This is a genomic window from Streptomyces sp. NPDC001922 (assembly GCF_042891165.1).
Lineage (GTDB): Bacteria > Actinomycetota > Actinomycetes > Streptomycetales > Streptomycetaceae > Streptomyces.
Genome location: NZ_JBIASV010000007.1, coordinates 352275 through 408398 on the forward strand (window position 1 = coordinate 352275; position 56124 = coordinate 408398).

Below are 56124 nucleotides of genomic sequence, written 5' to 3' on the forward strand. Positions count from 1 at the left end.
GCGCCGCCACGGGAGAGTCGCCGGGTACGGCAGGTGGACCGGCAGAGCCCACCGGCCCCGGACCGGTCCGCCAGGAAGGGCCCGGGGATCCGGGCGAGAAAATCCGTGCCGGAGCGGCGTGGTGATCGGGGAGAATGCGCCCATCACCCTGCACAGGCGCCGGCCCGGTGCCACCCCACGGCAGAAGAGGTCCTGTTGTCCCGTCAGAGCCCCACCGACCGCACCGAAGTGGATCCCGCTTCCCTCCGCGCCGACTGCGGAGCGTGCTTCGGGCTGTGCTGCGTCGCGCTGCCCTTCGCCGCCTCGGCCGACTTCGCCGTCGACAAGGCCGCCGGCCGGCCCTGCGGCAACCTCCAGCAGGACTTCCGCTGCGGCATCCACGCCGACCTGCGCGACCGAGGCTTCTCCGGCTGCACCGTCTTCGACTGCTTCGGCGCGGGACAGCGGGTCTCCCAGGAGACCTTCGGCGGACAGGACTGGCGGCAGGCTCCCGGTCTCGCTCCGCAGATGTTCGCCGTGTTCCCCGTGATGCGGCAGCTCCATGAGCTGCTCCACTATCTGACCGAGGCCCTGTCCCTGCCCCGGGCCCGCCCCCTGCACGCCGACCTCCGTCGCGCCCGGCACACCCTCGACCGACTCACCCGTGACAGTGCCGAGGCGGTCCTGGCGGCCGATGTGCCGGCCCTCCGCGGGGAGGTCAGCGAGCTGCTGCTGCGCGCCGGCGAACTGGTGCGGGCCGGTGTCCCCGGCCGGCGGCGGAACCACCGGGGCGCCGACCTCGTCGGAGCCGATCTGCGGGGCGCCGATCTGCGTGGCGCCAACCTGCGGGGAGCCCTGCTGATCGCGGCCGACCTGCGGAAGGCCGATCTGCGGACCGCGGACGTCATCGGCGCGGACTTCCGGGACGCCGACCTGCGCGGCGCCGACCTCACCGGGAGCCTCTTCCTCGTGCAGCCCCAGCTCCAGGCGGCCAAGGGTGACGGCCGGACCCGGCTGCCCCCGCGGCTCACCCGCCCCGCGCACTGGTGACCCGGACGGCGCCCGGAGTCCGGCGGGCGCTCGTGGGCCGCGTCCGGGGCTCCGGCCGGACAGCGGACACCATCCCGGAATTGCCGACGACCGCAAGCGGACGAGCACGAACGGAGTCGGAAACTCCCTTTCCGTGAACGTAAATCGGTATTCCGGTGCGGTGACGCCAAAACCCGTCTCCGGCCGCACGTGATCTGCGTCGCATTTCCGAGGGTCCTGCCGAATACCTCTGCGAGGATGCGGACATGACCGAGTCACAGAGTTCCGATGCCCGCGCCCTGTTACGCCGCCCCGAGGACGGTGAACTGATCGATGTGGCGGGCGTGGAGCATTTCTTCCGGCTGACCGCCGAACACACCGGAGGGCAGTTCTCGTTCGAGGAGTTCACTCTCGCCCCGGGTGTGGTCGGCGCCCGGCCCCATGTCCATTCCGGGCACGACGAATACTTCTACGTCCTCGAGGGCGAGCTGACCCTGCACGACGGCGACGGGGAAGTGAGCGTCGGGCCGGGCCATCTCCTGGCAGCCGTCCGCGGCACTCCGCACGGCTTCCGGAATGCCGGTACGGAAACGTGCCGCGCCCTCTGTCTCTACACGCCCGCCGGGTACGAGGGCTACTTCCGTGATGTGCACGCGGCGGTGGCCGCCGGTGCCGAGGTCACCGACGAACTGCTCGCCGAATTCCGCAGCCGCTACCGCACCGTCTCCCACCAGGGCTGAACGAGACGGGACCGGAGCTGAACGAAGCGGGACCGGAGCTGAACGAGGCGGGCCGGGTCGCGCCGGTCCGCCCCGCAGTACGGCCGCCGGCGGTGGGGAGCGAAAGGGCCCCGGGGTCAGACGCGGCGTGTGCCGTTCGTGGCCAGCACGCCCAGGGTGACCAGGCCGAGCACCACCCACGCGAACCAGAGCCAGCCGTTGCCGCCCAGCGCCACGGTGTACGCGGTCGCCACCACCAGGCCGCCCACCGTGCACCCCGCCATCGCCTTCGCAGATCCGCGCATCCCGCAGCCTCCTCCCGGCCCCGGCCGGGGGCGGCGCTCCGCCCCGGGCGGTACCCAGGAGTCCATCGTCCCCCCGGGACCGCTCCTCCCGCTACCGCCCGGTCACGGGCCCACCGGTCCGCGGGGCGCGGAGGCCCGCCGCACCCGGGGCATCGGCCCCCGCACCCGGGTGCCACCGGCCCCGGCGCCGCACGGCTCCCGCCGCACCGTCACCGGCCGCGGGCCTGCAGCGAGGCGAGGTAGGCGTTGTACGCCTCCAGCTCCTTGTCACCGTCCCGCTCGGCCGCCCGGTCCGTGCGCCGCGCCTGCCGCTGCTCGGACCGGTACCACTGGAAGACCAGGGCGATCAGCACGACCACCGACGGGATCTCGCTGAACGCCCAGGCGATGCCGCCCGCGGCGTTCTGGTCGGACAGCGGGTCGAGCCCCAGCGAGGACGGCGGATGCGCGTAGGTCGAGACCATGGGCTCGGTCGCCATCATCAGCGCGATGCCGAAGAACGCGTGGAACGGCATGCCGGAGAACAGCTCCAGCATCCGCATCACATAGCCGGGCCGGTGCGGGCCCGGGTCCACGCCCATGATCGGCCAGAAGAAGACCAGCCCCACCGCGAGGAAGTGCACCATCATCGCGATGTGCCCGGCCTTGCTGCCCATGAGGAAGTCGAAGAGCGGCGTGAAGTAGAGCGCGTACAGGCTCGCGATGAACAGCGGGATCGTGAACGCCGGGTGCGTGATGATCCGCATGTAGCGGCTGTGCAGCAGCGCCACCACCAGCTCCCGCGGCCCCGTACGGCCCCGGCCCGCGGACGGCAGCGCCCGCAGCGTCAGCGTCATCGGAGCGCCCAGCAGCAGCAGGATCGGCGACAGCATGCTGATCACCATGTGCTGGACCATGTGCACGCTGAACATGACCATGCCGTACTCGTTCAGCGCGGTGCACATGACGAGCGCGACCGTCAGCACCCCGGTCACGAAGGAGACCGTGCGGCTCACCGGCCAGTGGTCGCCGCGCTGCCGCAGCCGGACGACGGCCCAGCCGTACAGCCCCAGTGCCACGACGGAGCCGATCAGGAAGAACGGCTCTCCCGTGAACTCCAGACCCCGCCCCAGCGTGAACGGCGGCAGATCCATTGTCATGCCGTGCCCGCCGTGATCCATCCACTCGCTCCTGATTCGCACCCGAATGTTCCGCTCCAGACTAGAACTGCCCCCGGCCGGAGCTCCGGCCGGGGGCAGTTCCGCGGCGTTCCGGACCGGTCCGGCCGGTCTCCGGTGGGCGGCGCGTCAGGTCAGAGCACGCACTCGGCCTCGGTGTAGCGCTCGGCCGGCACCGTCTTCAGCTTCTCCACGGCCTCCGCCAGCGGCACCAGCGTGATGTCCGTCCCGCGCAGCGCCGTCAACGTCCCGAACTCGCCGCGGTGCACGGCCTCCACCGCGTGCCAGCCGAAGCGGGTGGCGAGCACCCGGTCGTACGCGGTCGGCGTGCCGCCGCGCTGCACATGGCCGAGGATCACCGGGCGGGCCTCCTTGCCGAGGCGCTCCTCCAGCTCGACGGAGAGCTGCCGGGCGACCCCGGCGAACCGCTCGTGCCCGTAGACGTCCTTGCCGCCCTCGTCCCACTCCATGGAGCCCTCGCGGGGCTTCGCGCCCTCCGCGACGACCACGATGGCGAACTTCTTGCCCGCCGAGAAGCGCGCGCCGACGACCTCGGTCAACTCGTGGATGTCGAAGGGGCGTTCCGGCACGACGATCGCGTGGGCGCCCGCGGCCATGCCCGAGTGCAGCGCGATCCACCCGGTGTGCCGGCCCATGACCTCGACGATGAGCACCCGCTGGTGGGACTCGGCCGTCGTCTTCAGCCGGTCCAGGGCCTCGGTCGCGACACCCACCGCCGTGTCGAAGCCGAAGGTCACATCGGTCGACGCGATGTCGTTGTCGATGGTCTTCGGGACCCCGACGATCGGCAGACCGGCGTCGGAGAGCAGCCGGGCCGCCTTGAGGGTGCCCTCGCCGCCGATCGGAATGATCGCGTCCAGACCGAGCTCGGCCACGTGGCCCCGGGCGCGCTCCACGCCGTCGCGCAGATGCGCGGGCTGCACCCGGGACGAGCCGAGGATGGTGCCGCCGCGGGCCAGGATGCCGCCGACGGCATCGAGGTCCAGCTTGCGGTAGTCGCACTCCAGCAGGCCCTTCCACCCGTCGTGGAAGCCGATGACCTCGTCACCGTGGTCCGCCACCGCGCGGTGCACGACGGAGCGGATGACGGCGTTCAGACCGGGGCAGTCGCCACCGGAGGTGAGCACACCAATGCGCATTGCTCGAAATACCTCTGCAAAGGGTCCGGACGGCCGGACCCCGTCGTCCGGATGGATCCCCGCCACCCTACAAGCGCCGGGAGGCGGGGACACACCTGTCCGCCTGGTGGGCGGCCGGGCGGAGCCGGCCGGTCAGGCCGGCTGGGTGGCCGCGGCGATGCGCTCGGTGCGCAGCGCCTCGTACCAGCGGTCGTCGACCGGCGGCAGCGCGTTCACGTCCAGCGCGAGCTTCAGCAGCAGATCCGCGATGAGCGGGTTGCGGGCCAGCACGGGGCCGTGCATGTAGGTGCCGAAGACGGTGTCGTTGTACGCGCCCTCGAAGCCGTCGCCCGTGCCGTTGCCGTTGCCGAACCGGACCCGGGAGAGCGGCCGTGCGGTGGGGCCGAGGTGCGTGACGCCCTGGTGGTTCTCGAAGCCGGTCAGCGGCGGCAGGCCGAGCCGCTCGTCGATGTCCGCGAGTACGTCACCGACGCAGCGGGCGCCCTCGCCGCGGGTGCTCACCACGTCGAGCAGGCCGAGGCCCTGCTCCCGCTCGCCGAGGTCGTTGATGAACTCGTGCCCCAGGATCTGGTAGCCGGCGCACACCGAGAAGACGATCGCGCCGTTGGCGACCGCGCGGTTGAGCCCGCCGTCCCGGCGCAGCCGCTCGGCGGCCAGCCGCTGCGGCCGGTCCTCGCCGCCGCCGATCAGATAGATGTCACCCGAGGTGGGCAGCGGCTGGTCGGAGCGCACGTCCACACGTGCCACGTCCAGTCCGCGCTGCCGTGCCCGGCGCTCCACGACCAGGGCGTTCCCCTGGTCGCCGTAGGTGCTCAGCAGGTCCGGGTAGATCCATACCAGGCGCAGGCTGCTGTCGCTCATGCTCACAATCCTCTACGGGTCCGGGGGTCAGTTGCCGACGCGGCGGCGCAGGTCCTGGAAGGCGGTGTAGTTGGCGATCGTCTCGATCCGGCCGGGCGGGGCCAGCGAGACCGCCTCGTCGATGCTGTCGCAGACCCGGAAGTCCAGGCCCGCGACCTCCAGCCGGACCGCGAGGTCCAGCTTGCGGTCGCCGAGAACGAAGATCGGGTGGCCGGCGAGCCGGGTGTAGTCGACGTCCCACAGCCACGAGGTGTCGGTGCCGTCCGCGCCGCGCGCGTTCACCGAGAGGATCACCGGGGTCGGCGGCGGGTCGATCAGGGAGAACGTCTCCAGCCAGCCGGCCGGGTTCTTCGCCAGCAGCAGCCGCAGCTCACGGCCCTCGAATCCGACGACGTCGTACCGGCCGGCGACCGCCTGCACCTGGTACATCCGCTCCAGCGCCACCTGCGGGGGCACCCCGAAGGCGGCGGCGACGGCCGCCGAGGTGGTCGCGTTGGCCTTGTTCGCCCGGCCCGGCAGCTGGAGGTGGATCGGCCAGGCCGAGCCGTGCGGGTCGAGGACGTGGTCGCCGTTGAGCGCCCAGCTCGGGGCGGGACGGCGGAAGCCGCACTCCCCGCAGCCCCAGTCGTCGCCCGGCCGCTGCAGCACCCCGCCGCAGGACGGGCAGGACCAGGCGTCGTCCTTCCACTCCTGGCCGGCCGCGACCCAGACCACGTTCGGCGACGAGGAGGCCGCCCAGACGATCAGCGGGTCGTCGCAGTTCGCGATCACCGTGGCCTTGGTGCCGGACAGGCCCTCCCGCCACTTCTCGGCGAGCATGCGGGTCTCCGCGGCCCGGTCGAGCTGGTCACGGGAGAGGTTCAGCAGGGCGATGGCCTTCGGCGTGACGTCCCGCGCGACACCCGCGAGGTACTTCTCGTCGACCTCGATCACGCCGTACCGGGCGTCGGAGCCCCCGGCCAGCGCGGAGGTGATGCCGGCCGGCATGTTCGCGCCCAGCGCGTTGGAGACGACCGGGCCGCTGGCCCGCAGCGCCTCGGCGATCAGCCGGGTGGTGGTGGTCTTGCCGTTCGTCGCCGAGACCAGGACCACGTCCAGGTGCCCCGCCAGCCGTGCCAGCAGATCGGGGTCGAGCCTGAGCGCCACCTTGCCGCCGATCACCGACCCGCTGCCGCGGCCCGCTGCCCGCGACACCGCGGCCGCCGCCCTGCCCGCCGTCACGGCCAGTTTGGCCCGCGGCGACAGCGGATCCGAGTTGCCTTCGCCTGTCATCGTCCTTGTTCCTCCTTGCATCCGGCGCCGCGCCCGCCCCCGGTCCTCCGGTGAGTACGCCCCCTCCGCGCCGAATCCGGCCGGGAGACTTCGGTCGGAGATCAGCCTATCGAGATCCGCCCGCGGGCCCGAACCCAGCCACCCGGCCGACCTGCCGTTCAGGGGGAGGACCGTACTCTTGGGGCGTGCGACACAGTGTGATTCCCGGTAGTTCAGGACTTGTGCGGCCGATGCGTCTGCTGGGTGACCCGGTGCTCCATGCACCCTGCCGGGAGGTCACCGCGTTCGACGGGGCGCTCGGCCAGCTCATCGAGGACATGTACGCCACGATGTACGCCGCCCGCGGCGTCGGGCTGGCCGCGAACCAGATCGGGCTGCCCCTGCGGGTGTTCGTGTACGACTGCCCCGACGACGAGGACCGCCGGCACCTCGGCCATGTGGTCAATCCGCGTCTGGTCGCCGTGGACGGCGTCACCGTACGCGGCCCCGAGGGCTGTCTCTCGCTGCCGGGCATCGAGGCGGGCACGCCGCGCCTGGACCGTGCGGTCGTCGAGGGCACGGACCGCACCGGCGCGGCCGTGCGGGTGGAGGGCACCGGCTTCTTCGCCCGCTGCCTGCAGCACGAGATGGACCACCTGGACGGCGGGGTCTTCACGGACCGGCTGACCGGGCTGCGGCGGCGCCGCGCCCTGCGTGCGGCCCGGCGCGCCCCCTGGGCGGACGGAGCGGCCGCCTCCTGACCGGGAGTTCCGGCGGACGGGCCGGGAGTTCCGGTGGACCGGAGATCCGGTCCACCGTCAGGAGAGGCGGGGTCAGAAGGCGGGTCCGCCGGGGCGGTCGCCCGCCTCGGCCAGCCGCCCCCAGAGCAGGTCGGCGAGATGCCGTACCAACGTGGCGCGGGAGACCGGGCGTTCGCGCAGCCACCAGTCCCCGGCCGCGTGCATCATGCCGACGATGCCGTGGCCCCAGACCCGGGCCGCCTCGTCGTTCTCCGGGCCGAGGTCGACGCGTTCGGCGATGACCTGGGCGAGCTCCTCACCGAGCCGGCGCAGCAGGGGAGCGGAGTGCCGGCCGACGTCGAAGCCCTGGTCACCGGCCTGGATGTCGTCGGCGGGGTGCATGAGGAACCGGTAGACCTGGGGGCGGGCCTCGATCGCCACGAGATAGGTGTCCAGCGTCGCCTCCACCCGCTGGCGGCGCTCGGCCGGGGCGTCCAGCGCGGCGCGGAGCCCGTCGAGCAGGGCGTCGGTGTGCCGTACGGCCAGGGCCCGGTACAGCCCGCCCTTGTCGCCGAAGTGCCGGTAGAGGATCGGCTTGGTGATGCCCGCCTCGGCGGCGATGGCGTTCATGGACGCCCCCGGCCCGTCACGGAGCACCACCCGGTCGGCGGCCTCGAGCAGCTCCCTGCGCCGCTGGTCCGCGCTTCGCTGCTGGCCGTCCCGCTGACTGGTCTCCATCACGTGTACTCCCCGCCCGTGCGCTCTCTTCCGCGCAACGTAACACCTGCCTGCTCGGAAGGTCGGAGCGGGAGCAGGGAGTTGACAGGACTTACTGGCCGGTAACACACTGACGTTACCGCAAGTAACCGGCAGGTGGAGGGGACGATGCCCGAGTTCTCGCTCGAGCTGAACGACGACCAGAAGGCCGTCCGTGACTGGGTCCATGGATTTGCGGCGGATGTTATCCGCCCGGCCGCGGCCGAGTGGGACGAACGGGAGGAGACGCCGTGGCCGGTGATCCAGGAGGCCGCCAAGATCGGCCTGTACTCGCTGGACTTCTACGCCCAGCAGTACTTCGACCCGACCGGCCTGGGCATCCCCATGGCGATGGAGGAGCTCTTCTGGGGTGACGCCGGGATCGCGCTGTCCATCGTCGGCACCGGGCTGGCGGCGGTCGGCGTGCTGGCCAACGGCACCGAGGAGCAGGTCGGCACCTGGATCCCGCAGATGTACGGCGAACCGGACGACGTGAAGGTCGCCGCCTTCTGCTCCTCCGAGCCGGACGCGGGCTCGGACGTCGCCTCCATGCGCACCCGTGCGGTGTACGACGCGGCCAAGGACGAGTGGGTGATCAACGGCACCAAGACCTGGGCGACCAACGGCGGCATAGCCAACGTCCATGTGGTCGTGGCGGTCGTCGACCCGGAGCTCGGCTCCAAGGGGCACGCCTCGTTCATCGTCCCGCCGGACACCCCCGGGCTCTCCCAGGGGCAGAAGTTCAAGAAGCACGGCATCCGCGCCTCGCACACCGCCGAGGTCGTCCTGGAGGACGTCCGGGTCCCCGGCCACTGCCTGCTCGGCGGCAAGGAGAAGCTGGACGAGCGCCTGGCCCGGGCCCGTGAGCGGGCCCGCGAGGCCGCGCCGGCCGGTGGCGGCGAGCGGCTGCGGAACGCGGCCATGGCCACCTTCGAGGCGTCCCGCCCCGCGGTCGGGGCCATGGCCGTGGGCACCGCCCGGGCCGCCTACGAGGAGGCCCTGGAGTACGCCCGGACCCGCACCCAGTTCGGCCGGCCGATCATCGACAACCAGGGCGTCGCCTTCCAGCTCGCCGACATGCGCACCCGGATCGACGCGGCCCGGCTGCTGGTGTGGCGGGCCTCCTGGATGGCGACCACGGGCAAGGCGTTCACCTCCGCGGAGGGGTCGATGTCCAAGCTGTTCGCCAGCGAGACCGCCAAGGAGGTCACCGCCCAGGCGATCCAGATCTTCGGGGGCAACGGCTTCACCCGGGAGTACCCGGTCGAGCGGATGCACCGGGACGCCGCCATCTACACGATCTTCGAGGGGACCAGCGAGATCCAGCGCCTGGTGATCGCCCGTACGCTCTCCGGCCTTCCCATCCGCTGACGGTTCGCGGCGGGAGCCCGCTGCGGAGGCCACCGTGCCGGTGCCGGTGCCGGTGCCGGTGCCGGGCACGGTGGCCCCGGTGGCGGGGGCCGGGGTTCAGAGGCGGGGCACGGAGTCCATGTACGGGTTGGCCGGCTGCGCGATGTGCTCCACGTCGTCCGCGTCGAGGGCCGCCCGGGCCGACGGTGTGCCCGGGGTGCCGGAGGGGCGCCAGGTGCCCGTCACGCTCACCCAGGAGTCGGCCGGCGGCTCGGGCAGGCCGCGCATCTCGACCTTCACGGACCGGGAGTCCGCGGCGCAGCAGCTCAGGACGAGCCGGGTGAGGTACCAGACCCCGCCCTTGCCGGGGGTGACGAAGCCGGTCAGCCGGACCCGGCGGTCCTCCAGGCTGCGCGCCGTGTCCTGGCGGGCCCGGGCCTGGAAGTCCGACAGGGCCAGCGGCACCGGGGAGGTGCGCGGCAGCGCGGGGAAGCGCTGCTGCTCCTCGGCGGCCGGGTCGCGCTCCCGGGCGGCCGTGTAGGAGCCGAGCGCGGGCGGGGTGAAGAACAGCAGGGTGAGGGCCGGGAGGAACAGCAGCCAGGCGACCCGCGGTCCGCGGCGGTGGTCGTGGCCGTGGTCCGTGGCGTCCGCGTTCTCCTCCTCCTCGAAGTGCTCGTCGCCGCCGGTGTCCGGACCGGCGAACGGGAAGCCGTCCCGCGCCGCCCCCACCAGACCGAGCGCCACCAGCAGGACACCGGAGAGGATCAGCGGGACGCGCAGGCCCTCCTTCACGTAGCGGAGGTACATGTCGCTGAAGAGCGCGATGTGCAGGAGCCCGGCGCCCGACAGCAGGAGCAGCAGCACCTGGATGTTCCGCTTCACAGCAGCCACCAGCCGATCAGTGCGCTGCATCCGACGGCGACGAGGGCCGTGGCCGAGGAGAACCGGACGGCGAAGGCCCGGCCGAAGGTGCCCGACTGCAGCGCGATGAGCTTGAGGTCGACCATCGGCCCGACCACCATGAAGGCCAGCCGGGCCGTCGGGGAGAAGCCGGTCAGCGACGCGGCGACGAAGGCGTCCGCCTCCGAGCAGACCGCGAGGACGATCGCCAGCCCGGCGAGGAAGAGGACGGAGAGCCAGGGCGATCCGGAGAAGGCGTCCAGCACCGAACCCGGCACCACGACGTTGAAGGTCGCTGCCGCCATCGCCCCCACCACCAGGAAACCGCCCGCGTGCAGGAAGTCGTGCTGGAACCCCAGCCGGAACTCCTCCCACCGGCTGTTCCCGGCCGTGTGGCCGCCGCCCCGGGCCGGCAGGCGCAGCCATTCCGCGCGGCCCAGCCGGATCCACAGCCATCCCATGATCACCGAGGTGAGGAGCGAGGCGACGAGCCGGGCGGCCACCATGCCGGGGTTCCCGGGGAAGGCCACGGCCGTGGCGGTGAGCACCACGGGGTTCACGGCGGGGGCCGAGAGCAGGAACGTCAGGGCGGCGGCCGGGGCCACGCCGCGCCGGATCAGGCTTCCGGCCACCGGTACGGAGGCGCATTCGCACCCCGGCAGCACGACCCCGGCGGCGCCGGCGACGGGGACGGCGAGCGCCGGCTTCCTCGGGAGCAGCCTGCTGAACGCGTCGGCGGGCACAAAGGCGTTGATGGCGCCGGACAGGGCCGTGCCCAGCAGCAGGAACGGCAGGGCCTGGATCACGATGGCCACGGAGACCGTCCGCCAGGCCTGGACGCCCGGGTGGGCGAGCAGGCTTCCACCGGCCAGGACCAGCGCCGCCGCCATGGCCACCGCGACCGCGGCCGCGGCGATCAGGGGAGTCGCGGAACGGTTGCGCCCCCGGAGCAGCGCGGTCGCGCCGGAGGCGTGCCGCACCGGCGGCGAGGTGTCGATCAGCTCTTCCGCTCTCTGCACACTGACTCCGCACGTCCGCGATCAAGGACCACACGATAACCGGGGCAGAGGCCCCCGACGGGGTTGCCACCGCGGTGAGCGCGGCAGTGAATCATCCGTTTCGCCGGATATGTGCCGCTGGAGGAGCGGTTCGGGGCGCGGACGTCAGGCGGTGGGGCGTATGCTCCAAATGGTCATCAATGCCGCTTTCTATCTATAAGGCTGAATTGCATTTCAAAATTGGACATTTGGCTTCGTCGTGACCTATTTCACAGAGGTATTTCCGGGGTGTGATGTCGCACACGCGAAATGCGTGAATCCGGGCAACTCGGTTACCGCCCGCCGAACGTGAGAGTCGTTCAGTAGTAATGCGAATCGCTCTCGGATCAAGATCCGGAGCTCAGTGTGACGTCGTCCCGAGTGGATCTACCGAAAGGTGATTCCGGGGAATACTCGCCACTTGTCGGAAAGAATTCGGTGCGCTTACTTTTACCGCTGCCTGCCCATGAGAGGGCGGGCCACTCTCTGTCGGAGCGCCGAGTCCTGCCGCCGGTGGAGAGGAAACAACCAACGCACCACGGCAGGAGCGGGGGAACCAGGTAGGTGCCGGACCGCGCAACAGGCGAGGAACGGCTTGGGGTGAAGACGCGCCGCAGCGCACGACGCTGCTCAGGGCGCGGCCGGGCAACTCCAGCCCGAACCCGACAGCTCACCTCGCAGGCGTAGGAGAGGAATACCCCTATGTCTGCACGCGGACGTCACCGCCGGTACAGCCCCGGCCGTATTTCCCGAGCTTCTCTCATCGCCGCTGCCGGCGGTGCCGGAATCGCTCTTCCGCTCATCGGTGTCGGCTCGGCGCAGGCCGCCTCCGTCGACACCTGGGACAAGGTCGCGGAGTGCGAGAGCGGCGGAAACTGGAGCATCAACACCGGTAACGGCTTCTACGGCGGCCTGCAGTTCACCAACGACACCTGGCAGGCCTTCGGTGGCGGCGACTACGCCGCGCGCGCCGACCAGGCGACCAAGGACCAGCAGATCGCCATCGCCGAGAAGGTCCTCGACGGCCAGGGCCCCGGTGCCTGGCCGGTCTGCTCCGGCAAGGCCGGGCTGACCCAGGGTGGCGCCGACCCGCAGATCAGCCCGGACGGCGGGAAGGTCGCCCCCGCCGAGTCCGCCCCGAAGCCCCAGGGTGAGCAGGGCAAGCCGGCCGAGCGCAAGGCCGGGACCCGCTCGTACACCGTCGTCCGCGGCGACACCCTCTACAAGATCGCCACGACCCATGACGTCAAGGGTGGCTGGCACCGGGTCTACGAGAGCAACCGCGACGTCGTCGGCGGCGACCCGGACCTGATCCTCCCGGGCCAGAAGCTCACCCTGGGCGGCAAGGAGCAGCGCGCTCCGAAGCACGACGCCCCGAAGCGCGAGTCCGAGCGGCCCGCCCCCAAGCACGAGGCCCACCAGGCCGCCGAGCGCAAGGCCGCGCCGAAGCCCGCCGCGAAGGCCGAGCCGAAGCAGGCCGCCCCGGCCAAGGCCGCCGCGCAGAAGTCCGCCGACGGCTTCACCGCCCCGGTCGACGACCTCTCCGTGGGCACCCCGTACCACCAGTCCGGTTCCAGCTGGTCCAGCGGCTACCACACCGGCACCGACTTCCCCGTGCCCACCGGCACCAAGGTGAAGGCCATCGGTGCGGGCGAGGTCGTCTCCGCGGGCTGGGGCGGTTCCTACGGCAACCAGGTCGTCATCCGCCACGCCGACGGCAAGTACAGCCAGTACGCCCACCTGTCCTCGCTGTCCGTCTCGGCCGGCCAGTCGGTCACCGGCGGCCAGCAGATCGGCCTGTCCGGCTCGACCGGCAACTCCTCCGGCCCGCACCTCCACTTCGAGGTCCGCACCGGTCCGGACTACGGCTCGGACATCGACCCGGTCGCCTACCTGCGCGAGCACGGCGTCAGCATCTGAGCCCACGCGCCGGCCCGGCGCGTGGCACCGAGGCCCGGGGTGACCGACCGGCCTCACCCGACGGACCGAGGCGCCCGTCCCCGCGACACGGGGGCGGGCGCCTCGTCCGTGGGGGCGCCGCCTCGGCGCGGCCCGTCCGCGTCCTCGCCGTCCCCCGTCCGGCCGGGCGGGCCGAGGCCGTGACCGTGAGGGGGTCCGGGGGGCGGGGAAACGGCCCCGCCATGCGGCCGGACGGGTGATCCCGGAGGCCGATCCGCAACCGGAGGGAGAAACCGGCCGTCGGAACGGGAGACCATGATTTCCCCCTGACCGATGGGGAATTGAAGGAAGGCACCGACCATGGCCGATCCGACGGCAGTCACGATGGAGCTCCCCCCGCGGCCCGACGCCCCGGATCCGGCCCGGATCGGCGGCCATCTGACGCCGGCCGACGGGCTGCGGCTCATGCTGCACGCCGAACTCACCCGGGCCGCCGTCCCGCCGCACCCCGACGACCTGCGGGTCATCCACGATCTCGCTCAGCTGGACGGGGACGCCGTCGGAACCATCGTCCGCTGGCTCCGCCAGGCCGCCGGCAGCACCGTCACCCTGCCGCCCCGGACCGTGAGCCGCGCGGCGCGGACGGTCCCCGCGCCCGCGCAGCCCCCGGCGCCGGAGCCCGCCACCCGGGTGGACCCCCGGCTGCTCGCCTGGTGACGTACCGGGACGACCGTGTCCGGCGCGCTCCCTACCAGGGCGACCGGGCCGTCACCCCGCCGTCCACCACCAGGTCGTGGCCGGTGACCCAGTCCGCCATCGACGACGCGAGGAACACACAGGCGCGGCCGATGTCGGCCGGAGTGCCGATCCGCCCGAGCGGGGCCGCGGTCCGGTAGCGCTCCACCCCCTCGGGCCACGCCTCCTCGATGCCGGGGCGGCTGATCAGGCCGGGGGAGACCGTGTTCACGCGGATCCCGGAGGGGCCGTACTCCACCGCGGCGGCCCGGGCGTGCTGGATCAGGGCCGCCTTGGACGCGGCGTAGTGCGCGTGCCCCGGCGTGGGGGAGGACCCCTCGATCGAGGCGACATGCGTGACCGTGCCGCCCGTGCCCGCCCGCCGCATCACCTGTGCGGCCGCCCGGGTGCAGCAGAACGCGCTGGTGAGGTTGGTGTCGATCACGGCGCGCCAGTCGGCGGCGGTCATCGACGCCAGCTCCTGGACCGGCTGGACCCCGGCGTTGTTGACGAGCGCGTCCACCCGGCCGAAGTGTGCCGCCGCGGCCTCCATCAGCCGTTCGCAGGCCGTCTCGTCGCTGAGGTCGGCGGCCACCGCCCATGCCGTGCCGCCCTCGCCGGTGATCCGTTCCACCACGTTCCGGGCGCGCTCGGCACCGGTGTGGTGGTGGACGACGACCTGCGCCCCGGCCCGCGCGAACTCCCCGGCGATGCCCGCGCCCACGGTGCCCGCGGCACCCGTCACCACGGCCACCAGCCCGTCGAGCGCGGGCAGTTGCCCCTGCCCGGTCATGCGGTGCGGGACAGGGTGCGGATGAGCTCCCCGTGCAGCGGGTAGCGGGCGCTCAGCTCGTCCGCGTCCCCGCCCTCGTAGTCGACGGGGGAGAAGCCGGGCGCCATGGTGCAGCCGAGCAGCGTCCGGGCGCCCCCGGGGCGCACCCGGGCCCCCATCCAGGTGCCGCCGGGCACCACGTACTGGAGGTGAGCCCCGGCGCGGATGTCCGGGCCCAGGACCTCCACCCGGGAGTCGCCGCCGGGCTCCAGGAGCAGCAGTTCCACCGGGTCGCCGAGGTGGAAGTGCCAGACCTCGTCGCGCGGGAGCCGGTGCAGCGCGGAGAAGTGGCCCTCCTCGGCGGAGAGCAGCAGCAGGATGGCCGATCCCGCCGGGTGTCCGTCGGGCTGTTCCGGTCCGGCCCAGGTGCGGTGGAAGAGGCCGCCTTCGAGCGGCAGCGGCCGCAGGCCGTACATCCGGGCGAGCTCGCCCGTGGAAGGGAGGGGGTCCGGCATGTGCTGCCTCCGTCGGGGGTCCGGTTGCGCGGAAAGGGAGAATTCAGGCGTCCGGGGCCAGTGTTGATGATGTGTGACGCACCTCACAGTAGGCGTCATTCCGCTTCGCTCTCTGCGCCCGGACGGCCATGTTCCGGCCATTTTCAACAGCCGGACGAGTTTCTTCGCGTCAATTCTCAGGGCGCCGTCCCGGATGCAACGGGATTGCTCCCGAAGGAAAGTGACGCCCTTTCATGCGTACCACCCTATCGATCTTCAGTAATTGGCACACTCTGGTGGCCGTGAAATGCCTCCCGTCACCCCCGGCGCGCCCGCGCAGGAGAGGAACAGCTCTATGCCCGCACGTGGACGCCATCGCCGTTACCAGCCCAACCGGATCTCCCAGGCATCCCTCACCGTCACCGCCGGCGGCGCCGGCATAGCCCTGCCGCTGGTCGGTGTCTCCGGAGCCGAGGCGGCGTCCGCCGACACCTGGGAGCGGGTGGCGGCCTGCGAGAGCACCCACCAGTGGCACATCAACTCCGGCAACGGCTTCTACGGCGGCCTGCAGTTCACCCAGAGCACCTGGGAGGCGTACGGCGGCACCGCCTACGCCCCGCGGGCCGATCTCGCCACCCGGGAGCAGCAGATCGCCGTCGCCGAGAAGGTGCTCGACGGGCAGGGGCCCGGTGCCTGGCCGGTGTGCTCGGTCAAGGCGGGACTCACCCGCGGCGGCCCGGCACCCCAGGCCGCCCCGGCCCCCCGCCCGGCGCCCGGCGCGGCGAAGAGCAGCACCGGCGGTGCGCCGGCTGCGGCGAAGCGCGAGGCGTCCGGCGGGCACCGGGAGAAGCCCGGCCCACAGCGGGAGAAGGCGGACGAGCGCGCCGGGCGCGCCGACCGGACGAAGCCCGGCAACTACACCGTCGCCAGCGGTGACACCCTGTACACCATCGCCCGGGTGCAGGACGTGGACGGCGGCTGGGAGCGGGTCTACCGGGACAACCGCGAGGTGATCGGCAGCGACCCGGACCTCATCCTGCCCGGTCAGCGGCTCACCGTGGACGCCACACCGGAGCCCCGCGGCAAACCGCGGGCGGACCGGGAGGAGCCCCGCCGGCCGGCCCCGCGGAAGGCCGCACCGAAGCCGAAGCAGCAGCCCGAACCGCGGCACCGCGCCGCCGAGCCCGCCGCGGCCCGGGGCTTCACTGCGCCGGTCGGCGCCGTCACTCCCGGCACCGCCTACCGGGCCGCGGGCGGCAGCTGGTCCAAGGGCTACCACACCGGGGTCGACTTCCCCGTGCCCACCGGGACCACGGTCAAGGCCATCGGTGCTGGTGAGGTCGTCTCCGCCGGCTGGGCCGGCTCGTACGGCTACCAGGTCGTCATCCGGCACGCCGACGGCAAGTACAGCCAGTACGCCCACCTCTCCGCGCTCTCCGTCCGGACCGGCCAGCAGGTCGGCGGCGGCCAGCGGATCGCCCGTTCCGGCTCGACCGGCAACAGCACCGGACCCCATCTGCACTTCGAGATCCGCACCGGACCCGGCTTCGGTTCCGACATCAATCCCCTCGCCTACCTGCGCGGCAAGGGCGTCGGCATCTGATCCGCCGCGTGTTCCTCCTCCTGGGGCCTTCGGGTCGATAGGGGCTTCCCGCACTTACCGGCGCCCGCATGCGTGGGCTATGCCGGATAAGGAGGGCGGGCCGCATCCTGGCGCGCCCGAGGGACCCGGAGGAGGACGCGCTTATGAGCGACACGACCGTCACCTCCGCCGATGCCGGGACAGTCGACGGAGAAAAAGCGGAAGACGCCCCGATTCACATACTGTGGATCAACGCGGGCCTGAGCTGTGACGGTGATTCCGTCGCGCTGACGGCCGCCACCCAGCCGAGCATCGAGGAGATCGCTCTCGGAGCCCTGCCCGGCCTGCCCAAGGTCGCCGTCCACTGGCCGCTGATCGACTACGAGTGCGGCCCGGTCCAGGGCGCCGACACCTTCATCGAGTGGTTCTTCAAGGCCGACCGCGGCGAGCTCGAGCCCTTCGTCCTCATCATCGAGGGATCCATCCCGAACGAGGCGATCAAGCAGGAGGGCTACTGGTGCGGCTTCGGGGACAACCCCGAGACCGGCCAGCCCATGACCACCAGTGAGTGGATCGACCGGCTGGCGTCCAAGGCCCTGGCCGTCGTCGCCCTCGGCACCTGCGCGACCTACGGCGGCATCCACGCGATGGAGGGCAACCCGACCGGCGCCATGGGCGTGCCCGACTACCTCGGCTGGGACTGGAAGTCCTCGGCGGGCATTCCGATCGTCTGCGTCCCCGGCTGTCCCGTCCACCCGGACAACGCCTCCGAGACCCTCACCTACCTGCTCTACCAGGCCGCCGGCTCGGCACCGATGATCCCGCTGGACGCGGAGCTGCGGCCGACCTGGCTGTTCGGCGCCACCGTGCACGAGGGCTGCGACCGGGCGGGCTACTACGAGCAGGGCCAGTTCGCCCACGAGTACGACTCGCCGCAGTGCCTGGTCAAGCTCGGCTGCTGGGGCCCGGTCGTCAAGTGCAACGTCCCCAAGCGCGGCTGGATCAACGGCATCGGCGGCTGCCCGAACGTCGGCGGCATCTGCATCGCCTGCACCATGCCGGGCTTCCCCGACAAGTTCATGCCCTTCATGGACGAACCGCCGGGCGGCACGGTCTCCAGCGCGGCGAGCGGAGCGTACGGCGCCGTCATCCGGAGGCTGCGCAACATCACCGCCAGGACGGTCGACAAGGAACCGAAGTGGCGGCGCAAGGGAGACCGGATCCTCACCGGATACCGCCCGCCGTGGTGATCCCCGCGCGCGGACCAGGGGCCGCAGACCGACGCGGTCCGACACCGACGGCCGACGGCCCGACCGGCGGCTGAGGAAGGTGGCCGAAGCCATGGCACCGAAGACGAAGAAAGCGGCGGACGGCAGCGGCCTGCTCGAGATGTCGTGGGACCCGATCACACGCATCGTCGGCAGCCTCGGTATTCATGCCAAGGTCGACTTCAAGCAGAAGCGGGTGGCGGAGTGCTACAGCACCTCGTCCGTCTTCCGCGGCTACAGCGTCTTCATGAAGGGCAAGGACCCTCGGGACGCGCACTTCATCACCAGCCGCATCTGCGGCATCTGCGGCGACAACCACGCCACCTGCTCGGTCTACACCCAGAACATGGCCTACGGGGTGGCACCGCCGCACCTCGGTGAGTGGATCATCAACCTCGGCGAGGCCGCCGAGTACATGTTCGACCACAACATCTTCCAGGAGAACCTGGTCGGGGTCGACTACTGCGAAAAGATGGTCCGGGAGACCAACCCGGGCGTGCTCGAACAGGCCGAGCGCACCGAGGCCCCGCACGCCGCCGAGCACGGCTACCGCACCATCGCCGACATCATGCGCTCGCTGAACCCCCTGGAGGGCGAGTTCTACCGCGAGGCACTCCAGGTCAGCCGGATGACCCGGGAGATGTTCTGTCTGATGGAGGGCCGGCACGTGCACCCGTCGACGCTCTACCCCGGCGGCGTCGGCACGGTCGCGACCATCCAGCTGTTCACCGACTACCTGACCCGCCTCATGCGGTACGTGGAGTTCATGAAGCGGGTCGTACCGCTCCACGACGACCTGTTCGACTTCTTCTACGAGGCCCTGCCCGGGTACGAGGAAGTCGGCCGCCGCCGGGTGCTGCTGAACTGCTGGGGCGCCCTCAACGACCCCGAGTACTGCGACTTCACCTACCGCAACATGAGCGAGTGGGGCCGCCGGATGTTCGTCACCCCCGGCATCATCGTGGACGGCGAACTCGTCACCAACGACCTGGTGGACATCAACCTCGGCATCCGCATCCTGCTGGGCTCCTCCTACTACGAGGACTGGGCGGGCCAGGAGAAGTTCGTCGAGCGCGACCCGCTGGGCAACCCCGTCGACATCCGCCACCCGTGGAACCAGCAGACCATCCCGGTGCCCCAGAAGCGCGACTTCGACGGCAACTACAGCTGGGTCATGTCACCGCGCTGGTTCAACGGCACCGACCACCTCGCCCTGGACACCGGCGGCGGCCCCCTCGCCCGCCTGTGGTCCACGGCGCTCAACGGGCTGGTCGACATCGGCGGCTACGTCCAGGCCACCGGGCACAGCGTGAAGATCAACCTGCCGCGGACCATGACCAGGCCGGAGACCACCTTCGAGTGGAAGATCCCGCGCTGGAGCAACGCCATCGAGCGCAACCGCGCCCGCACCTACTTCCAGGCCTACACGGCGGCCGCCGCCCTGCACTTCGTCGAGCAGGCCATGGCCGAGGTCAGGTCCGGCCACACCCAGACCTGGGAGAGCTTCGAGGTGCCCGACGAGTCGATCGGCGTCGGCTTCACCGAGGCGGTGCGCGGCGTGCTGTCGCACCACATGGTGATCCGGGACGGGAAGATCGCGAACTACCACCCCTACCCGCCGACCCCGTGGAACGCCAGCGTCCGCGACACCTACGGCACCCCCGGCCCCTACGAGGACGCCGTGCAGAACACCCCCATCTTCGAAGAGAACCCCGTGGAGAACTTCAAGGGCATCGACATCATGCGCGCGGTGCGCAGCTTCGACCCCTGCCTGCCCTGCGGGGTGCACATGTACCTCGGCGACGGCAGGACCCTCCGGCAGACCCACGCGCCCAGCGGCCTGAGCGGACTGGCCGGCTGAACCGGGGCGCTCCGGCCGGCGACCGGCAGGAGGTGCGGCATGAGTGCGGCAGCGAAGGAACAGGAGCAGGCCGGCCGGCGGATCGAGGAACTCCTCGAGGCCCTCGACCGGACGGCCGGCCCGGAGGCGCGCGACACCGCCGACGAACTCGTCCGTGCGCTCGTGGAGTTCTACGGACAGGGCCTCTCCCGGATCGTGGAGCTGCTGGAGTCGGCGGACCCGGGCACACCCCCCGTCGACGTCCTCACCCGTGACGAACTCGTCTGCGGGCTGCTGGTCCTGCACGATCTGCACCCCGACGACACCATGACCCGGGTGGAGGGCGCACTCGACGAGGTGCGCCCCTACCTGGGCTCCCACGCCGGGGATGTGGAGATCACCGGACTCGATCCCGGCACCGGGATCCTGCGGCTGCGGCTGCGCGGCAGCTGCGACGGCTGCCCGTCCTCGGCCCAGACCGTCCGCTGGACGATCGAGGGGGCGGTGGCCCGGGCCGCTCCGGAGGTCGCCGGCGTGGAGGTCGAGGGCGTCGAGGAGCAGCAGCCGGGCGAGCCCGCCCTGCTCCAGATCGGGTCCCGGCCCCCGGACCCCGCCGGGCCGCCGCCTCCCGCCGCGGCGGTCCCCGCCGACCGCGGAGGCGAGGCCGACTGGCTCACCCTGGACGGTCTCCCGCGCCTCGCCGTCGGCGGAAGCACCGTGCACCGGGCCGCCGGCGTGCCGCTGTTCCTCGTCCGGCTCGCCTCCGGCCTCTACGCCTACCGCGACCACTGCCCGGTGTGCGCCGGAACCGTCCACGACGGCGTTCTGGACGGCGAACGGCTGCGCTGCGCCCAGTGCGCCGCGGAGTACGACATCCACCGGGCGGGCCGCGGCAGCCAGGGGCACCTGGAGCCGGTCCCCCTGCTGGAGGAGGGCGACGGGGTCCGGGTCGCGCTGCCCGGTGTGCCGGCCGGAGCGGGATCATGACGGCCCGACCGGTCCCGGGCACCGCGCGCCGGGCGGCTGACTCCGGGCCGCCGAGGGACGGCACCGCGCAGGCGCCGGGCAGCCCCGCGCCCCCGGTGCGCGGGACCACACGGTCGCGGAGTGACACCGCACGTCCGCCGGGCAGTGCCGCGGGCCCGACGACCGGGAATCCGCCGCGCAGTCCTGCCGCAGCGGTCCCCGGCCTGCGCCGCTTCACCCAACGGCCCGAACCGGACCAGGAGCGCTGCGAACTGTGCAACGAACCCCTGGCCGAGGAGCACCGGCACCTCGTCGACACCCAGCGGCGCGCGCTGAAGTGCTGCTGCACCGCCTGCCACCTGCTGTTCACCCGCCCCGGAGCCGGAGGCGGACGGTTCCGTGCCGTTCCCGACCGCTATCTTGCCGACCCGGGGTTCACCCTGGACGACGCCGACTGGAACCAGTTGCAGATCCCCGTCGGCCTCGCGTTCTTCTTCCGCAACTCCGAACTCGACCGGCTCGTCGCCTTCTACCCCAGCCCCGCGGGTGCCACCGAGAGCGAACTCGACCCGGAGACCTGGCGGGCCGTGCTCGGCGACAGCCGGCTCGCCGCCGTGCTCCGGCCCGATGTCGAAGCCCTGCTGGTCCACCGCGATCCGGGCGGGCCGGGGGAGTGCCACCTGGTGCCCGTGGACGTCTGCTACGAGCTGGTGGGACGCATGCGGCTGCACTGGCAGGGGTTCGACGGCGGCGCCGAGGCCCGCGCCGACCTGGCCGACTTCTTCGAGCGGGTGCGCGACCGAGCGCGGCCGTACGACGCGGCGGACCGGCCGGCCGACGAAGGGGGCGGCTCATGGCCGACCTGACCTTCACCTGCACCGACGTCCGCCCCGAGCCGTACGGGGCCGGCCCGACGCTGCTGTTCCGGCTCCGCATCGAGGAGACCACGGGCCTGCGGGTGCACGCCATCGCCCTCCGCTGCCAGATGCGTATCGAGCCGGTGCGCCGCCGCTACGAACCGGGTGAGGCGGAGCTGCTCGGCGATCTCTTCGGCGAACCCGGGCGCTGGGGCACCACGCTCAAGCCGCTGCAGTTCGCCCACGCCTCCCTCACCGTCCCCGGGTTCACCGGCACGACGGAGACGGACCTGCCCGTGGCCTGCACCTACGACATGGAAGTGGCGTCCGCCAAGTACTTCCGGGCGCTGGCCGGCGGAGAGGCACCGCTGCTGCTGCTCTTCTCGGGCACCGTGTTCAGCGGCGACCAGGGATTCCGGGCCGAGCCGATCCCGTGGCACAAGGAGACCCAGTTCCGGCTGCCCGTCCGGGTGTGGCAGCAGATGATCGAACAGTACTTCCCGAACTCCGGATGGCTGCGGCTGCGCCGGGACTGCCTGGACGCCCTGCAGCAGTACCGCTCCGCCCGCGCGCTGCCGTCCTGGGAACGCGTCGTCGAGGAGCTGCTGAGCAGCGCACCGGGAGCGTCCGCACCGGGAGCGTCCGGAGCGGGACCGTCCGGAGCGGGACCCGCCCAGGTCGGCGGCCCGGACCAGGCCGGAGGGGGGTGGGCGCCATGACCACCGACGCCACCACGGAGGCCGTCACCCGGGTGACCGAGGGGTTCACCGCCGCCCGCACCGTGGCCGACGCCGTGCTGTTCGAGGGCTATGTCCTCTACCCCTACCGGGCCTCGGCCGGGAAGAACCGGATGCGCTGGCAGTTCGGGGTGCTCGTGCCCCCGGGCTGGGGCGAGGCCGCGGGGGAGCACTCCGGACAGCGCACCGACTGCCTGTTCGAACCGAAGTCCGCCGAGCGGCTCCTGGTGGAACTCCGCTTCCTCCGGGTGCGCCGCCGCACGGTCGAACGCCTCGGCGCCGACGGCCGGACCTTCACCGGTGTGCCGGAGCTGGAACTGCCCGACCGGGTCGTCGTTCCCTGGGACGAGGGCGTGACCGTGGAGATCGCCTGTTCCGTGCCGCTTGCCGAACTGGCCGGCGGCGGTCGCACCGAGACCTTCCACCGGCCCGGTTCCGTCGGACACGAACCGGTCCGGGACGACCGCGGACGGACCCTCGGCCGCATGGTGCGCGAGCTGCGGGAACTGCACGGCGAGATCCGGCTCGTCACCGAACCCGTCCCCGGCCCCTACGGCGCGCTGCGGCTGATCGCGGAGGTGCGCAACACCGCGCCGTGGACCCCCGGCGGGGACGCCGGCCGGGACGCCGCGCTGCCGCACAGCGCGGTCGCCGCCCATCTGCTGCTCGGGCTGCCCGGCGGGCGGTTCCTGTCGATGGCGGATCCGCCCGAGTGGGCCCGTCCGGCCGCCGAGTCCTGCCGCAACGAGCACACCTGGCCGGTACCGGCCGGGGCCGGCGGCCGCGACGACGTCCTGCTGTCCTCCCCGATCATCCTGGAGGACCACCCCCGGATCGCCGAGGAGAGCCCCGGCGCCCTGTACGACGCGACCGAGATCGACGAGATCCTCTCACTGCGCACCGCGGCCCTCACCGACCGGGAGAAGCGCGAGGCACGCGGTACGGACGACCGGGCCGCGGACGTCATCGACCTGGTGGACGGCATGCCGGCCGCGGTGCTGGAGCGGCTGCACGGCGCGGTCCGGGGGCTGCACGAGGTCACCGACGAGGGCGGGGGCACCGGCCCTCGGAGCCGTGACGAGGACACCGACGGGGGGCGCCGCTCCCACGGGAGCACCGACGCGGGCACGGGTCCCGCCGGGACACCCCGTCCGTCGTCCCCGCCCGGCCTGCCGACCGGGCCCGGACTGCCCTGGTGGGACCCCGGGAACGACCCCGGCGCCGACCCCGCCCGGGACGCCGTCATGGTGTCCGGCCGGGCGGTCCGGGCGGGCAGCCGGGTGCTGCTGCACCCGGGGCTGCGGCACACCGACGCGCAGGACATGTTCCTCAGCGGCCGGTCCGCGACGGTCGAGGCGGTGCTGGGCGACGTCGACGGCGAAGTCCACATCGCGGTGGTGGTGGACGGCGACCCCGGCGCCGACGTACGCCGGGACCAGGGACGTTTCCTCTACTTCAAGACCGACGAGGTCGAGCCGCTGGACGACCCGCCGCCCGGTGCGGCGGACGGCCCCGGGGAGCGGCCATGACCACGGCCCCGCGCCCCACGGCTGCTCGCCCCACGGACGGGCGCACCCTGATCGCCGGGGTGGGCAATGTCTTCCTGAGCGACGACGGCTTCGGTGTCGAGACCGTCCGCCGGCTCACCGGCCGGCCACTGCCCGCCGGAGCCGACCTGATGGATGTCGGCATCCGGGGCGTCCATCTGGCGTACCGGCTGCTCGACGGCTACTCCCGGCTGGTGCTGGTGGACGCCGCACCGCACGGCGCCGAGCCGGGCACCGTCTCCCTGATCGACGCCACCGCCCAGACGCTGGCCCCGGCACCGGACACTGGTGCCCCGGGCGGTCTCGACGGCCACGGCATGGACCCCGCCACCGTGCTCGCCCTCGTACGGGAACTGAGCGCCGGGGCCGGGGGATCGGTGCCCGGACAGGTCCTGGTGGTGGCCTGCGAACCGCAGTGCACCGACGAGGGCATCGGACTCAGCGAACCGGTGGAGGCCGCCGTCGACCACGCGGCCGCCCTGGTCCTGGAGGTTGCCGGACGGCCGTACGCCGGCACCGGTGACGAGGTATCCCGCCCCACCTCCCACGAAGGAGACCGGCATGGAACGGATATGGATGGGCGCCGCGGCCGCCGCGACGGCACTGGGCGCGGCCTACGTGATGGCGAGGACCCTGCCGGACCTCCGGCGCTACCTGCGGATCCGCAGGATGTGACGCGGTGACGACGGCTGCCCGCCCGCCTTCGGTCACGCCGCCTACGGTGCGTGACCGGGGACCGGTGCGGGGTTCGGAACAGGCCCTAGGGCGTGTTTCGAAAGTCCCGCCTGGCCGGAGGTGTCCGGCACGCACGCTCGCCGCGTTGTCGGTCGTCGGCGCAGCCCGCTGCGCTCTCCTCCCTCCGCCTTGCGATCGCACGCACCGGACACCTCCGGCCCCGCCCTTCGGGCGGACGACGCTACTTTCGAAACACGCCCTAGGGCCGTGTAGCCCGGCGGCCGGTCCCCGGGACACCCGTGCCCCGGGCCGGGACGGCCGTGGGCAGCTGGGCGTACCGCTCCAGGAAGACATGGAGGGTCTCGTGCAGTTCACCGAGCCGCAGGAACCAGAGCGCCAGCTCCATGGCGCCCTGCGGAGTGATCTCGTACCGGCGCCGGGCCGGACCGGTCTCCGAGGCACGCCACGAGGAGGCGAGCATGCCGTCCTTCTCCATGCCGCGCAGCACCCGGTAGACACCGGCCGAGTCGCAGTCCGACCAGCCGAACGCCCGCAGCCGCTGCAGCAGCTCGTAGCCGTGGTCCGGCCGCTCGGCCAGCAGCAGAAGAAGGACGGGGACGATCAGCCCGCGCCGCTCCGAGCCGTGAACGGTCATGGTTCAGATCTCCTGCCGGGAAGGTCACACCGCTGCGGAGGGAGCTCCTCCGTCCACGGTAGTGATCCGCCCCGGGACCGGCGAGCGGGGAGGTGACGGAGCGTGCATGAGCTGTCGATCGCCCTGGCCGTCGTCGCACAGGTCGAGGAGGCCGCCCGCGCCCACGGCGCCCGGCGCGTCGGCTCGCTGCGCGTCCGGATCGGCGAGCTCTCGGGCGTGGTGCCCGACGCCCTGGCCTTCTCCTTCGACCTCGCCGCCGACGGCACCCTGCTGGAGGGCGCGGACCTGATCACGGAGACGGTCCCGGCCCGGGCCCGGTGCCCGATATGCGAGCGGGAGACCGAGGTCGGCGTGCCCCCTGCCCTGTGGTGCCCGGCCTGCGGCGAACCGCTGACGGAACTGCTCACCGGACGCGAACTGGACATCGGGGACGTCGTGTTCCACGACCTCGACGACACCGGTGACCTCGGTGACACCGGCGCCGACGCGCCGACCGGCGCACCCGCAACCGGCGCATCCCACGCGGCCGGCACCGAGCCCGACGACGGCACCCCCGAGGAGGCAGCCCATGTGCCGCACCGTTGACCTGCACCAGGCCGTACTCGCCCGCAACGACGAGCAGGCCGTGGACCTGCGCCGGCACCTGGCGGACCGGGGCATCGCCGAGGTGAACCTGCTCTCCAGCCCGGGCAGCGGCAAGACCGCCCTGCTGGAACTGCTCCTCGCCGGAGCCGTCCGCCGGGACGTCCCCGCGGCCGCCGTCACCGCGGACCTGGCCACCGAGAACGACGCCCAGCGGCTGGCCGCCGCGGGCGCGCCGGTCAAGCAGGTGCTCACGGACGGCCTCTGCCACCTGGAGGCCGGCATGCTCCGCCACCACCTGGACGGCTGGCTACCGGACGGCACCCGGCTGCTGTTCGTCGAGAACGTCGGCAACCTCGTCTGCCCCGCCTCCTACGACCTCGGCGAGACCCTGCGGATCGTCCTCGGGTCCGTCACCGAGGGCGAGGACAAGCCGCTCAAGTACCCCACGGCCTTCGGGCTCGCCAACCTCGTGGTCATCACCAAGACCGACATCGCCGAGGCCGTCGACTTCGACGGGGCGGCGTTCCACCGCCACGTCCAGCAGGTCAACCCCGGTGTGCCGGTCCTGCCGACCTCCGCCCGGACCGCGACGGGGGCCGACGCCCTGCTCGACGCCGTTCTCGCCGCCGCGGACGGCGCCCCGGTGCACCAGCCGCCGCTCGCACGGACGCATCAGCAGCACATGCACCGGCACGACCACGGCGCGCACGATGGACACGAGGACCACCACCATCCGGCGGGCCTGCCCGGCTAGCCGCGACCGGAGGACTTCATGACGCGTCCGATCGCCCCATCCGCCCCCGTCGGCGACGCGCGGCTCCGCGAGCGCCGCAGGGTCGCCGTGCGCGGAGTGGTCCAGGGCGTGGGCTTCCGTCCCTTCGTGTACGCGCTCGCCGGTGAACTCGGCCTCAGCGGCTATGTCACCAACACCCCGGAGGGCGTGCTGACCGAGGTGGAGGGGTTCCCCGCGGACGTGGCCGCGTTCTGCACCCGGGTCGCCACCCAGGCACCGCCGCTCGCGGTCGTCGAGTCCGTCACCCACGAGGTGGTGCCCGGCCGGGGCGGCACCGGCTTCGCCATCCACACCTCCGAGGACGGCGCCGGCCGCACCCTGGTCTCCCCGGACGTGGCCACCTGCGCCGACTGCCTCCGCGAACTCATGGACCCGGCGGACCGGCGGTACCGGCACCCCTTCATCACCTGCACCCACTGCGGGCCGCGGTTCACCGTCGTCACCGGACTGCCCTACGACCGGGCGCGGACGACAATGGCCCGCTTCCCGATGTGCGCCGACTGCGCCCGGGAGTACGAGGATCCGGCCGACCGCCGCTTCCACGCGCAGCCCGTCGCCTGCAACGCCTGCGGCCCCCGGCTGCGGCTCGTCCGCGGCCGGTCCGGCACCGGTCGAACGGCGGTCGCCGGCCCGGACGGGGCCCACGGCGCGGAGCGCACCGGAGAGCGGGACGTCACCGCCGAGGACGGCCTCACCGGGGAGGCCGCCCTCGCCGAGGCCCGCCGGCTGCTCGCCTCCGGTGCCGTCGTCGCCGTCAAGGGCCTCGGCGGCTACCACCTGGCCTGCGACGCGGGCGACCCGGAGGCCGTCGCGACGCTGCGCCGCCGGAAGAACCGCGGGGACAAGCCGTTCGCCGTGATGACCCGCTCCCTGACGACCGTCGAACAGCTCGCCCACGCCGGCCCCGCCGAACGGGACCTGCTCGCCGGCCGCCGCAGGCCGGTCGTCCTGCTCCGCCGCCGCACCGCCGCCGCCGGGGCACCGGCCGTCGCCGACGCCGTCGCACCCGGCAGCCCCGACCTGGGCTTCCTGCTGCCCTACACCCCGCTGCACCAGCTGCTGCTGGGACTGCCGGGTGATCCCGAAGGGCCCCCGGTCCTGGTCATGACCAGCGGTAACCGGTCCGGCGAGCCCATCGTCACCGACGACGCCGAGGCGCTGACCCGGCTCGACGGGCTGGCCGACGCCTGGCTCACCCACGACCGCCCCATCCACGTCCCGTGCGACGACTCGGTGGTGCGGGTGTGCGGCGGCGAGGAGCTCCCGGTGCGCCGCTCCCGCGGCTACGCCCCGTTCCCCGTCGCCCTGCCGGTGCCCGTCGAACCCGTCCTCGCGGTGGGCGGCGACCTGAAGAACACCTTCTGCGTCGCCGACGGGCGGTACGCCTGGCTGTCCGCGCACGTCGGCGACATGGACGACCTGTCGACCCTGCACGCGTTCGAAGCGGCCACCGGCCATCTGCGGGCGCTCACCTCGGTCACCCCGGTGGTGACCGTCGCCGACCGGCACCCCGGCTACCGGTCCGCCCAGTGGGCCGGGCGCACCGCCGCCGGCCGCCCGCTGCGCCGGGTGCAGCACCACCACGCCCATGTCGCCTCCACGATGGCCGAGCACGGCCTGGACGGATCCGCCCCGGTGATCGGCGTCGCCTTCGACGGCACCGGCTACGGCGACGACGCCGCCGTCTGGGGCGGCGAGGTGCTACTGGCGGACTACGACGGGTTCGAGCGCTTCGCCCACCTCGCGTACGTCCCGCTGCCGGGCGGCGACGCGGCCGTCCGCAACCCGTACCGCATGGCGCTGTCCCATCTGCGGGCCGCCGGCCTGCCGTGGGACGAGGACCTCCCCTGCACGGCGGCCTGCCGCCCCGGCGAACTCCGCCTGCTCGGCCGGCAGCTGGACCGCAACCTCAACTGCGTCCCCACTTCCAGCATGGGCCGGCTGTTCGACGCGGTCTCCTCGCTGGCCGGCGTCCGGCACCGGGTCGACTACGAGGCGCAGGCCGCCATGGAACTGGAGAACGCGGCGCTGGAGTGGACCGCGGACTGCGGCCCCGGCTACCGGTTCGCCGTCCGGGACGGCACCGGCGGCCCGCTGCTCGCCGACCCCGCCCCGGTGCTCGCCGCCGTGGTCCGGGACCTGCGCTCCGGCGTCGGCCCGGGAAAGGTCGCCGCCCGGTTCCACCTCGCCGTGGCCGGCCTGGTCGGCGAGATCTGCGCGGCGGCCCGGGAGGCGACCGGCCTGGACACGGTGGCCCTCACCGGCGGGGTGTTCTGCAACGCCGTGCTCACCACGGCGTGCGCCGAGCGGCTCGGCGCCGACGGATTCACTGTCCTGCGGCACCGCAAGGTGCCTCCCAACGACGGCGGCCTGGCCCTGGGACAGGTGATGGTCGCCGCCCGAACCGCGTCCGGGCCCCCGGCGGAGCAACCGCGACCGACCGGTCCGTGGGCCACGAGCTGAGGAGGAGCGATGTGTCTGGCTGTTCCCGGCCGAGTGCTGGAGATCGAGGAGCGTGACGGAACACGGATGGCCCGCGTCGATTTCGGCGGTGTGGTCAAGGACGTCTGTCTGGAGTACGTGCCCGACATGCGGATCGGTGACTACGCCATCGTGCATGTCGGCTTCGCCCTCCAGCGGCTGGACGAGGAGTCCGCCCGGCAGACGCTGGAACTGTTCGAACACCTCGGCGTCCTCGACGAGGAGTTCGGAGACGCCTGGGGCCGCGCCGCCAAGGAGGCGGGCGCCAGCAGACCGGCCGGCACCGGCCCCGGCAACGACCCGTCGAAGGAGGCACCGTCATGAAGTACCTCGACGAATTCAGCGACCCCGTTCTGGCCAAGCGCCTCTTCGACGACATCCGGGCCACCGTCACCCAGCCCTGGTCGCTGATGGAAGTGTGCGGCGGGCAGACCCACTCGATCATCCGGCACGGCATCGACCAGCTCCTCCCCGACGGGATCTCGCTGATCCACGGCCCCGGATGCCCGGTCTGCGTGACCCCGCTGGACGTCATCGACAAGGCCCTGGAGATCGCCTCCCGGCCGGACGTCGTGTTCTGCTCCTTCGGCGACATGCTCCGGGTGCCGGGCAGCAAGCGCGACCTCTTCCAGGTGAAGAGCGAGGGCGGCGACGTACGCGTCGTCTACTCGCCGCTGGACGCGCTGAAGATCGCGCGGGACAACCCGGACCGGCAGGTCGTCTTCTTCGGCATCGGCTTCGAGACCACCGCGCCCCCCAACGCGATGACCGTGTACCAGGCGAAGAAGCTCGGCATCGAGAACTTCAGCCTGCTCGTCTCCCACGTACGGGTGCCCCCGGCGATCGACGCCATCATGAACGCGCCCGACTGCCGGGTGCAGGCGTTCCTCGCCGCCGGCCACGTGTGCACGGTGATGGGCATCCGGGAGTACCCCGAACTCGCGGAGCGGCACGAAGTGCCGATCGTGGTCACCGGCTTCGAGCCGCTCGACATCCTCGAGGGCATCCGCCGGGCCGTGCACCAACTGGAGGCGGGCGAGCACACGGTGGAGAACGCCTACCCCCGCGCCGTCCAGCCGGACGGCAGCCCCGCGGCCCGGGCGATGCTCGACGACGTCTTCGAGATCACCGACCGCGCCTGGCGGGGCATCGGCACCATCCCCGCCAGCGGCTGGCGGCTGTCGGAGAAGTACCGGGAGTACGACGCCGAGCACCGGTTCGCGGTCACCGGCATCGACACCCGGGAGTCCACGGTCTGCCGCAGCGGCGAGGTCCTCCAGGGGCTGATCAAGCCGCACGAGTGCGCCGCGTTCGGCAAGGAGTGCACCCCGCGCAACCCGCTCGGCGCCACCATGGTCTCCAGCGAGGGTGCCTGCGCCGCGTACTACCTCTACCGCAGGCTGTCCGAGCCGCCTGCGTCCGATGCGACGGAGGAGGCGACTTCCGTTGGGTGATTCGGCCGACCGGCACGTGGTGCAACTGACCGATGCCATCGCCCCGGTGGACGCCGCGCCGGGTGCCGGGGACGCTCCCGACTTCTCCGGCTGGACCTGCCCGGCACCGCTGCGCGACCAGGAGAAGGTGGTCATGGGGCACGGTGGCGGCGGAGCGCTGTCGGCGGAGCTCGTGGAGCATCTGTTCGCCCCGGCCTTCGGCAGCGAGGAACTCGCCGAACTCGGCGACTCGGCGACGCTGCACCTCGGCGGAGCACGGCTGGCCTTCTCCACGGACTCGTTCGTGGTGCGCCCGCTGTTCTTCCCCGGCGGCAGCATCGGCGACCTCGCCGTCAACGGCACCGTCAACGACCTGGCCATGAGCGGTGCCCGGCCCGCCTATCTGTCCTGCGGCTTCATCCTCGAGGAGGGCGTGGAGATCTCCGTCGTCGGCCGGGTCGCCCAGGCGCTCGGCGCCGCCGCGAAGGAGGCGGGCGTGGCCGTGGCCACCGGCGACACCAAGGTGGTCGAGGCCGGGCACGGGGACGGGGTCTTCATCAACACCTCGGGCATCGGGGTGATCCCCGACGGGGTGGACATCCGGCCGCAGCGCGCCCGGCCGGGCGATGTGGTCATCGTGAGCGGTGCGATCGGAGCGCACGGCGTCGCCATCATGAGCGTCCGGGAGGGTCTGGAGTTCGGGGTGGAGGTCGAGAGCGACACCACCGCTCTCGCCGGGCTCGTCGGGACGATGCTCGACGCCTGCCGTGATCTGCACGTACTACGCGACCCCACCCGCGGCGGCATGGCCACCACCCTCAACGAGATCGCCACGGCCTCCGGCGTCGGGGTCCTCCTGCAGGAGCGGAACCTCCCGGTGCCCGACGCGGTGGCCAACGCCTGCGCGTTCCTCGGTCTCGACCCGCTGTACGTGGCCAACGAGGGCAAGCTCGTCGCCTTCGTGCCGCGGGAGCACGCCGAGGCCGTGCTGGCGGCCATGCGGTCCCATCCGCACGGAAAGGAAGCGGTGATCGTCGGCGAGTGCGTCGAGGACCACCCCCGGATGGTCGTGGCCGCCACCGGCCTCGGCGGCACCCGGGTGGTCGACGTCCCCCTCGGCGAGCAACTGCCGCGCATCTGCTGAGCGGACGGCGGGAGGTACGGCCTCGGCGGCGGACCGGCATCCGTCCGCCCGGGGCGGGTCCGGGGCAGCGGCATCGCCCCGGACCGGTCCGTGAGAGCAGCGCGTCCCGGAGGGTCAGCAGCCGGGGACCGGACCCTCCCCGGACTCCGCCCTGCGCACCCGCCCGTCCGTTCCCGGGTGCAGATCGAGGGCCTCCAGCAGGAACGCCAGGTCGTCCGCGTCCTCGGCGTGTCCGGCGACCACCTTGCGCGCCGCGGACCGCAGCCGCCGCCAATCCGCCGCCGCCCGGTGCGATTCCTGTTCCTGGCCGCCGTGGGCGTCCCGGGGGTCGAGGTGGGGTGCGGGGCGGCCGGAGGGCGGGTTCATCGGGCGATCCTCGCGCCGCCCCGGGCACCGGCGCCAGGGGCGCGGCGGAGGGTCACCGGATCGGCCCACCCCCGGCCGGCCCCCGCCGGGGCCCCGCGCCGCGACGGCGCCCGCATACCGCCGCCGCATCACTCCCACGGGCACATGGGCGTGCTTCTGTTCGAGTTTCCGCTGCCGACGGACCGGTTACCCATGGCCGTCGGACAGACACGACTCGCGTTGTTCAGGACTCGCGTCATCAGGACTCGCGCATTCTTCAGGGAGAGCGGAAGTGGCACAGGGCAGAGTGAAGTGGTTCAGCGGTGAGAAGGGCTTCGGGTTCATCGAGCGCGAGAGCGGTGCGGATGTCTTCGTCCACTTCTCCGAGATCGAGGGGGTCGGCTACCGCAGCCTGGAAGAGGGGCAGCGGGTGGAGTTCGACATCACCCAGGGCCCCAAGGGGCCGCAGGCGGCCCGCGTTCGCGGCATCTGACCGAGCGGACGGCCGACGGACGGCGTGACGACGGGACGCGGCCGTGGTGGCCGCGTCCCGCCGGCCGTGCGGGTGCGGGAGCGCGCCGCACCTGCGGCACCGGCGTCCGGCGTCCGTGGGCCACCGGGGTCCCGCCGTCCGCGCGGAGACCGGGGGAGTGGATACCGGGGGAGCGGCACGAACGCCCCGGGGCCTCGCCCGGAGCGCCACGCCCCCTCCGCCCGCGTCCCCGCCGCCGGCCGGTGACCGGAGGTACCGTCGCCCCGTGCGCCTGCTGCTGACCGCCGACACCCATCTGCCCCGCCGCGCCCGGGAGCTCCCCGCCGAACTCCTGGACCGGATTCCCCGGGCCGACGTGGTGATCCACGCCGGGGACTGGGTGGACACCGCGACCCTGGATCTCCTGGAATCCCGCGCGCGACGGCTGATCGGGGTGTACGGCAACAACGACGGCCCCGCCCTGCGCGCCCGGCTGCCCGAGGTCGCCCGCGCGGAGCTGGACGGGGTGCGGTTCGCCGTCGTGCACGAGACCGGACCGGCGCAGGGGCGCGAGCGGCGCTGCGCCGAACGCTTCCCCGACGCCGACGTCCTGGTGTTCGGCCACAGCCACATCCCCTGGGACACCACCGCCGCCGGGGGCCTCCGGCTGCTGAACCCCGGCTCACCCACCGACCGCCGCCGTCAGCCGTACTGCACGTATCTGACGGCCGAGGTCGCCCAGGGCGCGCTCACCGCCGTCGAGTTGCACCGGCTGCCACCGCGCCGCACGGCCTCCGGCCCGGCCTGATCGCACGTCGGCGGAGAGCCGCACCGCGTACTGACCGTGCCCCCCCGGGACACGGTCGGTGACACCTTCAGGGCCCCGGTCCGCGGTCGCTGGCCGGGGTGTGCCGGGCGTGGGACGCTGAAGTGCGGGGGCGTACGGCCGAGGAGACCCCGGGAGGGCAGATGGGACGCGATGTCCCGGCGCTCGTGTTCACCCGCGACGACCGACGCCGGTACCGGCGCAAGGTGCAGCGCTGCCTCGACGCCTTCTCCGCGATGCTCCAGGCCGAGAGCTTCGAGTTCGAGCGGCCCCAGGTCGGTCTGGAGATCGAACTCAACCTGGTGGACGCCGCGGCGGAGCCCGCGATGCGCAGCACCGAGGCCCTGGAGGCGATCGCCGATCCCGCGTGGTCCACCGAGCTCGGCAGGTTCAACCTGGAGGTGAACATACCGCCCCGCCGGCTGACCTCCGGCGGCCCCGGCGCCTGGGAGCAGGAGGTGCGCGACGCCCTCAACCACGCGGAGGACCGGGCCGCGGCCCTGGGGGTCCACCTGATCATGGTCGGCATCCTGCCGACCCTGGAGCAGCAGAACGTCGGTGCGGGCGCGCTCTCCGAGGACCCGCGCTACCGGCTCCTCAACGAACAGGTCTTCGCGGCCCGCGGAGAGGACCTGCGGATCGCGATCGACGGCGTCGACCGGCTGCGCACCTACGCGGACACCATCACCCCCGAGGCCGCCTGCACGAGCACCCAGTTCCATCTCCAGGTCAGCCCGGACGACTTCGCCAACTACTGGAACGCCGCGCAGCTCATCGCGGGGGTGCAGGTGGCCCTCGGCGCCAACGCGCCGTTCCTCTTCGGCAAGGAGCTGTGGCGGGAGACCCGGATCCCGCTCTTCGAGCAGGCCACCGACACCCGCGCCGAGGAGCTCAAGGCGCAGGGCGTCCGGCCGCGCGTCTGGTTCGGCGAACGCTGGATCACCTCGGTCTTCGACCTGTTCGAGGAGAACGCCCGCTACTACCCGGCACTGCTGCCGCTCTGCGACGACGAGGACCCGCTGGACACCCTGGAGAACGGCGACATCCCGCAGCTGGCCGAACTGACCCTGCACAACGGGACGATCTACCGGTGGAACCGGCCGGTGTACGCCGTCGTGCACGGCAAACCCCATCTGCGGGTGGAGAACCGCGTACTGCCGGCCGGGCCGACCATGGCGGATCTCAACGCCAACGGTGCCTTCTACTACGGTCTGGTGCGCGCCCTGGCCGAGGAGGACCGGCCGGTGTGGACCCGGATGTCCTTCTCCGCCGCCGAGGACAACCTGCACACCGCCGCCCGGCACGGCATCGACGCCCGGCTGTACTGGCCCGGCATGGGTGAGGTGCCGGTCACCGAACTCGTCCTGCGGCGGCTGCTGCCGCTGGCCCACCGGGGCCTGGAGCGCTTCGGCCTGGACGCGTCGTGGCGGGAACCGCTGCTCGGGATCATCGAGCAGCGCTGCGTGAGCGGTCGGAACGGGGCCCTCTGGCAGGCGGAGATGTTCCACGCGATCGACCGGGACTCGCGGGTCGGGCACCACGAGGCACTGCGCCGGATGACCGAGCAGTACATCGCGTACATGCACCTCAACGCGCCCGTCCACACCTGGCCGGTGGACTGACCCCCGGCCGCGGGCGGCGCCCCCGTCTTCGCCGCGGCGGCCCGGACCCGCCCCGCCGTGCGTCGCCCCGCGGCGCCCGGACGCGGCTGTGGCGCCGTGCCCGTTCCGGTGCGCGTGCGCGCCCCGCGGACGTGTGGAACCGTGAGGAGGGAGAGCCGCCGGTGGCGGTCCCACGGCGGCTCGCCGGGTCACCGGACGGGACGGGCCGTGGGAGCCGCGGTCCGGGCGCGTCCGGAGGCGTGGCCCGCGCCGGTACGTCAGGAGGTCCGCCATGTCCCAGGTCCAGGCCCCACCGAAGGAGACCCCGGCGCCGTTCCGGACCCCGCGCGAGCGCGCCGACGAGGGCAAGGCGGCCCGCGGCCGTACGCCCCGCTCCAGTCATGGAGAGTTCGAGCCGTCGCCGCGCCGCCCGGATCCGGTGGACATCATCGAACGGCAGTCGGCGACCCGGGTGCCGGAGCTGGTGCCCCTCCGGTACGGACGCATGCTGGAATCCCCGTTCCGCTTCTACCGCGGCGCAGCCGCGATCATGGCGTCCGACCTGGCGGACACGCCGGTGTCGGGCTTCACCACGCAGCTGTGCGGTGACGCGCACATGCTGAACTTCCGGCTGCTGGCCTCCCCCGAGCGGCACCTGATGTTCGACATCAACGACTTCGACGAGACGCTGCCCGGCCCCTGGGAGTGGGACGTGAAGCGGCTCGCGGCCAGCCTGGTCATCGCCTGCCGGGAGAACGGCTGGGACGAGGCCGTACGCGCCGCGATCGTCCGGGCCACCGTAGAGTCCTACCGGGAGCGCATGCGCTTCTTCGCGGACATGGGCAATCTCGATGTCTGGTACGCCCACGCCGACATGGACCAGATCCAGGCGATCCAGGCGGAGCAGCTGGACCGGGCCCACCGCAAGCGCCTCGCGCGCGCCCTCGACAAGGCCCGGTCCCACGACACGCTGCAGGCGTTCGAGAAGCTCACCCACGTCGTGGACGGCGAGCGCCGGATCGCCGCCGACCCGCCCCTGATCGTGCCGCTCACCGACCTGCTCCCGCAGGTCCAGCGGGAGATGCTGGAACAGGCGCTCCGCGAGCTGATCGGGCGGTACGGCCGCAGCCTCAGCTCCGACCACCGCACCCTGCTGGAGCAGTACCGGCTGGTCGACGTGGCCCGCAAGGTGGTGGGTGTCGGCAGCGTCGGCACCCGGTGCTGGCTGGTGCTGCTGCTCGGCCGGGACGACCAGGACCCGCTGCTGCTCCAGGCCAAGGAGGCCGACGAGTCCGTCCTCGCCCCGCATGCGGGCGCCAGTGTCTACGACAACCAGGGCCAACGGGTCGTCGCCGGACAGCGGTTGATGCAGTCGGCCAGTGACATCTTCCTCGGCTGGCAGCGCGCCGAGGGCATCGACGGCCGGCAGCGGGACTTCTACGTCCGCCAGTTGCGGGACTGGAAGGGCATCGCCGAGCCCGCCTCGATGGTCCCCGACATGCTGGGGCGGTTCGGCCGGCTCAGCGGCGCCACGCTGGCCCGGGCGCACGCGCGGTCCGGGGACCGGATCGCCATCGCCGCCTATCTGGGCCGCGGTGACGTCTTCGACGAGGCCATGGTGCGGTTCGCCGAGAGCTACGCGGACTGCAACGAGCGCGATCACGCGGCCCTGGTGGAAGCGGTGCGGACGGGCCGGGTCACGGCCCGCTCGGCGTGACCTTCCGCAGGCACACCGGCCGGGCCGGGCCTGGCAGCGGCCCCGCCGGTGCACGCCCGAGAAGACACCCCGGGAAGCGCGGGTCGGAGCAGGTGCAGGCTGGGGCAGGTGCGGGCAGGTGCGGGGTCAGAGCAGACCGAGTGACCGGGCCCGCCGGACCGCCTCGCTGCGCCGGGAGGCGGAGAGCTTGCGGTAGATGCTCTTGAGGTGTGTCTTCACGGTGTTCACCGAGAGACAGAGCTCCGCCGCGATCTCCTCGGTCGACAGCATTCCGGCGGCCAGCGCCAGCACCTCGCGCTCCCGGTCGGTGAGCGACGCCACGATCACCGGTTCCGGTCCGCTCCCGGCCTCCGGGGGCGCGCCGGTCCCGGCCGCCCCGACGGCCAGCCAGTCGTACTCCTCCGCCGGCCCGGACCCGTCCCGGAGCAGCTGCCCTACCCAGGGGCCGGAGTCGGTGAAGGGCCGCCGCAGCAGTTCGGGACGGGCGAGCCGCAGCGCCTGACCGAGCAGCCGCCGCGCCGTCCGCGGCTCCTCGTCCACCGCCGCCATCCGGGCCTGGAGCAGCCGGAGGCGGACGCGGTCCGCCGTCCCGGCGCCCGGCGCGTCGGACAGCGCGGCCAGCAGCTCCCGCAATCCGCTCGTGTCGCCCGCCGCCAGCCGTGCCCGGGCGAGCGCCACGAGGCGCGCGGGGGGACCCGGCGCGCCCGGTTCCAGGACGGCGACGGCCCGCTCCGGGTCACCGGCGGCCAGATGCGCGGCGGACAGCGCGACGGCGGCCCGCTCCTCCAGCCACGCCGGGGCAGCCGGTGCCTCATCGGTGTCCTCCGGGGACAGGCCACCGGCCACCGCCTCGATGCCGCCGAGAGCCCCCCGGACGTCGCCGGTGGCCAGGTCGAGGCGGGAGCGGAGGACGGCGCACTCGGTGCGGACCACCGGATCGAGGGGAGCGCCGAACTCCTCGGCGGCGAGCTGCAGATGGTGCTTGACGGCCGGCAGCTCATGACGCTCCGAGGCGACACCGGCCAGCGCGAGATGGCCCGTTCCCCACGGGCGCAGCAGCGCGGGGCCGGTGCACCGCCCGGCCGCCAGCGCCTGCTGGGCGTGCGCCTCGGCCGCGGTCAGCGCGCCGCGGAGCGATTCGATCAGCGCGACCGCACCGAGTGCCGCATCGTGGAGCGGCCGGGTGACCGGGTCCGTGCAGGACTCCCGCAGCTCCCGGAAGGCGTGTTCGGCCTCGTCGAGCCGGCCGGCGCGCAGCCGCGCGGCCGCCGCGCCGTACCGGGCCAGCGCCGGCAGCTCCGGATGCTCCGGCGCGCAGCGACCGGGCAGGTGCGCCAGCAGGTCCCGGACCTCGGCCGCCGCCCGGTCCGCCGCGGCGCAGCCGTCCCCGTCTGCCGTCCCGCTCCCGGCCAGCAGCCCGAGCAGCGCCAGACAGAGCCGCGGGGCCGGGGCCGCCGGGTCGTCGTCGGCCAACGCCCGCCGCGCCCGCTCCAGATGGGCCGGGCAGCCGGCGTCGTCCCGGGCGAGGGCGCAGGCGGCCGCCACGAGGTGGACGGCGGCCCCCGCGTCCGGCTCCGGGGCGACCGCGGACCGGAGCCCGGTGAGCTCCTCGGATCCGGGGCCCATCAGCAGGCGGCCGACCGCGAGGTTGTCGACCAGGAACCCGGCCGCGAAGGCGAAGTCCCGGGCCGCCGCCGCGTGGGGGAGCGCGGCGTCCAGATCTCCGGCGGCCGCCAGCCACCGCGCGGCCCGCCGGTGCAGCTCCGGCTCCAACGCCCCGTCGGCGAGCCGCAGGCGGGCCCGGAGCACCTCGGCGAACTGCGGATGGCAGCGGTACCACCCCGTGCCGGTCTCCGCCTCGACGAAGGCGTGGGCCCGGGCCAGCGCCGCCAGCGTGCCGGCCGCGTCGTCCCGTCCGGTCAGCTCGTCCGCCAGACCGGGATGCACCCGCTCCAGCACACTGCTGCGCACCAGCAGGTCCCGCACCGGCGCGGGCTGCGGCGCGAGCACCTCCGCGGTGAGGTAGTCGGCCACCGCGTCGTGCCCCGCGGGGGAGCCGTACGGCGCGTCGCCGCGCTGCAGGGCCAGCGCGGAGAACCGGAGCCCGGTGGCCCAGCCCGCGGTACGCGCCGAGAGCGTCCGGACGCTGTCCGGCGACGGATCGAGTCCGTGGCGGCGCAGCAGCAGCGCCGTCTCGCGCGGCGTGAACGCCAGGTCCGCACCGTCGATCTCGGTGAGCTGGCCCGCGGCACGGTGCCGGTGCAACGGCAGCAGCGGGTCCAGCCGGCTGACCAGCACCAGACGCAGCTGCGGCCCGGCGTGGCGCACCACGAACTCCAGACCCGCCGCCACCTCCCGGGAGCGCACCTCGTCGAAGTCGTCGAGGACCAGCACCACCGGTTCGGGCAGCCGGGACAGGGCGCAGGCGAGCCGGGTCAGCAACGAACGGTCGACATGATCCGTGTGCGTCGGAACCCCGGCCCCGTCACCCAGGGCGACTCCGTGGTGACGGAAGGCCTCCAGGGTGTAGGCCCAGAACACCCCCGGGGCGTTGTTGTCCGGTTCCGTGGTGAGCCACACCACCGGGCCGGGCGGCGGCTCCTCGGTGGCCCAGGAGGCCACCAGCACGGTCTTGCCGGTCCCGGCGGGCCCGCTGACGAGCGTCACCGGCCCGGCGGCCCCCTCGGCGAGCCGGGTCAGCAGGCGCCGCCGCACCACATGGGTCCGCGGCGGAGGAGGGACGGCGAACCGGGCGCCGAGCAGCGGATCCCCGGTGGGCGTGCGGCTGCCGCGGCGGGCCGCACCGCCCCCGGGTGCCGTGCGGCGCGCACGGGACACGGGAGGCTCGGGAGGTTCGTCGGACGCCGGGGCTGTGCTCAGACGCATGATCACCACCGTGAGCGCTCGGCCGCCTTCTCGGTACGGCCGGCCGTGGCGGACGCTGCGACAACGGCGTCGCCGCCGCCCGTCGGCCGGTGCGCTTCCCCACCCGGGGGGTGAACACCATCAAAACCGACACCGGCCCCTGTCCGCCACTCGGGGCACACGCGCCCCTGCGGCCACAGCCCCCAAGCTCACAGGCTTACAGGCCTCGGGCCCGGGCCGAAGCGTCGCCCCTCACCGTCACAGAACGGCGATCGGATTGACCGGCGAGCCGGTCGCCGCCGGAAGCCGCAAGGGGGCGATCACGCAGAAGAACGACCACCGCCCCAGCTGCTCGCAGAACGGCAGCAGGTCCTCGAACTGCAGATAGTCCAGCAGGTGCAGCCCCATCGCATGGATGCCCAGCACATGGACCGGGAAGCCGACCCCCGGCACGGCGCTCGGGGCGGCGTCGCTGTTGCTGTCGCTGCCCAGCGCCGCCACCCGCCGTTCCGCCAGGAACCGCAGCGCCTCCGGGTGGAGTCCGGCCCGGGTCGCCGCGACGTCCCACGGCCCTAGCTCGTTGCGCCGCCGGCGGTGGCCGACCCGTACGAAGAGCAGGTCCCCCTCGCCGACGCGGACCTGCTGTGCGGCCTCGGCCGCCGCGAGTTCCCCCGCGGTCACCTGGTCGCCCGGCTCCAGCCACGGCACCCCGCGCAGCCGGGGGATGTCCAGCAGCACGCCCCGCCCGACGATGCCGTCGCGCGCCGCGTCGATGGAGAGTTCGGACGCGCCGCCCGGCGTCACGGCCGTCGCCGGCACCCCGTTGTACAGCGTCGCGTCGTAGACCACATGGCACAGCGCGTCGATGTGGCTGTCCGCGTTGCCGTGGACGTTCATCGCGAAGCGGTCCAGGGCGAAGTGCAGCCCGGCCGGGCTCGCCCCGCTCTCCGGCGGGCTGGTCATCCGGTGGTCGCACGGCTCGGGGTTGTCGGCCGTCGGCTCGGTCCCGATGGGCGCCGCGAGCGTCACCGTCCGGCCGGTACGGATCTCCCCGGCGGCCGCGAGCAGCCGGGCCGGCGTCAGCTCCCCGAGGGCGCCGCGCCGGTCGTCCGGCCCCCGGCGCACCGCGTCGGCGAGCCGGCGCCGCAGCGCCTCGAAGGCGTCCCGGTCCAGCGGCGGTGCGGTGCCCGGCCCCGTCCGTGTCGTCATCGCGGTCACCCGGCGGGCCGCGCCGGATCGGACGGCTCGTCCGCGGTGCGCGGCGGCATCGCCACCGCGACCGGCGGCGCGTTGTGCGCGGCCCGGGTCAGCGCCCGGTCGAGCGTGATGGCCGCGTCGATCAGCGCGAGATGGGTGAAGGCCTGCGGGAAGTTCCCCAACTGCTCACCGGTCACGGCCACTTCCTCGGAGTACATCCCCAGGTGGTTGGCGTAGGTCAGCATCTTCTCGAAGACCAGCCGTGCCTGGTCGAGCCGTCCGGCCCGGGCGAGCGCGTCGACATAGCTGAACGTGCAGAGCGAGAAGGTGCCTTCGGAGCCCCGCAGCCCGTCGGGCGAGGCCGACGGGTTGTACCGGTAGACCAGACTGTCGGACACCAGCTCCTGGTCCATCGCGGCCAGCGTCGAGGTCCACATCGGGTCATGGGGCGCGATGAAACCGACCGTGGACATCCGCAGCAGCGACGAGTCCAGCACCTCGCTCCCGTAGTGCTGGACGAAGGCCTGCCGTTCGGGGTTCCAGCCGCGCTCCATGATCTCCGAGTAGATCTTGTCGCGCTCGGTGGTCCAGCTCGGCAGATCGGCGGGCCGGCCGCGTTCCCCGGCGAGCCGCACCGCACGGTCGAAGGCCACCCACGACATCAGACGGCCGTAGGTGAAGTCCTGGCGCCCTCCCCGGGTCTCCCAGATCCCCTCGTCCGGCTGGTCCCAGTGCTCGGTCAGCCAGTCCATGATGGTGCTGAGCGAGGTCCAGCCCCGGTGGTCCAGCTGGATCCCGCGGCGGTCGGCGAAGGAGATGCTGTCCAGCGCCTCGCCGTAGATGTCGAGCTGCAGCTGGTCCGCCGCGCCGTTGCCGATCCGCACGGGCCGGGAGCCGCGGTAGCCCTCCCAGTGGTCGAGCACCTCCTCGGTGAGGTCGGCGGAGCCGTCCACCCGGTACATGATGTTGAGGGGGCTGCTCCGGCCGCCGGCCTGCTCCCGCACCCGGTCGCGCAGCCAGCCGATGAACGCGGCGGCCTCCTCGGTGAAGCCCAGCCCGAGCAGCGCGTACACCGAGAAGGACGCGTCGCGGATCCAGGTGTAGCGGTAGTCCCAGTTCCGTTCGCCGCCGAGCTGCTCCGGCAGGCCCGCGGTCGGGGCCGCCACCAGCGCCCCGCTCGGCGCGTACGTCATCAGCTTCAGGGTGATCGCGGAGCGCTCCACGGCCTCCCGCCACCGCCCGATGTACTGCGAACGGCTCAGCCAGGTACGCCAGTACCGGACGGTGTCGTCGAACAGCTGCTGGAACTCGGCGGCGTGGATCTCCCGGGGCGGACCGTCCGCGAAGGACTCCAGCACCACGCCGCGCTGCTGCCCCGCCTCCAGTGGCAGCACCGCGTGGATGTCACCGTCCACCGACCGCCCGTGGGCGGGCCGGGCGTCGTCCGGCTCCCGCACCGTGTGCAGGGTCAGTTCCATGCCGTTGCCGGTGAACACGGCCCCGTGGTCGTTGACATGGAGTTCGTGGGGGCTGCGGCCGTAGTCGAACCGCGGCGCGATCTCCACCTTGAACTCCATCCGGCCGCGCACACAGCGCAGCATGCGCACCAGCCGGTGGTTCCGGGTGGCGGCCAGCCCCCGGGAGACGGGCATGAAGTCCACCACCTCGCCCGCCCCCTCCTCCGTCATGAACCGGGTGATGAGAATGGCGGTGTTGGGGTGGTACAGCTGCCTGACGGAGTAGGCGCCCCGCGACGGGCTCACCCGGAAGTAGCCCCCGCGGCCGTGGTCCAGCAGCGCACCGAAGACGCTCGGGGAGTCGAACCGGGGGCAGCAGAACCAGTCGATGCTGCCGTCGGCGGACACCAGCGCGGCCGTCTGCAGATCGCCGATCAGGCCGTGGTCCGCGATGAGCGGGTAGTCGTCCATGGTGAACCCTTCCGGCCGGGCTGCGTCGGGGCGACGCGGAGTACGACGGAACGCCAGCGTCGCAATCAGCCCGGGGCCCGGTCTTCACCCGCACCGGGTGATGGGCCCTCCCGCTGTCACCCACCGGAACCGGACGGGCGCACCGGGTCTCGATCGCCGTGCGCCGCGGGATACCGCGTGGTCGCGCGGCGCGACGGTGCGGCCGTCCGCGGGGTGGCGGACGATGGAGCCATGGGCACGGGGCCCGGTGGTTTCCGTCCGACGGCGCCATGGGCCGAGGGTCCAGTGGATTCCGTCCGGCGGCAGTGAGGATTTCCGATGAGTGTCCCCACCGGAGTGCTGAGCGATATGTCGGACGCCCACCGGGAACGTCTGCTGGAGCTGGCGAGTGTCACGCTCATTCCGGCGGGCGTGCGGCTCTTCGAGGAGGGGAGCCGAGCCGACCGGTTCTGGGTCATTCGACGGGGCGGTGTGGCGCTCGATGTGCATGTGCCCGGCCGCCACGCCCCCGTCGTGGAAACGCTGGGAGAAGGCGATCTGGTCGGCTGGTCCTGGCTCGCGCCGCCCCGGCGCTGGCACCTCGGCGCCCAGACGCTGACCGAGGTCGAGGCGTTCGAGTTCGACGCGGAGGCGGTTACCGGCCTCTGCCGCGACGAGCCGGCGCTCGGGCTCGAGCTGGTCACGGCGGTCGCCACGGTCATCGGGCACCGGCTCGCCGCCTCCCGCAGACGCCTGCTCGACCTCTACGGACCGGCCGGCAGTGGGCCGTTGCGCTGAGCAGCCCGCCGGAATGCGCCGGGCCGGAAGTCCGTACGGTCACCGGGGCGGTGTTCCGCGGCCACGGCACGTGAAGGGGTGTTCTTCAACTCCCGTACCGGTAAGCGCTTACGCGTCGGGAACGCACCCCGTTCCGTGTTCGTCCTTCTTCGGGAAGGTCACGATTTCTGCGGTCGGGTTCGTCGATGGCGGTGGCTTGTTCGTTCAACGGATGACAATATCGTCCACGAGCTCGCGATTTCCTGGGAATCGGAGCACCATCCTTCTTCATGCCGGAGGCGCCGGCCCGGGTCGGCGCCTCTCTCTATGCGGAGCAGATTCAGCAGCGGCAGGCAACGTCCATGGGCCTGCCGGAAAGGACCGACACAGTGGTACAGCGCGTGATCACCCTCATTACCGACGACATCAGCGGGGAGCAGGGCGACGACATTGCTACGCACGTTTTCAGCATTGACGGCATCAGCTACGAGATCGACCTCGGAGCCGACAACTACGACAAGCTCCTTGAGGCCATGGGCCCGTTCGTCAGCGCGGGCCGCAAGATTTCCGGCTCCCGTCGTGGCCAGGGCAAGCGCGCCCAGGCTTCCGGTGCGAAGCCCGACCCGGTGAAGGTCCGCGAGTGGGCCAAGGCCCAGGGCATCGAGGTCAGCATGCGCGGGCGCGTTCCGAAGGACGTCGTGGAGAAGTACGAAGCCGCCCACTGACGCGGCGGAGGCGGAGCTCCCGGCCCGGCGTGCGCCATTGCCGGGGGCTCCGTCCCGTGGGGTGCGAATACCGCGGGGCGGCACGCGGGGCCTTCGGGAATTCCTGTTCCGTCCCGCCATCCGGGGCTCATCCGGTCGTGGGACCGGGTGGGGTGTTGGGGTGGAATCGTGGGGAAAGCCAGCGCGGCTCACACGCCTCGGTGGTCCGGCTGCGGAGGATCGGCTGTCGCGAACATCACCGATCTTCATCCGGACCGTTGGGAGTAACCGATGCACCCCCGTCTTCCCCGGACTGCTCTGGCCGCCATGACCCTCGTCGGAGGGCTGGCCGTCGGCGCGCCGGCCGACGCCGTCGCGGCGGACCCCGTGCCGCCGGCCGCGGCACAGGCGAACACGGCCCCGGCCGTCGCCTCCCCGGCGGACGCGGCCGGTGCCACGGCTCCCGCGGGCACCGTCCCGGCCGCCACCACCCCGGCGGGGACGGCCGGCGCCACCACTCCGGCCGCCGCCCAGGCGCCCGAGGCGAACTGCACCGTGCTGGTCAGCAACCTCGACGTGGACGTGAGCGGACGGACCGCCACCACCAAGGCGCACTGGGACGTGACCTGCCGGCAGCCCACCAACGTCACCGTCGAACTGCGGGTGTCCGCCCCGCACCGCATCCAGCGGCCGACCAAGGGCACCTCCGGCACCCGGTTCACCGGCGACCTGTGGACCGCCGGTACGGTCGACCCCAGCGAGCCCCGGCAGACCGCGCTCCTGACGATCCGTGAGAACGGCACCGTCGTCGGGGAGCAGGTCCGCAAGTGCGCCAAGAGGCCCGACGGCACCGACTCCTGCTACCAGGCCGTCGGCAACGACGCCCTGATGGCGATGGCCGGGGAAGCCGCCGCTTCCCCGGCCATCGCCATGTCCGGGCTCCCGGACGCCGAGTGACGGCAGGCGCGTCAGGTGCCGTCAGCGCCTGACGCGCCCGTGCGTCACCCGCCGGCCGGTACAGCACCGGGGCTGAAAATCGGCGGTTGAACCGCCACATGCGGATCACTCGACAGTCAGTGCTCCACGGCAGTGGGAGCACGGGCACCGGCAGAACTGGGGCGAACGGCTGTCAGTGCCTCTCGGGTGGACGGCCGCTGCCGTGGGGAGCGGCGGCCGTCACCACTCGCCCCGCCGGACGCCGGTGGGACTGCCCTCCGCCACGTCGGCGCGGGACAGGCCGGCACGGAGCGGATCAGTTCTCCGGGCACTCCTTCCAGGCCAGCCGGTAGACCGTGTTGACGCTCGCGTCGGTCGAGTCCATCGCCATGAAGCTCGTCTTCTGCGGGTCCGACGTCCCCGCGTTCACCCGCAGTTCGGTGTTGATGTTGAAGTTGCGCCGCTCACCGCAGGGAGCCCAGACCAGCGCATGGATGTCCGTCACGTCGGACGTCTGCCAGTCGTCGTTCAGTGGCCCGGTGAACGTATGTCTCGCATCCGTGGTCTGTGGTGACCCCTGGAAGTAGTAATTCGCCTTCTGCAGGCCCGTCGCGCCGCGTTCCAGATGGGCGAAGCCGCGGTAGTCGGCCGCGGCTATCGCATAGGTGAAGCCCTGCGGAACGTGGACCCGCAGATTGAGCTGACAGTTCTTCCGGAACGCGGTGGGATCCGCACCCACCCCCACCTTCGCCATGTAGTCGCTGTAGGTCACGGTGAACGCCGTGTTGTCGGGAGCGACGGCCACGGCCGCCGTGCCCTCGGGGCACCCGGAACCGTTGACGGTGGCGAGCTCGACGACGATCTTGTCGGGCGGAACCGGAAGCGTCGGAGCCGGGCTTCCCTGGAACGAGAGAGGCGAGGCGAGCAAGGCCGCCATCGCGCTTCCGGTGATCGCCATGCTGGGCATGGGGAATCCTCCTGATCGTGGTGGTGGGCGCGGTGGTCCGCGCGGGCCGAGTCGGCGGCGCTCATGTCACCACAGGCGATTGCCGGTGTACATGGCGTGATCGGAGGACGGGTCGGCCGGGAGGGGAAGCCAGCTCCTTTCCGGTCGGCCGCGCAACGTCCGAAATCCATGACCGGTACCTCCGGTTCCGGCACCGGAGCGGAGACGTGGCGGGGCCGGCCCGGGGTGACGGGCCCGTCCGGACCCCATGTCCCCGGACGGCCGCGGGAAGCCGGCGGAGCGCGGTGCGGAATCCGGCCATCGGCGATCTGCGTGGGACACAAGTTTTGGCCGATGTGCGTGAGTGCCCGGGTGCCGGTGAGATAGGGCCGGAGCGGCACACCGGAAGTGCGCCGAACGCCCTGCGGCCACGCCGTCGACCGTCAAGTGGAGGACTCCTGCCCGCGACGGCCGGCGGCGCGCGCCGGGATCGCGCCGTCCCCCCCATCGGCCCGGGCTCGGCGTCCGGACATCCGCCCGGCGTGGGCAGCCGGCCCTCGCGGGCCATCCGGCGACGAACTCCGGTACCTGTCACCGGTGCGGACCGCCGTCACCGTGACGGAGCCCTCGGCGCGGTGCGTTCTCAGCCGTCGAGAAGGTGGATGTTGTCCGCTCTGCGGCCGTCCGCATCCAGGGTGATGTCGAATACGACGCGGTCGCCGGCCTTCAATACCCGGTCGCCGCCTCGTTGCGCGACGACGCAGTACTGAACGGCCACTTCGGCCTCGCAGCCGTCGGGCACAATGGCGCCGAATTGTCCGGCGTTGTCGAACCACTTCACGATCCCCTGGGGCACGGGCGTCCATTTCTGGTGAGCCGGTCGTGCGGTGCACGCCGCGGTGGCCCGCGGGGCCGGTTGCCGCGCGGGGCCGACGCCGGGATCTCCCGAAACCGGCGGCGGATACGAGTCGAGAGTGGCCGGCGCCCCCATCCGGTTTCTTTCCGGCAGACGATTCACACGCGCGGTTGAATCCCCGGACCCGCCCTTGAGCCCGCGGCCGAAGTCCCGCATGCTGACGTGTCCCTTCGCAGGACCCACCGACTCCTGCGTCCCGGACGGTCCTGCCGCTGCACAGGATGTCGGAGCGGATGAGTGGCCGACGGGGCCGGCCGGAAGCCCGGTCCACGGTCAGCTGCAGACGGCTGCCGGGAATTAATCGGGCACCACCGACAGCGCCGGTACACAGTGCGGATCGTTCGGAACGAGATTTATTACGCCGTTGGGATGGCCTTGTACGGCGCCTGGCCCAAATAGCTGAGCGATGGTTAGCCCCCGTCACGGGCAGCGGTAATACTCGATTCGTTCTTCCATCCGGAGAAGAACCGAGAACGGAGAGAGACACATGCGCACATCCATCAAGGCGTCCGTGCTGGCGATTGCCGCCGTCGCGGCCCTCGGCGTCTCCGCCACCACCGCCACCGCCCACGAGCGTCACGCCAAGGACGGCGACCTCCAGGCCAACATCTGTGGCAACACCGACCAGACCGCCTTCGCGTTCGACGACGCCGCCCTGGCCGACGTCGACCAGGAGGCGGAGGGCCCGGTCTTCTGCCAGAACGGCGAGAACAACACCGCCATCAACTACGCACCCGAGTCCGGCCTGATCTACCTCGGCGACCTCGGCCTCGGCGCCCTGCCGGTCCTCTGAGGCCTCTCACCCCGGGGCGAGCGCGGGCCCACCGGGCCCTCGCGAACCGGGGCGGCCGCTGTGGCGGCGACGAGTTCGGAGCCCCGGTCCTCCGGCCACGGGTTTCACGGTCCGGACGAATTCCCTTCCCGCGGCGCGGGGCGGAATGCATTGAGCGTTGTGGCGTGAACGTGCGGCGGGCTCAGGTGGATCCCGCACTATCCCGCGCAAGGGACCGCGAAAGCCACGGGGCGCGATGCCCGTAACGGCTCCCGAGGGGAGAAACACATCCGCTTGCCGGGATGTGTTTCTCCCCTTTTCGTGTCTCGGCACGGGCGTGGGCGGGCCCCGGGGACGGTCGATCCGGGCCCGGGGAACTGCGGACGGGACCGTCCCCGACCCCTCGGGAACGGCTCATGCGCCCGTCGGCGAGTGGTGGGGGGACGACGTGTCCTGCGGCGTTTGCGCGGACCGCCGAGCGCGGCCTCCGGGTGCCGCATTCGTCCGGGGCCATTCGGGTGATCGTCGGCTACTCCGCGGCGCCGGGGGCGTTGGGTAGGTAGCCGCTTCGGACAGCGGCAGCTTCACACGCTTACTGAGGGAGTTTCGCCATGAAGGCGATCAAGGGCATCGCTGTTGTCGGAGTGGCCGCCGGAATACTGGCGGCCGGCGCGGGTGCCGCTTCGGCACACGAGGGCGACAAGGCCAAGCACGACGACAAGAGCCGCCACGCCTCGAAGGCACACAAGAAGAGCGTGAAGGTCGTCAAGAAGCACGTCTACATCGAGGACGAGAGCGTCAAGGGTTCCTCCTTCGGCTCCCCCGGATACCTTTCCGGAAATGTCACGCAGGCCGTCACCGGCCTCGACACCAACGCCTGCGGAAACACCACCGACCTCGGTGCCGGAATTCTCAACCCGGCATTCGGAAACACCTGCCTGAACCGCTGATTTTGCGTGCAGGAGTCATCGACCGATGCACTTCGAGTGTATTGGAGAGAGAATGCACATTCCTCTTCTCGGCGTCGGCCGATGGGAACGAGCCCCCGGTGCTCCAGCCGGGGGCCCGTTCGTGTGCCCGGATCCGTCCCCGCGTGCCCGTGGCCGGGGTCGGTTCGCAGCTCCCGGCCCCGGGGCTCGCGACCGGCGTCGCCACCCCAGGGCTTCGGCGCAGTCGGATGGCGTCCGTGCGAGGCCGAACCGGCATGAGCCGACAGTCCGATCCGCGCGCTGGCCCGCGCCTGGTGCGCCGGCTGTGGGGGCCGAGTATGGGGGTCGAGTACATGTACCTCTTCCGGCGCGTCACGGTGCAGAACCGTGCTGTCGGTCGTGCGGGGTTCGCCGGCTGTGTGAGATGTCTCTCTCCCGTCGTCGTGGTGCTGGTCGCCTGGGGAGGCCGATCATGTAGCGATGACCTCCTCGCCCCGCCCGCCGCACGTCGGTGGCAGACCGGATCCGATGGACGGGACCACCGCGCTCGGTGGAGAGTCCGCTCCCGCCCGCGGGTACCTGCTGGACAACGCGCGCGCCGAGGCGGGCGAGCGATTCGTCTGGCTGGCCGAGCTGTTCGACGGTGTGACGCGCGGGCACTTCGATCGCCTGGGGGTCAGGGCCGGCTCGCGCTGCTGGGAAGTGGGGGCCGGTGGCCCCAGTATCCCGGAGGCGCTCGCGGCGGCCGTCGGTCCGACCGGGCACGTGCTGGTCACGGACATCGACCCGTCGTGGCTGAAGACAGGCGACGGGTACGAGGTGCGCCGGCACGACGTCGCGGCTGATCCGCCCCCGGAGCCGGGGACGTTCGATCTGGTGCACGCCCGGCTCGTGCTGGTCCATGTACCCGACCGGGCTCGGGCGTTGGCCACGATGGCGGCAGCGCTACGGCCCGGCGGCTGGCTGCTGGTCGAGGACGCCGATACCGCTCTGCAGCCACTGGCATGCCTGGACGACAGCGGCCCTGCGCAGCGGCGGGCCAACCGGCTGCGCGACGCGGTCCGGGAGCTGCTGACGCGCCGCGGCGCGGACCTGCGCTACGGCCGGACACTGCCGCGGGCATTGCGTGAGGCCGGCCTGGTGGATGTCGGCGCGGGGGGCTCTTTCCCCTTCGGCGGGCCGGCCTCCGACCGGCTGGAGGCGGCGACCATCCGGCACGTGCGCGGCGAACTGCTCGCGGCCGGCCTGGCCGACGACGCCGAGATCGACGCGCACCTGGCCGCCATCCACGCCGGCGAACTCGACCTGACACTCGCGCCGCTGATCTCGGCCTGGGGACGCCGTCCAGCCGAGCACCCGGCGGCACTCGGCTAGGTGCGGATCCAGGCGATCCGCCTCCACCAGGAGAGTTGCGGAGCCGTCCGTGGAGGGTGCTCGCGCCCGTGCGCCGGCTGCCGCGGGAGCGGTCAGAGCCGCCAGCGGATCGCCCCCTCGGGGTAGGGCTTGTTGCGGATCACGATGGAGAAGCCGGAGGAGTCGTCGACGAAGTCCGCGAGCTCCTGCTCCGTCAGCACACGGTCCGCGGTGGCCGGGGTCTGGGTGGGCCGGGCGGTGATGCAGCCCTCGGAGGTGCCTCGCGTCGGCGTCCTGAGCACCACCACCACGGGGCCGGTCGTCCTGCCGCTGCCCGTGTGCAGCCGGGCGGAGGTCGGCGTGGCGACGTTCCGCACCGTCAGTTCGTAGCAGAACACGCCGTCCTTGACGCGGTACCGGAAGCGGCCGTGGGCGTCCGGGTCCTCGGCGGCCCGAGCGTCCTGCCGTGCGTCGAACTCGAGGCTGCCGGTCTCCTGGGGGAGGCCGCTGCGCGGTCCGGCCGGGACGGCCGCGGTACGGGTGCCGGTGCCGGCGCGGGCACCGGAATCGGGGGAGGCGCCGGCGGGTGAGGCCGGTGCCACGAGGGCGGCGACGCAGCAGGCCATGGTGAGTGCCGTGCCGGTGAGTGGGCGCATGGACCTCTTCGATTCTGTGTCGTGCGGGTGCGGGCGGGCCGCGTCCGCAAGGCTTCGCTGTCCTGGAGGGCCGCAGCTCGTTCGTCCGCGGGCCTGATCGCAACAGAGAGCACCAGACCATCCCCAGTGCTCCGGATCCGGGATGTTCCGGTGTTCTTCGCTCGAAAGAGGGCCGAATCGTCGGCGCACGGGGACCGGAGGCGTCCGGTCGGCCCACCACCGGTCACCCGGGTGGGCTCCGTCCGTCGGCCGCGGCCGGTTCCCCGGGGAGTGCGGGCCGTCGGCGGAATGCCGCGCCGCCGCCCGTCCGTGCCGGATTCCGGCCGGGAGTGCGGTACGCGCGGAGACGGTGGCCGGCCGGGGCGCGGTGAGCGTCGCCGTACCCACCCGCCGACGACGGGGACGGCGGTGCCGTACGGCCCCGCGGAGCCTCGACGCGCCGGGGACGGGCACCGCGCCTAGGGTGGGAGGAGGCCCGGATACGCCGACGAGGAGGCTGCCGTCCGAGGGCAGCGTCCCCGGAGAGAGGTGGCTGTTATGGGCGAACAGCTCAGCGCGACACAGACGGAATCCGGTGGCACGCGCGCCGCCGGAACGCAGACCGGACAGAAGGTCACGGCGCGTCCCGCCGAACGTGGCAGGACCACCATCGCCGACAGCGTGGTGACGAAGATCGCGGGAATGGCGACCCGTGAGGTACCCGGTATCCACGCACTCGGCGCCGGGATGGCGAGGACCCTGGGCGCGGTACGCGAGCGGGCCCCGGGCGGGCGCCCCAGTGTCACCCGCGGGGTCAAGGCGGAAGTCGGCGAACGCCAGACGGCCATCGACCTGGATGTCGTCGTCGAGTACGGAGTCTCCATCACGGACGTCGCCGCGGATGTGCGGGAGAACGTGATCTCCGCGATCGAGCGGATGACGGGGCTGGAGGTCGTGGAGGTCAACATCGTCGTCGACGATGTCCACCTCCCCGACGAGGAGGAACCCGAGGAGGCCCGGGTCCAGTAACGGGCCGGTCCGCCCGTCGGCGCACCCGGGCCGGGCATCCATGTCACCCGCCGCCCCGGCGGCGCGGTGGGCTACGACCTGCCGTGTGATCGCCCCGCCGGACGGCCCGGAGCACCGTTGCCCGGTGCCCCTGCCCGGACAAGGCCGGGCAGCACTGTGCCGTATCCGGCGGGGCGGGCGCCGGGAGCGCACCTGAGGAGGGGCGTCCATGTCCGACCTGCGAGGGCTGTCCGCCGTCGTCACCGGAGGGTCCCGGGGCCTGGGGCTGCTGCTGGCCAAGGAACTGGGGCGCCGCGGCAGCCGGGTCACCGTGGCCGCCCGGGACGGTCACGAACTGGCGGAGGCCGCCGAACTGCTGCGCACCGGTCACGGGGTCACCGTGCACACCGTCGTCTGCGACGTCCGCGACGAGGAGGCGGTGGGCCGGCTGATGGCCGAGGCCGCGGCGCACGGCGGGGGCGTCGACATCGTCATCGGCAGCGCGGGGATCATCCAGGTCGGGCCGGTGGGCTCGGTCGGCGTCGAGGAGTTCCGGGACGCCATGGACACGATGTTCTTCGGCGCTCTCAACACCTCTCTCGCGGCGCTTCCCTACCTTCGCAACAGCCGGGCCGGCGGGCGGCTGGCGCTGATCGGTTCCATCGGCGGGCTGCTCGCGGTGCCGCACCTGCTGCCGTACTCGTGCGCCAAGGCGGCGGTCGGCACGCTCGCCGAAGGCCTGCACGAGGAACAGGCGCAGCACGGGGTGAGTGTCACCGCAGTGCATCCCGGGCTGATGCGCACCGGTTCCCATCTGCACGCGCGGTTCGCCGGCGATCCCGACCGGGAGTTCGCCTGGTTCGCCGCGGTCGCCGGGCTGCCGCTGCTGTCCATGAACGCCGAACGGGCCGCCGACCGCATCGTGGAAGCCGTCGAGCGCCGTCGGCCACGGCTGGTGCTGACGCCGATGGCCCGCATCGGCGCCCGGGTCCACGGTGTCGCCCCGGTCGTCACGACCCGGCTGAACTCCCTGCTCGCCCGCGTGCTGCCGCCGGGTGACGATGCGTCGGGCGGCACGGTGGAGGGGTCGGTGGTCGCCCGGACCGGGCGCGTGGCGCAGGCCCGGCTGGTCACGCTGTTCAGCCGCCTGAACGGCCGGGCCGCGGAGCGGTTCAACCAGTACGGCGCGGTCCCGGCCGGGCCGGGGGAGCGGGCCCGCCCCTCCTCTTGATGCGGATCTTGATGCGGAGAGTCCCCGGGGCGAGGGTGGGGTGCGTCGTGCGTCGTGCGTCGTGCGGCCGCGTCGGCTCGGCGGTCGTGCCCGGCCCTCCCGCCCCTGGGCCGCCTGCCGGTCGGGACCGGCGCCAGACCGTTTCCGGTCGGCCTCCCGGGGCACCCGCCCGAGCAGGGCGTGTCGCACCGGCCGCCCCGAGCGGGCCGCGACGTACGGTGCACGGACGTGCGGCGGGCGCGGAGCCGGCCGTGCGGCGGGTACCCGGGACCGGTCCCCTGGGTGAAGGCCGTCGCGGACCGCGCGGTCGTCGCCGGCCGGGATCCGGTGCCGGTGCAGCGGTGACACGCCCTTGACACGGCAGTCGGCAAGCAGCCCCTGGGGAGTGACGGTGGCGGAGATCTCCGAGTTCGAGATCGAGGCGGTGTGGGACGAGTTCCACCGCGTGGTGAACATGACGTCCACGGAGCTGAGCGCGTTCCTGACCACGGAGGCGGCAGCTCGGGAGGACGAGGGGCTCCCCGCGGACGCCGCGGGCTCGGAGGACGGACAGCAGGTCCTGGCGGTGCTCCAGAAGCGCCGGATGGATCTCACCGACGACGATGTGCGGCTGATGCTCCGCGTGGTCGACACGGTCGACGACCACCGGGATGACCACGCGGCCGACCAGGGCGAGAACAGCCCTTGGCGGCGAAGGATGATGCTGGTCGGGCACGACCCGCTCAAGCCACGCGCCTGACGAGAATCGATCGACAATCGTCAGACTCGGCCAGAATTGATCCGCCTTCCGGCTCCGGATGTTCACTTTTCATCTGAACCTTGCGCACCGTGCCTGAGCGGTCACATTATGGCAAGAAGCGCTGTTAGCGTGCGGGCCGATGCAACCGGGGGAAATCGGCCGCGAGCGGGGGGATGACGGGGCATGCAGAGAACATTCGAGGCGTACCGCGACGCCATGGGCGACTTCTGGCCGGACTGGTGGCTCAGCTGGCCGCTCAGCCGGCGGGTGGCCCTGGGCGACGTCCTGGTCCACGACGGAAGCGCGGTGCGCAGCGCGGGCACGCTGGCCGAGCGGGGCGTGCAGTTCGCCACCCGCACGCAGCCGACGGAGGATCACTTCGTCTACGACTCCGCCGGTTCGGCCAAGGTGAACCTCAAGGCGGCCGGCGCGACCGACGCCGCCTTCTCCTCGCTGGCCCAGGCCGAGGCGGGGATCCGGGTCGAATTCGGCAGGGACGCCGGCGTCCTCGCGGTCTTCAACGGCCTGACCCAGAGCGGTGTGGCGGACACCCGTCGGCTGGCCTCCGACCTGGCCGCCCTGATCTGGCAGGGCAGGTGGGACCCGGCACTGCTGGCGGTCACGGAGCTGGTGCACGTGGGGGCGGGCACCGTTCTCTCGGCCGCGGGCTCCGGTGCCGAGGCCGAACTCAGGCTCTCCGCCGGACTGGGTGCCGGCCCGGTGCAGCTCGCCGACCTCGCCACCGGGGCCGCACTCAGCAAGCGGAACCGGCTGGGGCTGGAGTGGGTCGGCCGGGAGCTGACCCCCTTCTACCGTGTCGTCCGGATCCGCCGCAGCTGGCTGGGGAAGGTCTCGGCCGAGTACGACCTCGCGCAGCCGGGCCGGGGCGCCGCGCCCACCCCGGTTCCCCCGCTGCTGCTCGCGGAAGCCCAGGAGGATCCGGCGACGGTGCTCGAGACCGTCGCCGTCGCCGAGCAGCCCGCCCCGTCCGACACCGGTGCCGGTTCCGATACGGGCCCGGGGAGCCAGGAGGGCGGCGACCACGGCCATGGATCATGACCGCCGCCGCTGCCGGGGGCACCTGCCCGGCCGGTGACCGCGCCGGCGCGGTCCTCTCGATCCAGGCTCTCGACGACACCCCGGGCAGCCCGCTGGAGGTGCGGCTGCGCGCCGCCGACGGCACCGAGGCCCGGCACACCGTCACCGCCGGCGCGGCGGACCTGCTGGAGGGCCCCGCCGACCGGTGCCCCGCCCGCCTCGACGGGCTCTTCGACCCGGGCGTCCGCGAGTCCGAGCGGGAAGCCGCGGGGGAGCTGATGTACGGGGCCCTGTTCGACGGGCCCGTCGCCGAGCTCTGGGACGGACTGCGCCCCCGGCCCGGCGCGAGGACACCGCTGCGGGTACGGCTGGAGATCGGCCCCGCCCGGCTCCGGGTCGTTCCCTGGGAGCTGCTGCGCCGCGGGCCGCAGTGGCTCTGGCAGGACGACCGCCTGCGGCTGCTGCGGCACGCCGGAGCGGAGGCGGCCGCCGACACCCGGGACTGCCGGGGCGAAGGGGAGTGCCCCGTGTGCCCGGGCGAGGCCGAACTGGGTCCGCTGCGGATCCTCGTGGTGGTCTGCAACCCCCGGGACCGCACGCTCCTCGCCGACGAGGAAGTGGCCTCCATCCGCGGCGCGTTCGCGGACCGGCCGGGGCGGTGCGACGTGGAGGTGCTCGACGGCCCCTCGAAGGCCGGGCTCTCCCGGGCGATCGAACGGCTCCGCCCCCATGTGCTGCACTTCATCGGACACGGGATGCCCCGTGGCGAGGCTGGGTCGGCGGCGCTGGTCTTCAACTGGGCCTCCGTCCAGGACGCGTTCGCCCCGAGTGGCGTGCCCGGGAGCGGTCCGCCGCCGGCCGGCGGTGCCGCCGCGGCCGGCCCGGGCTGGGAACTGGACTCGACCGGAGTCACCGAGCTGGCCTCCTGGCGGCCCGGGCTCGTGGTGCTCAACGCCTGCCGCAGCGCCGAGGACCCGGCGGACCGGCTCGGCGGCCTCGCCGACGCCTTCCTCAGGACCGGTTCGCGCGCCGTCATCTCGATGCAGGCGGACGTCCGGTCCCGGGTCGCGGTGACCTTCTCGGCGGAGCTCTACCGGCGCCTCGGGGCACAGGAACCCCTGGAGGACGCGCTGGCCGCCACCCGGCGCCGGCTCCGCACAGAGCCCACGGCGGACGGCTCGTGGGCGCTGCCCGTCCTCACCACCGTCTGCGGCCCGCAGCTGGCCGTCCCCGTCAGATTCGCCCTCGCGGACGAGTCCCTGACCGATGTCCTGCTCAACAAGCAGTACGCCGACCTGCGGCTCTTCCTGGGACGCTCGGCGGAACGCCGGATCGCCTGGTGGTCGGTCGACGGCGACGGCCGGGACCGGCGCGGCAGCCGCCTCCTCGTCCTCACCGGCGAGACGCACTACTTCCCCGAGTACCGGATCGGCAAGACCTGGCTCGCCCACTGGTGGCTGCTGACCTGTGCCCTGCGCGGTGAACGGGCCACCTACGTCGACC

General features: G+C 72.9%; 53 protein-coding genes, 1 pseudogene and 1 riboswitch (1 of these 55 cut by a window edge). Of the genes and pseudogenes, 36 read left to right on the forward strand and 18 right to left on the reverse strand.

Annotated elements, in window-relative coordinates; translation table 11 throughout:
• The first annotated feature begins 195 nt into the window (after positions 1–195).
• Positions 196–1029, forward strand: a complete 834-nt coding sequence (locus tag ACFYYR_RS15475) for a pentapeptide repeat-containing protein (RefSeq protein WP_388852300.1) — start codon at positions 196–198, stop codon at positions 1027–1029.
• Between the two features lie 245 nt (positions 1030–1274).
• Positions 1275–1748, forward strand: a complete 474-nt coding sequence (locus tag ACFYYR_RS15480; protein ID WP_388852303.1) for a cupin domain-containing protein — start codon at positions 1275–1277, stop codon at positions 1746–1748.
• Between the two features lie 116 nt (positions 1749–1864).
• Here the strand turns inward: ACFYYR_RS15480 and ACFYYR_RS15485 are convergent, their stop codons facing one another.
• The 5 genes from ACFYYR_RS15485 to ACFYYR_RS15505 all read right to left on the reverse strand — a co-directional run bounded on the left by ACFYYR_RS15485 (position 1865) and on the right by ACFYYR_RS15505 (position 6482).
• Positions 1865–2032, reverse strand: coding sequence for a hypothetical protein (locus ACFYYR_RS15485; protein WP_388852306.1), 168 nt, complete (start codon positions 2030–2032; stop codon positions 1865–1867).
• A 209-nt stretch (positions 2033–2241) separates the two neighbouring features.
• Entirely contained in the window at positions 2242–3192 is a 951-nt protein-coding gene (locus ACFYYR_RS15490; protein WP_388852309.1) for a cytochrome c oxidase assembly protein, read from the reverse strand.
• A 131-nt stretch (positions 3193–3323) separates the two neighbouring features.
• A complete protein-coding gene (locus tag ACFYYR_RS15495; RefSeq protein ID WP_388852312.1) occupies positions 3324–4349 on the reverse strand; it encodes a 6-phosphofructokinase in 1026 nt (341 codons plus the stop codon).
• Between the two features lie 132 nt (positions 4350–4481).
• Complete coding sequence (locus ACFYYR_RS15500; protein ID WP_351511364.1) at positions 4482–5210, reverse strand: glutamine amidotransferase; 729 nt, start codon at positions 5208–5210, stop codon at positions 4482–4484.
• 27 nt (positions 5211–5237) lie between these two features.
• Positions 5238–6482: a MurT ligase domain-containing protein gene (locus ACFYYR_RS15505; RefSeq protein ID WP_388852315.1), complete on the reverse strand. Its 1245-nt coding sequence runs from the start codon at positions 6480–6482 to the stop codon at positions 5238–5240.
• A gap of 185 nt (positions 6483–6667) precedes the next feature.
• On the opposite strand from ACFYYR_RS15505, the gene def reads away from it, so the two are divergent.
• Positions 6668–7222 (forward strand): peptide deformylase, encoded by a 555-nt coding sequence (gene def, locus ACFYYR_RS15510; RefSeq protein ID WP_388852318.1) that lies wholly within the window; start codon positions 6668–6670, stop codon positions 7220–7222.
• 72 nt (positions 7223–7294) lie between these two features.
• On the opposite strand, the gene ACFYYR_RS15515 is transcribed toward def, so the two are convergent.
• Positions 7295–7939 (reverse strand): TetR family transcriptional regulator, encoded by a 645-nt coding sequence (locus ACFYYR_RS15515; protein ID WP_388852551.1) that lies wholly within the window; start codon positions 7937–7939, stop codon positions 7295–7297.
• 147 nt (positions 7940–8086) lie between these two features.
• Between ACFYYR_RS15515 and ACFYYR_RS15520 the strand changes: the two genes are divergently transcribed.
• A complete protein-coding gene (locus ACFYYR_RS15520) occupies positions 8087–9328 on the forward strand; it encodes an acyl-CoA dehydrogenase family protein (protein ID WP_388852321.1) in 1242 nt (413 codons plus the stop codon).
• Between the two features lie 96 nt (positions 9329–9424).
• Here ACFYYR_RS15520 and ACFYYR_RS15525 read toward each other — a convergent pair whose 3' ends face one another.
• Together ACFYYR_RS15525 and ACFYYR_RS15530 are read right to left on the reverse strand one after the other, a co-directional pair.
• Complete coding sequence (locus ACFYYR_RS15525) at positions 9425–10189, reverse strand: TIGR03943 family putative permease subunit (protein WP_388852554.1); 765 nt, start codon at positions 10187–10189, stop codon at positions 9425–9427.
• A complete protein-coding gene (locus ACFYYR_RS15530; RefSeq protein ID WP_388852557.1) occupies positions 10186–11097 on the reverse strand; it encodes a permease in 912 nt (303 codons plus the stop codon). The genes ACFYYR_RS15525 and ACFYYR_RS15530 overlap by 4 nt, the downstream gene beginning before the upstream one ends.
• Positions 11098–11799: 702 nt before the next feature.
• A riboswitch (cyclic di-AMP (ydaO/yuaA leader) is annotated at positions 11800–11941 on the forward strand.
• Between the two features lie 5 nt (positions 11942–11946).
• Between ACFYYR_RS15530 and ACFYYR_RS15535 the strand changes: the two genes are divergently transcribed.
• The gene (locus tag ACFYYR_RS15535) at positions 11947–13164 is read left to right on the forward strand and encodes a transglycosylase family protein (RefSeq protein WP_388852324.1); all 1218 of its coding nucleotides are present in this window, start codon (positions 11947–11949) and stop codon (positions 13162–13164) included.
• A 339-nt stretch (positions 13165–13503) separates the two neighbouring features.
• Positions 13504–13860, forward strand: a complete 357-nt coding sequence (locus tag ACFYYR_RS15540; protein WP_388852327.1) for a hypothetical protein — start codon at positions 13504–13506, stop codon at positions 13858–13860.
• Positions 13861–13891: 31 nt separating this feature from the next.
• Here the strand turns inward: ACFYYR_RS15540 and ACFYYR_RS15545 are convergent, their stop codons facing one another.
• Positions 13892–14671, reverse strand: coding sequence for an SDR family NAD(P)-dependent oxidoreductase (locus tag ACFYYR_RS15545; protein WP_388852329.1), 780 nt, complete (start codon positions 14669–14671; stop codon positions 13892–13894).
• On the reverse strand, positions 14668–15165 hold the full coding sequence (locus ACFYYR_RS15550; protein WP_388852331.1) for a cupin domain-containing protein: 498 nt from the start codon (positions 15163–15165) through the stop codon (positions 14668–14670). The genes ACFYYR_RS15545 and ACFYYR_RS15550 overlap by 4 nt, the downstream gene beginning before the upstream one ends.
• 334 nt (positions 15166–15499) lie before the next feature.
• Here ACFYYR_RS15550 and ACFYYR_RS15555 point away from each other — a divergent pair, with 334 nt between their 5' ends.
• The 9 genes and pseudogenes from ACFYYR_RS15555 (at position 15500) to ACFYYR_RS15595 (ending at position 24616) form a co-directional block, all read left to right on the forward strand.
• Complete coding sequence (locus tag ACFYYR_RS15555) at positions 15500–16747, forward strand: transglycosylase family protein (protein ID WP_388852333.1); 1248 nt, start codon at positions 15500–15502, stop codon at positions 16745–16747.
• Between the two features lie 143 nt (positions 16748–16890).
• Positions 16891–17976, forward strand: a complete 1086-nt coding sequence (locus ACFYYR_RS15560) for a hydrogenase expression protein HypE (protein ID WP_388852336.1) — start codon at positions 16891–16893, stop codon at positions 17974–17976.
• A gap of 91 nt (positions 17977–18067) precedes the next feature.
• A complete protein-coding gene (locus ACFYYR_RS15565) occupies positions 18068–19855 on the forward strand; it encodes a nickel-dependent hydrogenase large subunit (RefSeq protein ID WP_388852339.1) in 1788 nt (595 codons plus the stop codon).
• 39 nt (positions 19856–19894) lie between these two features.
• The gene (locus ACFYYR_RS15570) at positions 19895–20821 is read left to right on the forward strand and encodes a NifU family protein (protein ID WP_388852342.1); all 927 of its coding nucleotides are present in this window, start codon (positions 19895–19897) and stop codon (positions 20819–20821) included.
• A gap of 203 nt (positions 20822–21024) precedes the next feature.
• Complete coding sequence (locus tag ACFYYR_RS15575; protein WP_388852560.1) at positions 21025–21666, forward strand: DUF5947 family protein; 642 nt, start codon at positions 21025–21027, stop codon at positions 21664–21666.
• Positions 21654–22376 carry a DUF6084 family protein gene (locus tag ACFYYR_RS15580; RefSeq protein WP_388852345.1) on the forward strand — a complete coding sequence of 241 codons (723 nt, stop codon included), beginning with the start codon at positions 21654–21656 and terminating at the stop codon, positions 22374–22376. Before ACFYYR_RS15575 ends, ACFYYR_RS15580 begins: the two co-directional genes overlap by 13 nt.
• Positions 22373–23923 carry a hypothetical protein gene (locus ACFYYR_RS15585; RefSeq protein WP_388852348.1) on the forward strand — a complete coding sequence of 517 codons (1551 nt, stop codon included), beginning with the start codon at positions 22373–22375 and terminating at the stop codon, positions 23921–23923. The genes ACFYYR_RS15580 and ACFYYR_RS15585 overlap by 4 nt, the downstream gene beginning before the upstream one ends.
• Positions 23920–24420: pseudogene (locus ACFYYR_RS15590) on the forward strand (hydrogenase maturation protease); the annotation flags it as partial. The gene ACFYYR_RS15585 and the pseudogene ACFYYR_RS15590, both read left to right, overlap by 4 nt.
• Before the next feature lie 142 nt (positions 24421–24562).
• Positions 24563–24616 (forward strand): DUF6893 family small protein, encoded by a 54-nt coding sequence (locus ACFYYR_RS15595; protein ID WP_388852563.1) that lies wholly within the window; start codon positions 24563–24565, stop codon positions 24614–24616.
• A 259-nt stretch (positions 24617–24875) separates the two neighbouring features.
• On the opposite strand, the gene ACFYYR_RS15600 is transcribed toward ACFYYR_RS15595, so the two are convergent.
• Positions 24876–25271: a helix-turn-helix transcriptional regulator gene (locus tag ACFYYR_RS15600; protein ID WP_388852351.1), complete on the reverse strand. Its 396-nt coding sequence runs from the start codon at positions 25269–25271 to the stop codon at positions 24876–24878.
• 102 nt (positions 25272–25373) lie between these two features.
• Between ACFYYR_RS15600 and ACFYYR_RS15605 the strand changes: the two genes are divergently transcribed.
• The 6 genes from ACFYYR_RS15605 (at position 25374) to hypE (ending at position 31707) form a co-directional block, all read left to right on the forward strand.
• Entirely contained in the window at positions 25374–25856 is a 483-nt protein-coding gene (locus tag ACFYYR_RS15605) for a hydrogenase maturation nickel metallochaperone HypA (protein ID WP_388852354.1), read from the forward strand.
• Positions 25840–26610: a hydrogenase nickel incorporation protein HypB gene (gene hypB / locus ACFYYR_RS15610; RefSeq protein ID WP_388852357.1), complete on the forward strand. Its 771-nt coding sequence runs from the start codon at positions 25840–25842 to the stop codon at positions 26608–26610. The genes ACFYYR_RS15605 and hypB overlap by 17 nt, the downstream gene beginning before the upstream one ends.
• A gap of 18 nt (positions 26611–26628) precedes the next feature.
• Positions 26629–29112: a carbamoyltransferase HypF gene (hypF, locus tag ACFYYR_RS15615; RefSeq protein WP_388852360.1), complete on the forward strand. Its 2484-nt coding sequence runs from the start codon at positions 26629–26631 to the stop codon at positions 29110–29112.
• A gap of 9 nt (positions 29113–29121) precedes the next feature.
• Positions 29122–29454, forward strand: a complete 333-nt coding sequence (locus ACFYYR_RS15620) for a HypC/HybG/HupF family hydrogenase formation chaperone (protein WP_388852363.1) — start codon at positions 29122–29124, stop codon at positions 29452–29454.
• Positions 29451–30584 carry a hydrogenase formation protein HypD gene (hypD, locus tag ACFYYR_RS15625; RefSeq protein ID WP_388852366.1) on the forward strand — a complete coding sequence of 378 codons (1134 nt, stop codon included), beginning with the start codon at positions 29451–29453 and terminating at the stop codon, positions 30582–30584. Before ACFYYR_RS15620 ends, hypD begins: the two co-directional genes overlap by 4 nt.
• 133 nt (positions 30585–30717) lie before the next feature.
• Positions 30718–31707 (forward strand): hydrogenase expression/formation protein HypE, encoded by a 990-nt coding sequence (gene hypE, locus ACFYYR_RS15630; RefSeq protein ID WP_388852566.1) that lies wholly within the window; start codon positions 30718–30720, stop codon positions 31705–31707.
• Positions 31708–31821: 114 nt separating this feature from the next.
• Here hypE and ACFYYR_RS15635 read toward each other — a convergent pair whose 3' ends face one another.
• Positions 31822–32073, reverse strand: a complete 252-nt coding sequence (locus ACFYYR_RS15635) for a hypothetical protein (protein ID WP_388852369.1) — start codon at positions 32071–32073, stop codon at positions 31822–31824.
• A gap of 271 nt (positions 32074–32344) precedes the next feature.
• Here ACFYYR_RS15635 and ACFYYR_RS15640 point away from each other — a divergent pair, with 271 nt between their 5' ends.
• The 4 genes from ACFYYR_RS15640 (at position 32345) to ACFYYR_RS15655 (ending at position 36668) form a co-directional block, all read left to right on the forward strand.
• On the forward strand, positions 32345–32545 hold the full coding sequence (locus ACFYYR_RS15640; RefSeq protein WP_388852372.1) for a cold-shock protein: 201 nt from the start codon (positions 32345–32347) through the stop codon (positions 32543–32545).
• A 265-nt stretch (positions 32546–32810) separates the two neighbouring features.
• Positions 32811–33332 (forward strand): metallophosphoesterase family protein, encoded by a 522-nt coding sequence (locus ACFYYR_RS15645; protein WP_388852375.1) that lies wholly within the window; start codon positions 32811–32813, stop codon positions 33330–33332.
• Between the two features lie 161 nt (positions 33333–33493).
• Positions 33494–34972: a glutamate--cysteine ligase gene (locus ACFYYR_RS15650; protein WP_388852378.1), complete on the forward strand. Its 1479-nt coding sequence runs from the start codon at positions 33494–33496 to the stop codon at positions 34970–34972.
• A 271-nt stretch (positions 34973–35243) separates the two neighbouring features.
• Entirely contained in the window at positions 35244–36668 is a 1425-nt protein-coding gene (locus ACFYYR_RS15655) for a DUF2252 domain-containing protein (RefSeq protein ID WP_388852380.1), read from the forward strand.
• A gap of 126 nt (positions 36669–36794) precedes the next feature.
• Here ACFYYR_RS15655 and ACFYYR_RS15660 read toward each other — a convergent pair whose 3' ends face one another.
• From ACFYYR_RS15660 to ACFYYR_RS15670, 3 genes are all read right to left on the reverse strand, one after another.
• Positions 36795–39554 carry a LuxR C-terminal-related transcriptional regulator gene (locus tag ACFYYR_RS15660; RefSeq protein WP_388852383.1) on the reverse strand — a complete coding sequence of 920 codons (2760 nt, stop codon included), beginning with the start codon at positions 39552–39554 and terminating at the stop codon, positions 36795–36797.
• A 237-nt stretch (positions 39555–39791) separates the two neighbouring features.
• Entirely contained in the window at positions 39792–40742 is a 951-nt protein-coding gene (locus ACFYYR_RS15665) for a cyclase family protein (protein WP_388852387.1), read from the reverse strand.
• Positions 40743–40747: 5 nt separating this feature from the next.
• Positions 40748–42658 (reverse strand): glycoside hydrolase family 15 protein, encoded by a 1911-nt coding sequence (locus tag ACFYYR_RS15670; RefSeq protein WP_388852390.1) that lies wholly within the window; start codon positions 42656–42658, stop codon positions 40748–40750.
• A gap of 318 nt (positions 42659–42976) precedes the next feature.
• Here ACFYYR_RS15670 and ACFYYR_RS15675 point away from each other — a divergent pair, with 318 nt between their 5' ends.
• From ACFYYR_RS15675 to ACFYYR_RS15685, 3 genes are all read left to right on the forward strand, one after another.
• Positions 42977–43435 (forward strand): cyclic nucleotide-binding domain-containing protein, encoded by a 459-nt coding sequence (locus tag ACFYYR_RS15675; protein ID WP_388852393.1) that lies wholly within the window; start codon positions 42977–42979, stop codon positions 43433–43435.
• Positions 43436–43704: 269 nt separating this feature from the next.
• A complete protein-coding gene (locus ACFYYR_RS15680) occupies positions 43705–44139 on the forward strand; it encodes an Lsr2 family protein (protein WP_388852396.1) in 435 nt (144 codons plus the stop codon).
• A gap of 306 nt (positions 44140–44445) precedes the next feature.
• Entirely contained in the window at positions 44446–45075 is a 630-nt protein-coding gene (locus ACFYYR_RS15685; protein WP_388852399.1) for a hypothetical protein, read from the forward strand.
• 295 nt (positions 45076–45370) lie between these two features.
• Here the strand turns inward: ACFYYR_RS15685 and ACFYYR_RS15690 are convergent, their stop codons facing one another.
• Both ACFYYR_RS15690 and ACFYYR_RS15695 read right to left on the reverse strand, forming a co-directional pair.
• Positions 45371–46021 (reverse strand): DUF4360 domain-containing protein, encoded by a 651-nt coding sequence (locus ACFYYR_RS15690; protein ID WP_388852402.1) that lies wholly within the window; start codon positions 46019–46021, stop codon positions 45371–45373.
• A 622-nt stretch (positions 46022–46643) separates the two neighbouring features.
• Complete coding sequence (locus tag ACFYYR_RS15695) at positions 46644–46841, reverse strand: cold shock domain-containing protein (protein WP_388852405.1); 198 nt, start codon at positions 46839–46841, stop codon at positions 46644–46646.
• Positions 46842–47403: 562 nt separating this feature from the next.
• Here ACFYYR_RS15695 and ACFYYR_RS15700 point away from each other — a divergent pair.
• The 3 genes from ACFYYR_RS15700 to ACFYYR_RS15710 all read left to right on the forward strand — a co-directional run bounded on the left by ACFYYR_RS15700 (position 47404) and on the right by ACFYYR_RS15710 (position 49991).
• Positions 47404–47709 (forward strand): hypothetical protein, encoded by a 306-nt coding sequence (locus tag ACFYYR_RS15700; protein ID WP_388852407.1) that lies wholly within the window; start codon positions 47404–47406, stop codon positions 47707–47709.
• Positions 47710–48299: 590 nt separating this feature from the next.
• Positions 48300–48638 carry a chaplin gene (locus ACFYYR_RS15705; RefSeq protein WP_388852410.1) on the forward strand — a complete coding sequence of 113 codons (339 nt, stop codon included), beginning with the start codon at positions 48300–48302 and terminating at the stop codon, positions 48636–48638.
• Positions 48639–49145: 507 nt separating this feature from the next.
• Positions 49146–49991, forward strand: a complete 846-nt coding sequence (locus ACFYYR_RS15710; protein ID WP_388852413.1) for a methyltransferase domain-containing protein — start codon at positions 49146–49148, stop codon at positions 49989–49991.
• Positions 49992–50083: 92 nt separating this feature from the next.
• On the opposite strand, the gene ACFYYR_RS15715 is transcribed toward ACFYYR_RS15710, so the two are convergent.
• The gene (locus ACFYYR_RS15715; RefSeq protein WP_388852416.1) at positions 50084–50626 is read right to left on the reverse strand and encodes a CHRD domain-containing protein; all 543 of its coding nucleotides are present in this window, start codon (positions 50624–50626) and stop codon (positions 50084–50086) included.
• A 537-nt stretch (positions 50627–51163) separates the two neighbouring features.
• Between ACFYYR_RS15715 and ACFYYR_RS15720 the strand changes: the two genes are divergently transcribed.
• From ACFYYR_RS15720 to ACFYYR_RS15740, 5 genes are all read left to right on the forward strand, one after another.
• A complete protein-coding gene (locus ACFYYR_RS15720; protein ID WP_388852419.1) occupies positions 51164–51634 on the forward strand; it encodes an Asp23/Gls24 family envelope stress response protein in 471 nt (156 codons plus the stop codon).
• A gap of 208 nt (positions 51635–51842) precedes the next feature.
• The gene (locus ACFYYR_RS15725) at positions 51843–52844 is read left to right on the forward strand and encodes an SDR family NAD(P)-dependent oxidoreductase (RefSeq protein ID WP_388852422.1); all 1002 of its coding nucleotides are present in this window, start codon (positions 51843–51845) and stop codon (positions 52842–52844) included.
• Between the two features lie 391 nt (positions 52845–53235).
• Positions 53236–53583: a DUF3140 domain-containing protein gene (locus tag ACFYYR_RS15730; protein WP_388852425.1), complete on the forward strand. Its 348-nt coding sequence runs from the start codon at positions 53236–53238 to the stop codon at positions 53581–53583.
• Positions 53584–53766: 183 nt separating this feature from the next.
• The gene (locus ACFYYR_RS15735; RefSeq protein ID WP_388852428.1) at positions 53767–54642 is read left to right on the forward strand and encodes a hypothetical protein; all 876 of its coding nucleotides are present in this window, start codon (positions 53767–53769) and stop codon (positions 54640–54642) included.
• On the forward strand, positions 54639–56124 hold the 5' portion of the coding sequence (locus ACFYYR_RS15740; protein ID WP_388852431.1) for a CHAT domain-containing protein. It continues 731 nt past the right edge of the window; 1486 of the gene's 2217 nt are visible here — the first part of the coding sequence; its start codon is at positions 54639–54641; its stop codon lies off the right edge, out of view. Before ACFYYR_RS15735 ends, ACFYYR_RS15740 begins: the two co-directional genes overlap by 4 nt.

Coding starts and splice junctions, on each gene's coding strand:
- ACFYYR_RS15690 (WP_388852402.1), bottom strand. CDS start 46,021: ATGCCCAGCATGGCGATCACCGGAAGCGCGATGGCGGCCTTGCTCGCC.
- ACFYYR_RS15560 (WP_388852336.1), top strand. CDS start 16,891: ATGAGCGACACGACCGTCACCTCCGCCGATGCCGGGACAGTCGACGGA.
- ACFYYR_RS15655 (WP_388852380.1), top strand. CDS start 35,244: ATGTCCCAGGTCCAGGCCCCACCGAAGGAGACCCCGGCGCCGTTCCGG.
- ACFYYR_RS15515 (WP_388852551.1), bottom strand. CDS start 7,939: ATGGAGACCAGTCAGCGGGACGGCCAGCAGCGAAGCGCGGACCAGCGG.
- hypE (WP_388852566.1), top strand. CDS start 30,718: ATGGGGCACGGTGGCGGCGGAGCGCTGTCGGCGGAGCTCGTGGAGCAT.
- ACFYYR_RS15660 (WP_388852383.1), bottom strand. CDS start 39,554: ATGCGTCTGAGCACAGCCCCGGCGTCCGACGAACCTCCCGAGCCTCCC.
- ACFYYR_RS15585 (WP_388852348.1), top strand. CDS start 22,373: ATGACCACCGACGCCACCACGGAGGCCGTCACCCGGGTGACCGAGGGG.
- ACFYYR_RS15600 (WP_388852351.1), bottom strand. CDS start 25,271: ATGACCGTTCACGGCTCGGAGCGGCGCGGGCTGATCGTCCCCGTCCTT.
- ACFYYR_RS15685 (WP_388852399.1), top strand. CDS start 44,446: ATGACCCTCGTCGGAGGGCTGGCCGTCGGCGCGCCGGCCGACGCCGTC.
- ACFYYR_RS15635 (WP_388852369.1), bottom strand. CDS start 32,073: ATGAACCCGCCCTCCGGCCGCCCCGCACCCCACCTCGACCCCCGGGAC.
- hypB (WP_388852357.1), top strand. CDS start 25,840: ATGTGCCGCACCGTTGACCTGCACCAGGCCGTACTCGCCCGCAACGAC.
- ACFYYR_RS15490 (WP_388852309.1), bottom strand. CDS start 3,192: ATGGATCACGGCGGGCACGGCATGACAATGGATCTGCCGCCGTTCACG.
- ACFYYR_RS15675 (WP_388852393.1), top strand. CDS start 42,977: ATGAGTGTCCCCACCGGAGTGCTGAGCGATATGTCGGACGCCCACCGG.
- ACFYYR_RS15505 (WP_388852315.1), bottom strand. CDS start 6,482: ATGACAGGCGAAGGCAACTCGGATCCGCTGTCGCCGCGGGCCAAACTG.
- ACFYYR_RS15735 (WP_388852428.1), top strand. CDS start 53,767: ATGCAGAGAACATTCGAGGCGTACCGCGACGCCATGGGCGACTTCTGG.
- ACFYYR_RS15555 (WP_388852333.1), top strand. CDS start 15,500: ATGCCCGCACGTGGACGCCATCGCCGTTACCAGCCCAACCGGATCTCC.
- ACFYYR_RS15650 (WP_388852378.1), top strand. CDS start 33,494: ATGGGACGCGATGTCCCGGCGCTCGTGTTCACCCGCGACGACCGACGC.
- ACFYYR_RS15530 (WP_388852557.1), bottom strand. CDS start 11,097: ATGGCGGCGGCGCTGGTCCTGGCCGGTGGAAGCCTGCTCGCCCACCCG.
- ACFYYR_RS15705 (WP_388852410.1), top strand. CDS start 48,300: ATGAAGGCGATCAAGGGCATCGCTGTTGTCGGAGTGGCCGCCGGAATA.
- hypD (WP_388852366.1), top strand. CDS start 29,451: ATGAAGTACCTCGACGAATTCAGCGACCCCGTTCTGGCCAAGCGCCTC.
- ACFYYR_RS15550 (WP_388852331.1), bottom strand. CDS start 15,165: ATGCCGGACCCCCTCCCTTCCACGGGCGAGCTCGCCCGGATGTACGGC.
- ACFYYR_RS15500 (WP_351511364.1), bottom strand. CDS start 5,210: ATGAGCGACAGCAGCCTGCGCCTGGTATGGATCTACCCGGACCTGCTG.
- hypF (WP_388852360.1), top strand. CDS start 26,629: ATGACGCGTCCGATCGCCCCATCCGCCCCCGTCGGCGACGCGCGGCTC.
- ACFYYR_RS15520 (WP_388852321.1), top strand. CDS start 8,087: ATGCCCGAGTTCTCGCTCGAGCTGAACGACGACCAGAAGGCCGTCCGT.
- ACFYYR_RS15495 (WP_388852312.1), bottom strand. CDS start 4,349: ATGCGCATTGGTGTGCTCACCTCCGGTGGCGACTGCCCCGGTCTGAAC.
- ACFYYR_RS15665 (WP_388852387.1), bottom strand. CDS start 40,742: ATGACGACACGGACGGGGCCGGGCACCGCACCGCCGCTGGACCGGGAC.
- ACFYYR_RS15620 (WP_388852363.1), top strand. CDS start 29,122: ATGTGTCTGGCTGTTCCCGGCCGAGTGCTGGAGATCGAGGAGCGTGAC.
- ACFYYR_RS15725 (WP_388852422.1), top strand. CDS start 51,843: ATGTCCGACCTGCGAGGGCTGTCCGCCGTCGTCACCGGAGGGTCCCGG.
- ACFYYR_RS15720 (WP_388852419.1), top strand. CDS start 51,164: ATGGGCGAACAGCTCAGCGCGACACAGACGGAATCCGGTGGCACGCGC.
- ACFYYR_RS15545 (WP_388852329.1), bottom strand. CDS start 14,671: ATGACCGGGCAGGGGCAACTGCCCGCGCTCGACGGGCTGGTGGCCGTG.
- ACFYYR_RS15485 (WP_388852306.1), bottom strand. CDS start 2,032: ATGCGCGGATCTGCGAAGGCGATGGCGGGGTGCACGGTGGGCGGCCTG.
- ACFYYR_RS15580 (WP_388852345.1), top strand. CDS start 21,654: ATGGCCGACCTGACCTTCACCTGCACCGACGTCCGCCCCGAGCCGTAC.
- ACFYYR_RS15670 (WP_388852390.1), bottom strand. CDS start 42,658: ATGGACGACTACCCGCTCATCGCGGACCACGGCCTGATCGGCGATCTG.
- ACFYYR_RS15700 (WP_388852407.1), top strand. CDS start 47,404: ATGCGCACATCCATCAAGGCGTCCGTGCTGGCGATTGCCGCCGTCGCG.
- ACFYYR_RS15565 (WP_388852339.1), top strand. CDS start 18,068: ATGGCACCGAAGACGAAGAAAGCGGCGGACGGCAGCGGCCTGCTCGAG.
- ACFYYR_RS15680 (WP_388852396.1), top strand. CDS start 43,705: ATGCCGGAGGCGCCGGCCCGGGTCGGCGCCTCTCTCTATGCGGAGCAG.
- ACFYYR_RS15715 (WP_388852416.1), bottom strand. CDS start 50,626: ATGCGCCCACTCACCGGCACGGCACTCACCATGGCCTGCTGCGTCGCC.
- ACFYYR_RS15480 (WP_388852303.1), top strand. CDS start 1,275: ATGACCGAGTCACAGAGTTCCGATGCCCGCGCCCTGTTACGCCGCCCC.
- ACFYYR_RS15535 (WP_388852324.1), top strand. CDS start 11,947: ATGTCTGCACGCGGACGTCACCGCCGGTACAGCCCCGGCCGTATTTCC.
- ACFYYR_RS15710 (WP_388852413.1), top strand. CDS start 49,146: ATGGACGGGACCACCGCGCTCGGTGGAGAGTCCGCTCCCGCCCGCGGG.
- ACFYYR_RS15540 (WP_388852327.1), top strand. CDS start 13,504: ATGGCCGATCCGACGGCAGTCACGATGGAGCTCCCCCCGCGGCCCGAC.
- ACFYYR_RS15570 (WP_388852342.1), top strand. CDS start 19,895: ATGAGTGCGGCAGCGAAGGAACAGGAGCAGGCCGGCCGGCGGATCGAG.